The following is a 57,671-nucleotide window of genomic DNA, read 5'->3' as shown; positions in this document are numbered from 1 at the left end:
ACTAGCGGCTTCAGAAAGACGAGATCTTCCATATCGGCCTGCAACGGCAATCCGTACTCCCGCGCCGCCTGCGCAATCAGTTCGAGATAGCCCGTACCGGGCATCACGGCTTGACCTGAAACCAGCCGGTGTTCGTTCAGCATCCATTCGGTCTGTGGGCTGATCGTTGCCTCGAGCCACGGCGTTCCGGTCTCGTCCTCCGTCCAGTGTTGAAAAAATGGGCCGGACGCCGGCCCGGCAACAGGCCGCACACGGTCTTGATCGACTGCCAGACCCAAGGCGCGGGCCGCAAGCCCGACCTCGTTCCAGACCCCCCAATGAAGGGCGATGGTGGCCCGATCGGTTCGGCGTGACCGGCTTTGCGCAAATGCATTGAGATAGGCGTTTGCGGCAACATAGTCGACTTGGCCGGCTCGCACGACGTCGGTGCTGGTGGACGAGAACATCAGGAAGAAGTCGAGTTTCACATTTTCGAAGGCCGCATCGAGTACTGTGGTGCCGAGCACTTTTGGCGTCAGTACTCTCTCGACTTGATCCCGTGTTTTCGTCTGGATAAGGCCATCATCCACCACGCCGGCTGCATGAAACACGCCGTTGATTTCACCAAAACGAGCAAGCGACGCCTCGACGGCATGCGCCATCTGCTCGGGGTTTCCGACGTCACCTTGGAGATAGAGCACCTCTGCACCCTTTTCCTCCATTGCTCGGATCGCCGAAACCGCCCTTCGGATATTGTCATGGCCATGGGTGCGTTCGTAGAAATCCCACTCTTCACGCGGCGGCAAAGCTATCCGGCCCACTAGGACGAGCCGCGCCTGGAACTGGCTCGCAAGCTTTCCGGCGAGCGCAAGGGCGATCTCACTCAAGCCGCCGGAGACGAAATAGACACCATGCCGGCGGAGCGTTGTCCCCTCCGACGCTATCTCTCTTAATGGCATCCGTTGATGGATTTGGGTCCAGCGACGCCCGTTGCGGTAGGCGACCAGCTCGGACCCGGGCTTGGCATGAAGGTCTTCCCAAAGCTGCTCAACGAGCGAGGTCTCGCCCAACATCCCCTGTCCGGAGCCTTTGCCTTTCCGGCGGGAGAAGAAGCCGGTCTTGCCTTCCCCCCCATCTCGCGGCAGATCGACGTCGATCACCTTGACGGTAACCCCGGCCATCTCCTTGGGCATGACGAGGCCCGGGCCGAGGATCGTGGCTTTCTCCGGATAAGGCAACGGCTCGTCGCCCACCTGATGCATTCCGTTGGTCACGAGCGTGAAGTGAACATCCGCGGTCCCGCCCGCGTCACCCAGGGCTTGAGCGAGGTGCAGCAGGCTGTCGAAACCGCATTCCTGATTACGATGAAAGAAGTTCGAACCGGACCGGAAGGTCTCCTGCTGCGTAAGAAGCCACATATGGACGATACGGGTCGGAAGGTTCTTGTCAGCTGCAAGCCCGGCGATCAATGCGTCATATCCTGATCGCCCGAATTCGGGGCAAAGCATGTACGCTGCTGAACCGTGACGAACGAAGGCGTCGCCCAAAGATACGGTCACGACACGGTGGCCTTCCGAGCGAAGCCGCTCGACCAGCCGAAGGCCAAAACCTCCCTCGTCGAGGAAGAAAAGCCATGATTGGCAATCCTTCTCGTTACCGGGCTCATAGTCTGCCAGTGTCCGCTTCCAGGCGGGACGATACCCCCACCGTTCGATATCCGGCTCCTTGGAGAGAATAGACTCGGCAGCCTGTTGACTATTGCTGACGGCCGCGCGGTCAATGAAGAACCGCCGATGCTGGAACGGATAGGTCGGCAGCCGGACACGTCGGGGAGAACGTCCCTCCCAAATGCGGTCTATGTCGACTTCAATCCCCACGGCCCAGACCCTGCCGACGGCTGAGAGAAAATAAAGTCTGTCGTCCGTATTCTCGTCCGGATGCGGGAGGCTGTTGATGACCTGGTTCGCCGGGACGGAGCCTTGCGCCTTTGTCAGCGACGACAGGACGCGCCCGGGGCCCACCTCGATATAGACCAATCCGGGATCGGCCGAAAGCGTCGCCAATCCGTCAGCAAAATGAACGGTCGAACGAAGGTGACCGACCCAATACATCGGGTCGGTCGCCTCTTCGGCGCTGAGCGGCAAGCCCGTACGATTCGATAGGATCGGGATTGTCGGAGCGCGAAGAGCAATACTACGAAGAAAGGTCTCGAACGGCTTGAGAATGGGGTCGACCAGACGGGAATGCGCGGCGATGTTGATGGGAACGCGTGTCGCATCGATACCCTGTTTCGCCAAAGTTTCCCGAAACGCTTCGAGATCCTCATTGAGGCCGGAAACGACGCAGAGCGACGGAGCATTGATCGAGGCCACGTCAAGCGACGGCGGCCGGAGTTCTGCGAGCCTTTCCCGATCGATCGGCACGCTGAGCATACCGCTCGGACGAATTGTCTCGAACAGCTGGCCGCGCAGATGCACGAGGTGCACCGCATCCTGGAACGACATCACGCCCGCCACGCATGCCGCAGCGTTCTCGCCCATGGAATGGCCGATCAGAGCCTTTGGCTTGACGCCCCACTCCATCCACAACCGAGCCAGGCCGATCTCCGCAATCAGGATCGCCGGGAGCTGGAGCGAGGGGCGAAGGAAGGCTTCCGCTGCGGCGGGGCTCCCCTCCACCAGCCAAGTTTTCCGGATCCGGGCCGCCACATCGGCTGGCAGGTAGGAAAGGCCTTCATCGACCGTCGAGCGAAATTTCGGATCTTCCGAATAGAGCCGTTTCGCCATGCCGACATATTGGACGCCGCCACCAGGGAAAAGGAACACGGTGCCGGATTGGGCCGGTACATGCTGATGAACAAAACCTCGGCTCGCCGCATTTGAAAGCGCCGTTATGGCATCCTGCCGATTGCGGACAGCAAGCACCATGCGATGATCGAAGTGCCTGCGGCCATGGCGCAGGGTGTAACTGATGTCGTCCAGCGAAATATCCGGCTGGCTCGATATTGTAGAAGCAAGCCGCTCAGTCATTGCATCAAGCGTCTTGCGCTGACGGGCGGAAAGAAACAGGAGCAGCGGATCCGCGTCGTCCGCCTGGGAACCCACCGTCTCGCTTGCGGGCACGTAGCGGCACGGAGCCTGCTCCAATATGGCGTGGGCATTTGTGCCGCCCACGCCGAGAGAGTTCACAGCGGCGCGGCGCGGCCCCGATATCTGAGGCCATTTCAGCAGCTTGCTGTTGACCCGGAAGGGGCTTCTCTCAAAGTCGATGGATGGGTTTGGGCGCTCGAAGCCAAGCGTCGGCGGGATTTCACCATGCTTGATCGCCAGAACTGCCTTGATGAGGCCAACGACGCCGGCGGCAGTGTCCAGATGGCCAATATTCGATTTGACCGACCCGACATGGCAGAAACCTGTTTTGTCGGTGCTCTGGCGGAAAGCCGCGGTCAAAGCCTCGATCTCGATCGGGTCTCCCAGGAAGGTACCCGTACCGTGACACTCCACATATTGGATCGTCTCCGCCGCAACGCCGGCCAACCCATGGGCTTCAAGCACAGCCTCAGCCTGCCCGCTGACGCTGGGCGCCAGGTAGCCGGCCTTGCTGTTTCCGTCATTGTTGACCGCGGTTCCTTTGATGACGGCGTGGATGACATCTCCATCGCGCAAGGCATCGGAAAGTCGACGCAGAACCACGACCCCGACGCCACTCCCGAATACGGTTCCGGCTGCTCGGTGATCGAACGCGCGGCAGTGTCCATCCGGCGAGAGAATTTCTCCCTCTTGGAACAGGTACCCGTGTCGATGCGGAAACTCGATTGTCACGCCACCGGCGAGTGCCATGTCGCATTCACCGGAGATGAGGCTCTGGCAGGCGTAGTGCGTGGCGACGAGCGAGGTCGAACAAGCTGTCTGCACATTCACACTCGGACCGCGTAAATCAAAGGTGAAGGATGCCCTCGTAGCGAGAAAATCCTTGTCGTTGCCGGTATGGCGCAGCAGGAACATGCCCACCTGATCGACAAGATTGCGATTGCTGCAGACGTTGAAGAAAAAATAGCTACCCATGCCACAACCGGCAAAAATGCCGACCGGACCGGAGTGGGCATGCGGGGTGGGGGTCCGGCCGGCATCCTCCATGGCCTCCCAGGCGCATTCCAGAAACTGGCGATGCTGAGGGTCCATGATAGCGGCTTCCTTCGGGTTCAGACCGAAGAATTCTGCATCGAACATTTCCATGTCGGGAAGCTCAGCGCCGCGGGGCACGTAGTTGGGATGATGGATGCGCCCGGGATCTTCTCCGGCGGCCACCAGTTCTTCCGGTGAATACGTGCGGATGGATTCCACTCCACCTCGCAGGTTCTTCCAGAACTCATCTACATTTCGGGCGCCCGGTACTCTCAAAGCCATGCCGACAATTGCTATATCGCCAGCTGAGATCTGGTTGGCCCCTTCAAGCATCGATAACGCCCCACCCCGGATGAACGCGGCCCGAGGATGTCATGCAATGACCCATGGGCTATGTTCCACTTCCCTTCAAAAATGTCCGCGAGCGTCCACTCGCCATGTTCAGTGTGCTGCCAGCGCTGACGCAATCGCAATTACGTCTTTGGGAGCCGGCATCATTCAAAAGACGGAGGTGCCGATGCCCCCTGCAATTCAAGCTTAGTCGCGATCATCCGGATGGCTGGCCCGGCGCATGTTGAAATTTGTACCGCCCCCCGGTTCTATCGGAGTTCCTTCGACACAACAGAGCGGGGATGAGCTTCATGGGCGAGTTAACATGTGTTCTGATCGGTGACGGGTCGTTGCTCGTCCAATGCGCCGAGATCCTTAAGGCGCGCGGGCACAGGGTTCAGGCAATCGTCACATCAAGCGGACCGGTCAGACGATGGGCCGAAGTTGAGGAGGTTCCCGCTGTCAGCCTCCAAAGCGACTACGCTTCCAGCCTCGCCGATATCTCGTACGACTGGCTTTTCAGCATTGCCAATCTGACCATTGTTCCCCGTCCGGTTTGGCAACACGCCCGCTGCGGTGCCGCGAACTTCCATGATGGCCTGCTGCCCCAGATGGCAGGGCTCAACACGCCCGCCTGGGCGATTTTGGAAGGTCACGACCATCACGGCGTCACCTGGCATGCGATCAATGAAGGGATCGACGAGGGCGATATCTATGCCCAGCAGGGCTTCGATATATCCGGCGACGACACCGCGCTGACACTGAATACCAAGTGTTTCGAAGCCGGCATCGCAACTTTTTCCACGATGCTCGATGAAATCGAGCGCGGCGGTTTGACACCGCGCCGGCAGGATTTCGGCACCCGCGTCTATTATGAACGCCTCAAGCGCCCGGCTGGGGCCGCAACCCTTGATTTTTCTTCGTCCGCAAAGGCTCTTTCCCGCCTTGTGCGGGGTTTGGACTTCGGAAGCGGATATCTGAATCCGCTCGCCACGCCTAAGGTTCGTCTCGGGGACGAGGTCTTCACCGTCGCCCATTTCCGCGTGCTCGAAGGAGAGATGAACGGTGAGCCCGGGCTTGTCATGTCGGTCGGCGCGCACGGTGTCACGGTGGGAACCGGCGACGTACCCGTCCTGCTGGAAGGATTCCGGAAAACCGCCGCAGACAGAATTGCGCTTTCCTCAGTATTACGCCCCGGCGATCGGTTACTTGTTCCCGGAGAACCAGAAACGATTGCGCTCTCGCAGACAGTGGCGGATCTCTCGCGGCATGAAGGCTTCTTTCTCCGGGCGCTTGAAACCTCAATCGACCTCTCCCTGCCCCAGGTCAAGGCATCGGAGCAGGCGCCCGATATTCGCTTGAAGTCCCTCTCTCTTCCGATTGGGCTTGCGAGGAATGAACGAGTGGCACTCCTTCTGGCCTTCCTGGCGCGTTTTTCCGGACAGCCGGCTTTCAATGTCGCTTATCAGGATGATGGTCTCGCAGATCTCTCAAAACGCCATCCCGGCTATTTCGCCCAGTCGGTGCCGTTGCATATCGATACTGCGGACCACCGGACAACCGATGACTTGACGGGAGAGCTCGATCGAAAACTGACCGAGATCGGTAAACGCAAGGGTTACTGCCGTGACCTCCCCGATCGTTATCCAGGCATTGTCACCGCGGATCTAACGATTGGTATCATGAACACAACCGATCCAAGCCAGGGCGGAGCGATATCGGGGTGTGCCCTGACTTTTTGCCTGCGCGAGAACGGCACCGACCTCCACTACGATCGGACGCGCATCGACGACCGGCAAGTGGAGGATCTGGCAAAGGCCCTGCACGTTTTGGCCGGCGCCTTCAAGACCGGCGCAATACTGCAGGATCTGCCTTTGATGTCGGATGAAGACGCGAAGATCATCCTCTACGACTGGAACAAGACGGAGCGGGAATACGAAACGACAGCCTGTGTCCACGAACTCATCGAACGTCAGGTCGAGCGCACGCCTGGCGCGGAAGCTATTGCGTTTCGCGGCCGCACGCTGACCTATCGTGAAATGGACGAGCGCGCGAACCGGATTGCGCAGGCACTCATTGCGCAGGGCGTTGGGCCGGATATCAGCGTCGGTCTTTATCTGCCGCGATCCGTGGACCTCGTTGTCGGCGCTCTGGCCATCATGAAGGCCGGGGGTGCCTATATTCCTCTCGATCCGCATTTTCCAGCTGACCGGCTGGCATTCATGATCAAGGATAGCGGTGCGAAGCTCGTCCTGACGGAACGGAGCCTGGCAAAGTCGCCAATTCTCGCCGAGGCCAGCTTTCTCTGCGTCGACGACATTCTCAGAAGCAAGGCATCTGCGGAACGTCCGACGAGTGGAGTTGCTTCAAACAATCTCGCCTATGTCATCTATACCTCAGGTTCGACCGGCCTGCCGAAAGGCGTGATGATCGAACATCGAAACGTCGTCAATTTCTTCATAGGTATGGACGAACGGGTTCCGCGTGAGACGGACAGGCAGAATGTCTGGCTCGCTGTCACCAGCCTTTCCTTCGACATCTCCGTGCTGGAGCTTTTCTGGACTCTTGCTCGCGGCTTCAAGGTGGTGATCCATTCGTCCGAGGTGATCGAGGCCAAGGCGCGAGGCGCAACCGTTTCGGGAAGAACCGCCAATCTCGATTTTGGCTTGTTCTATTGGGGGAACGATGGCGGAGCCGGCCCTGAGAAATACCGGCTGCTCCTCGAGGGAGCAAAATTTGCCGATGCCAACGGCTTCGATTCCATTTGGACGCCGGAACGGCATTTCCACGCATTCGGCGGCCCTTATCCGAACCCTGCCGTGACCGGCGCGGCCGTCGCCGCTGTCACCAAAAATCTTTCGATCCGCGCCGGCAGCTGCGTCTTGCCGCTTCATCACCCCGTGCGTGTGGCCGAGGAATGGGCCATCATCGACAATCTCAGCAATGGCCGGGTCGCTCTTGCCTTCGCCTCGGGCTGGATGCCGGAAGATTTCGTGCTGCGGCCGGAAAATGCCCCTCCGAAGAACAAGGCAAGCCTGATGCGCGACATCGAAACCGTCCGCAAATTGTGGCGGGGCGACAAGGTGGATTTTGACTTCGGCGGCGGCATGGCGGGCGTCGTTACCCAGCCCCGGCCCGTTCAAAAGGAACTCCCCGTCTGGCTGACGACGGCCGGCAACCCGGAGACCTATCGGGAGGCTGCGAGGCTCGGCGCCAATGTTTTGACGCACCTGCTCGGGCAGTCGGTCGAGGAACTGGCCGAGAAGATCCGGATATACAGGGAGACGCTTGTTGAGGTCGGACGCGATCCGAGCCACTACAAGGTGACGCTGATGCTTCACACGCTTCTCGGAAACGAGCGGGAAGAGGTACGGGAGTTGGCCCGCGGCCCGATGAAAGACTATCTGCGCAGTGCTGCCGCTCTGATCAAGCAATACGCATGGGCATTCCCGGCCTTCAAGAAACCGCAGGGCGTCGCCCAGCCGATGGACATTGATCTGCAGTCGCTCGCCCCGGATGAGATGGACGCCATCCTGGAATTTGCTTTCCTTCGTTATTTTGAAGACAGCGGCCTCTTCGGAACCGTCGAGGACGCACTGGAACGATTGGCGGAGGTCGGCGCAATTGGCGTCGACGAGATCGCCTGCCTCATCGATTTCGGCCTGCCTGATGAGACCGTTCTGGGACGGCTTCCGTTACTGTCGGAAGTTGTGAAAGCCAGCAAGAAACCTGCAGGCGATGACCCCGTCGAGAGCTTCGCCGAGGCGATCCGCAAGCACAGAGTTACGCATCTGCAGTGCACACCGTCGATGGCGCGTATGTTCATGATGGTCGATGAAGACCGGGCAGCGCTGAGTGACATCAGCCACGTCTTCTTGGGCGGCGAAGCGTTGCAGGGGTCGCTTCTCGCGGCCCTGAGAACGGTCACGGATGCAACCATTGAAAACATGTACGGCCCGACAGAGACTACTATATGGTCCTCGACATTTACCGCCGGGCCCTCAACAGGCATCGTTCCCATCGGCCGTGCGATTGCTAACACCCAACTCTACGTCCTCGATGGCGCGCTGAGGCCGGTTCCGCCGGGTGATATCGGCGAGCTTTATATCGGCGGCGACGGCGTCGCGAGGGGATACTTAAACCGCGAGCAGCTGACCAACGAGCGCTTCCTAGCAAACCCCTTTGCGGAAGGCCGGATATACCGGACGGGCGATCTTGCCCGTTTCGACCGAGATGGGACCCTCCACTTCCTCGGTCGAACGGATCACCAGGTCAAGATTCGCGGTCACCGCATCGAACTCGGCGAGATCGAAGCCCGGATTGCGACATTCCCCGGCATCCGGGAAACCGTCGTCGTGGCCCGCAAGGACACTCCAGGCGATGTTCGCCTTGTCGCTTACATCAGAACCGACGGAGAAGAAGTCTGCGGACAGAGTTTGCGGGCTCATGTTGCGGAAGCGCTGCCCGATGTGATGGTTCCCTCGCATGTCGTCACGATGGAGGCGTTTCCGCTGACGCCAAACGCCAAAGTAGATCGCAACAGGCTACCTCCCCCCGTGGAAAAGGTTTCCTCGCCCGTCGTCACGTTCATCGAGCCGTCCAACAACCTGCAGCGCGAGATCAGCGAAGTGTTCGGCCGGGCCCTCGGCCTGGAGAAGGTCGGCATATTCGATAACTTCTTTGCTCTGGGCGGGCATTCGCTTCTCGCGGTACAGGTGCATCGGGAGATGAAGGCCAGGCTCGCGCCGGACCTGACGATTACCGACCTCTTCCGTTTCCCGACGGTCGCCCTCCTGGCCGAGCACATCTCCGGCAAGGGGAAAGCTCAATCGCAATTGAGCAAGGTGGCCGAACGAGCCGCACTGCGCAGAAACATGATCGACCGGCGCCTTACCGTGCTCGGCGCGGACACGAAAGTCTAGCGATGCTGCTCAAAGGCATATTTGATGCTTCTGTCTCGGTAGCGGAATCGACTCTCAGCGAAGACACCGCAACGCTTTATCCGGAAGAGCGGGTGGCAATGGTCGGCGCGTTCAAACGCCGGCTGCGGGAATTTACCGCCGGCCGTTCCTGCGCCCGAGAGGCCATGAGACAATTGGGATTGCCCGAAATGGCGATACCCATCGGGCCCGATCGCGCGCCGATCTGGCCGCTCGGCATTACCGGAAGCATCAGCCACTCGTCGACCCGGTGCGCCGCCGCCGTCGCGCGGCATTCGGATGGCATCAAGGCCGTCGGTCTGGACGTGGAAGAGGAAACGCCGCTTGATGATTTTTTTGCAGAGGAGATTTGTACATCACGCGAGCGCGATTGGCTGGATCAGCAACCCTCGAGCAAACGCGGCAAGCTGCTGAAAGCAATTTTCAGTGCAAAAGAATGCACCTATAAATGTCAGTATCAGCTTACAAGAAGGATGTTCGGGTTTGAGGCGGTGCACATCGAACTAAGCCTCGCAGAGGAGGCATTTGCGGCATATTTCGACCACGAGGTTCCGCCTTTCCGGCTCGCCGATCGCCTGCGCGGAAGCATCAGATTCCATGAGGGCCACGTCGTCACCGGCATGATTGTCCGTTAGCCGCCTCAGTACGGACCAAGCCGCGGCCCTCGTCCAGTCACCTCATGATAGAAAAGAGTTACCAGCGGCAGAACTGCGTGGGCATATCTCCGCCACAACCTCTTTGGATCGGTCGTAAGTCTGTGCAGCCATTCGAGGCCGAGATGCTGCATCCAGATCGGCGCCCGTTTTTTTGTCCCGACGAGAAACTCCAGAGATGCGCCGACGCATAGTCCGATGCCCCGCGCGTCTGGATGACGCGACAGTTCATAAGCTATCTTCTCCGCCTGGGGAGAACCGATTGCGATAAAGACAAACCGTGCTTCGGCGCGAGCGGCAAAATCGACGCACGCTTGCAGAGCATCCTCATTGTTCCACAGCCCCTGGGGCGGCAGATGAGCACGAAACCTTACTTTGGGATACCGGAGACGAATGTCGCGCACGACGGCGTCATCGGAAGCTATCAGCGTTATCAAGTCGCCATCTCGAATAACCGAGTTGAAGATGCTCGCTGTAAGATCGGATCCGGTAACGACAGGCAATCTCAGGAAAAGCAACCGTGCAAGTCCGGCGATTGGGCGGCTATCGCAGACCGAAAGCCACGCCTGCTGGTAATAACGCCTGATTTGCGCATTTCCTCGCAGTCGAACCACATGATCGACGTTGGGTGTCACAACGTAGCGAAACCCTGTTTCCGGGCCGCTGTTGGCTACAAAGTCCAACACAGCAGCAGGCGTCATAAGATCGAACGGGGCGCCTAGAAAGCTACGCCTGCCGCTCCTGGCAGGACGCTGCATTTCATATGGCGCTGCTTCAATTACAGCCATGAATCTAGCCCCCTCTAACCCTCAACTCCACACAGACCATCAGCCAACCGGACTAATCCGTTTGATCTAAATGCTTGGTTTTATTGGATAAACAGTATCTTCTACGGCCATGAAGGCTCAATTGGCCCAATCCCATCAAATGGGTGTAGGACCGCTGCGAGCCTTATCTGCCAGCCTAAAAAGGATGAGGCCGCTTTCGTTCAAACGTCGTAGTCCGGACGAACTCACGCGTTGCGCCTTTGGACTATTATGGCTCCGAGATGCCAGCGGGGGCGAAGCCATGTCGCAGTACGTATTGAATTCCTTAGCTATCTTATTGTCGGTAGTCCTTCTGATTCCCACTGCAGTGCTTGCGGTCGAGTGTTTCGCCAGCAGCCTCCGAGTGCAACGGAAATTGCGGCAACGGGGAACAGTGAGGCCGACGGTCGGGATTATTGTGCCCGCTCATAACGAAGAACTGCAAATCCTGGACGCAGTACAAAATATCAAAAGACAGATGCACAAAGGGGATCGGCTGGTAGTGGTGGCTGACAATTGCAGCGACCTGACTGCGTCCCTGGCCCGCGATGCCGAAGTTGAGGTGATCGAACGTTTCGATGCGGACCATCGCGGCAAGGGTTATGCGCTTGCTGCTGCAATCCGGTATCTGGCCGAAGCGCCGCCCGAGGTTGCCGTCGTGATCGATGCAGACTGCTGGCTGGAGCCGGGAGCACTGGATGAACTGGCCTACATGACCGCCGCGACAAACCGGCCTTCGCAGTCCCGCTATCTGATGATCGCACCGCACAATGCAGGCATAAATCTTGCCGTCTCCGAATTCGCTTTTCTTCTCAAGAACCGCATCAGGCTTCTTGGACTCTCAAAGCTCGGCCTTCCGGCGCAGCTGACCGGATCCGGCATGGCGTTTCCCTGGACCATATTGCAGAACGCGCAACTTGCGAACGGCAACCTGGTGGAGGACATGAAACTCGGCTTGGACCTGGCCTGCACGGGCCATGCGGCCCTCTTCTGCGATGCGGCTGTCGTCAAGAGCACGTTTCCCTATTCCAGGGACGGCCTGCGCGCCCAGGCATCGCGTTGGGATACCGGGCGCTTCGCCCTCACCCGGTCGCTGCTTTCGGCATTGACCTGCGCCAGCACTTTCAGAAAGAAAGATTATATTGCGTTGGTAGTGGATGCCCTCGTACCTCCCCTGACTTTGCAGGCGGCGCTTCTTTTCCTGGCGCTCGTCGCAAGCGCCGGCCTGGCAACATCAGGCATGCTCAACTTTCCACTTTTGATCTGCATAGCAAATGTCCTGATCTTCGGCATGACGCTGATCGTGATCTGGTGGCTTCACGGAAGAACGGTGCTTCCGTTACGCACCATGATCCAGATCCCCGGCTATGTAGCAGACAAACTGAGGCTCTATCCCCGTCACATCTTTGCACCGGTGAGCACCCAATGGGTTAGAACTGACCGAAACCGGCCGACGGGCATGTGACGAGATCCCGCACGGATACCGAAGCCATTTCAGCAAGGTGTGGGAGAAATCTCGTCGTCTCCCGACTTCGCATCCACCTTCAAAAGTTCATCGGCAATATGCGCGCCGACTCGTAACGCGTTTGCCGCTACCGTCAAGCTCGGATTGGCTCCCCCGCTCGTCGGGAAGAAAGAGGCGTCGACCACATAGAGATTTGGGAGGTCGTGGGTTCGATTGTTGGCGTCGACGACCCCATTCGAGGGTTCGGCACCAAAACGGCAGGTCCCACAGGCATGGCCATAGTTCAGATTGACCTCCGGGCCCAGGATCATCATCCGGTGCCGCTTGAATGCCCGGCGATAGTGACGGCGGAATGCCTGAATCCGCTGGCGCAGCTCCTCGTGAATTGTGTACTCGAAAAAGATGCCGTTCGGCTCTCGAGGATCGGGTTTCACGCGGTTTTCCGGATAGGGGAGATCCTCCATTATCGACGCGAATATCGTCGCCTTGCCGGATATCAGGGCTCCGATCATTGCGGGAATGCGAAGGAAAGGCTTGAGTGGCTTGAACCAGATCCAACCGTTGCGATCGATCGCGGATTTCAGAAAATGGAGAACATTATTCGCAGTGGCTGTCAGACCCGTTGACTGGATGACACCAAATTTCGTTCCGTCATGTTCATAGAAATCACGAAGGGCGATAGATTTCCCCGGCGCCGAGACGCGCGTCAGGCCACGTGGCCAGACCGCAAAGAAATCCGAAACATGGAACATCAGACAGCGTCCCACCATATCGGATGTGTTGGCCACGCCGTTTGGCCAAAATTCGCTGGTGGAATTGAGAAGAAGCAAGGGCGTCGATAGTGCTCCGGCTGCCAAAACATAGAATTTGGCCGCGATCGTGACAGCTTCACCGTCTTTCCGACAGGACAGGGCTGTGACCGAATCCCCGTTGGCTTCGACCTTTTCAACGCTGCACTGGTCCAGGATGGTAACATTGCCTGTCGCGACAGCTGGTTCAATGAATGCACGCCGCGCATCGAACTTGCAGGATTTGTGACAAATAGAACCGCCGCAATTGCCGCAGTCTTCAATATACCGACATGCGGTATGGACTCGATAGGGATGCATGCCATTCGACTGGGTCGAATCGAAGAAGTGCTGATCGCATCTGGTCATCACCGGAGGTTCGACGAGATGCGATCTCGGTTGCAGCGGATCCTGAGTGCCTCGGACCTGCAAAAGATGCTCCGCCATTTGGTAATAGGGTTCGAGAGTTCTGTAGTCCGTGGGCCAGATGGGCCGGCCAAGATCCTCGCCGGACTTGAAATCGGTGGGCGAAAAACGTTCCAGCGCTGCAGAATAGAGAAGCGTCGAACCGCCGAGACCGCATCCAAGGGCGGGAAAAAAGCGGACCGAACGGGCATTGACCGAACCCGTTATCTGGTGTGGCCATCGTCCGTTCCGCAGGCGTCTCGCCTCGTCGAACGTATCCGGATCGTCGTCATCGTCTTGCGAAAACTCCGCAAGACCTTTCTCGATGAGCAGCACCCGATGTCCTGCTGTGGCCAATGCATAACCGACTGCCGCGCCACCCATCCCTGCGCCGACAATGGCAACGTCCCATTCGAACTCCATTACGCCCCCAACACAATCAGAGCTAAGCCGAAGGCCTATCAACCGCCTGATCCCCATCGGCGGCAAAGGCCAGCGCTGCTATCGAATAACCCGAAGTAAAGTGAGTATAATTACAGATATTCCACAATATAAAATGAAACTCGTGTAAACGTTGAAATTCGTTCGCATGGTTGCGCGAGCGAATGATCGCTCACTTCAATATAACTATATACAGTTTCCTTCATACAAAAAGTAGATAATAGGGACATCATGCTTAGGAGGTATCCTGCCCCCGTTGCCGAGCTTCTTCCCTCAGCTATACTTTCTGGCTGGGGGCTCAAGATGATGTTCACGCAAACCGAACCAACTGTAGGCAGGTACGACACGCCGCTTGAGCAGCCGCGTCAGCGGAGTGGCCTCGAATATCGCAGCATTGCCTACGTCGCCGCAGTTGCGGATTTCATTTATCTCCTCGGTGCATGGGCAATTGGTTTCACGGGTTATCAATATGTAGCTTTCGGTTCAGCACCCGACCCGTCGCTTTTCATCGGGCTCGGGCTCGTCATGTCGACTATTTTCCTGCTTGCCATGCACAGCGCCCAAGCCTACAGCCCCGAAAGCATACAACTCCTCAGGCCGCAGATCCGGCTGATCTGCATCCTGGTTCCGAGCACATTTGCCTTCCTGCTGACGGTAATCTTCTTCCTGAAGATTGGTGAAAACTACTCGCGCGGAGCAATGCTCATTACAGCGGTGATCGTACTTGCGGGTCTGATCTCGATGCGCTGCTTCTGGCACTGGTATCTGCCATCGGCTGCCGCTGCAGCCTACTTTAGAATGAGGCGCGTCCTCCTGGTCTGCAACGAGGATTTCCCGGTCGAGCATTGGCAGTATGAAGCCATGGCGAGCGGCATGACCCTCGTTCAGATCCTGCATCTGTCCGGCGACAGCCTGCTCTCCCCAAGCGCCTTGGAACGGTTGTGGCAAAGCGAAGCTGAGCATCTTGACGAGGTTTTTATCGTCTGGCGTGACCCGAATGTCGCCAACCTGGAGCTTTATCTCAACGAACTCCGGCGCTCGGTATTGCCCGTCAACGTCATCTTCGACGGTGTGGTTGGCCGGCTGACCAATGCTCCCGCCCGCAAGATCGGCAGCATGACTGCCTTCCAGACGCAACGCCCGCCGCTCAGCCTCTACGAACGTGGCACGAAGAGAGCCTTCGATATCGCCTTCTCTCTCTTCGCCATCGTTTCACTGCTTCCGCTTCTGATGGTGGTGGCGATCGCCATTAAGCTGGATTCCAAGGGGCCCATCCTCTTCAGACAGGTTCGCAAAGGATATGGCGGCCGGTCTTTCCGCATTCTCAAGTTCCGCAGCATGACAGTAATGGAAGACACCGACGACATTCGCCAGGCTACCAGAAATGATCCACGGGTAACCCGAATTGGTGCAGTCATCCGCACATTGAGCATTGATGAACTGCCGCAATTTTGGAACGTCCTCCGAGGTGAAATGTCGATCGTCGGCCCGCGTCCGCATGCGCTGGCCCATGACGCCCTATACGACTCGCTGATCGCCAAATACGCCTACCGGCGGCATGTCAAACCGGGATTGACGGGATGGGCTCAGATCAACAACTGCCGGGGTGAGACCCCTAATATCGAAAAGATGGAAGAGCGTATCTTCCATGATCTCTGGTATATCAACAACTGGTCATTTTGGCTGGACATGAAGATTGTCGTCCGGACGTCGATCCAGATCTGGGACACGGGAAAAGCGTACTGACGGAGGTTAGATCGGCGGTGAGCCGGCAGCCAACGGCAAGGCGGGAATATAGGTTATGTCCCGCAGACCGCCGGCCTCCGCCATAACCTCGCACGGCGGTGCGTGGCTGATGAAATGGATGGGACTGGCCGTCAGTCCGTAGGCACCGCTGTTGTGTACGGCAACCAGATCGCCCTCCTCTATCCGAGGCAGCACGACACCGATCGCCAGCCGGTCGATAGAGGTGCAGAGAGGCCCGACGAGATTGATTTTTTCCGGCTCGCCATAACCTCCCACCTTATGCATCGCGTAGTTGCGGTGCATGACCATTCCGAAATGGCCGGAGGCAGGCAGATGATTGTTCATCCCACCGTCGCAGATGCCGATCCTCACACCACGGGACTCCTTGATGGCGATGACACGCGTCAGGAAATACCCGGCTTCGCCGATCAGATAGCGTCCGAGCTCGAGTACCAGCCGCGTATCTGCAAACCGTGGCTGCGAGGTGAATGCGTCGAGATCGGTGGAAATGCCGGCAACGACGGCGCCAAGATCAAGCGGGAGATCCCCGTCGTGATATGGAATACCAAGTCCGGATCCGAAAATCAGCTTTTCCGGGGGCGGGAGGCCAGTCTCGTAAGCCTCACCGAATAACTGGAGAAAGTTGCGGTAATTTTCGCAGACCGCTTCCGCCTTCAGGCATTGCGTGCCCGAATAGATATGAAGGCCGACGATCTGCAGATTGGCCAACTTTGCGATCTTTGGAATCTGTTCCGCCGCGACTTCCCAATCTATCCCGAAAGCCGAAGGCCGGCCGGCCATCTGATCGCCAAACCCCTTGGGGACAGACGGAGGCGCGATGCGGATGAGAACACGTTGGACACGGCCGAGCTTCCGCGCCGCCTCATCCGCCAAAACGGCTTCGCGGAGCGATTCCAAAATCAGCTCACCCACGCCGCCTTCGATTGCTTCCCTGATCTCAAAGCCGCGCTTCCCGGGACCGGTGAAACTGATCCTCTCCGGGAGCCACCCTGCGGCAAGCGCCGTTCTGAACTCGCCGATCGAGGAGACATCGAGGAACTCCACGTGATGCCGCATGAAATCGAGCACAGCCGGATTGGGATTGCTTTTGGCGGCGAAACTCAACGCGAAACGGTCGCCGAACGCAGCCCGCAGCATGGCTGCCCGTTGTTCGATAGCCGACGCGACATAGACATAGGAAGGCGTGCCGAACGTCTCGGCCGCATTTTGTAGCCAGAAATCCAGCGACGAAGAGTAATCCATCAAGCGCTGGCTTCGGCAAAGCGCAGAATGCGGTCGGGCGTATCGAAGTTCTCGAGCGTCACGTCTTCGGCACGGATCGAAATTCCGGTCGATTGCTCGATGAAGGCCAGAAGGTTCACCATCGAGACCGAGTCGAGCAGGCCGGAGGAAAACAACTCGCTTTCCCGGTCGGCATCATTGATGCTCAGAGAGTCCCGCAGGTATCCGATCAATGCCCCATAGGTAAGGCTCATCGCACATTCTCCTCAGTCTGATTCCTGTTGATCCTGGCTTTGGAAGTACCGGTGGCCGGAACGCCGCCGCCACAACTCATCCATTCGCGACAAAGACGCACAACGTCGGGCCGGGCAATTTTTCCGCTGGATGTCCGCGGCATGCTCTCCGGCCAGATGTGGAAGCGGCGCGGAACCATGTAGGACGGCATAGCCCGCCGACAGTAGAGAAGCAGCGCTTCCTCATCAAAATTGCCGACCGGAAGGATAGCCACATGCACGGCCTGGCCGAGATCTTCATGCTCCACGCCAAAGGCGACCGCCTCCGCGATTACACCGCTGCGGCAGACAAGATCCTCGATCTCATCGGGGCTGACGCGAAAGCCGTTCGTCTTGATCATCGCATCATTACGGCCGATAAACCAGAGATCACCGTCGGCATCGACCCTGACGATGTCCCCGCTGTAGACGACGGGTTCGTCTCCGATCAGGTGCCAGAGCTCCGGACACGGCCTTATTTTCTGCTCCGTCACCTCCGGTTTGCCCCAATAACCAAGGCTCACGAGTGGACCCCGGTGGACGAGTTCGCCCTGTTCGCCGGGATGGGCAATACCTTCGCCATGTTTGATGACATAGACTTCGGCACCAGGGATAGCCTGGCCGATGGCACCCATCTTGCGTTGAAATTTTTCCGGAGACAGATAGGTGGACCGGAAAGCCTCGGTCAGCCCATACATCAGATAAACATCCACATCGGGAAATAGCCGCGGGATTTGCTGCAGGATGTTGAGCGAAATTTTCCCGCCGGAATTCGTAATCCGGCGCAACGCGGGGAATTCTGTCGGCGTTTCCGCCAGCAAACGCACGATCTGGCTCCACAGCGGCGGCACTGCGGCCACCCCTGTTACGCGATGCTTCTGCATCGTCCGGACGATCTCCGCTGCCATCGGCACAGCCTGATGCACCACCGTACCGCCCATGAGCATCATCGTCGTAAGCTGGTTCAGGCCATAGTCGAAACTGTAGGGCAGAACGCTGAGCAGACGGTCGTCTTCCCTCAACTCCAGATAGCGGGCCACGGATCGGGCGCCGGCTATGATGTTGCGGTGGGTGAGCATCACGCCCTTGGGCATGCCTGTGGAACCGGACGTGTAAATGATCATCGCAAGTTCCGTATCGAGACGCGGCACCTCGTCGCCCGAGAGGTCTTCTGGAAGATGATCCCATATATCGAACCCGGTTTCTGCCGACAGCTTACCTCTGACCAGGACGCTCTCTACCGTTTTCGAAACCCTACGTGATGCCAGCGCTTCCGCCACCCTTGCCTCAACGATCATCACGCGCGCACCGCAGTCGGCGGCCACATAGTCGAGCTGCTCGACAGTCCACTGGGTATTCACATTGACGATGACGGCTCCGACCTTCGCGATCGCGAACATGGCGGTAACTTCGGCGATACTCTTGCGAAGATGCACGATCACTCGGTCGCCCGGCCGGATATTCCGGCTTTGAAGGTAGCCCGCCAGCCGATCCACCTCGGCCGCGATTGCGGCATAGCTCGCAGCCCGATGCCCATCGATGATTGCCGGCTTGCCCGGTCGCACATCCAGGTTGTCTGCCAGGAGCTGATAGAAGTTGGTGGTCAGTGCATTCATGGCCATTCCTCCGACAGGGCCGCTTCATCAGGTGTCAGCATCGCCCCGTACGAACGGGCCGAGGCGAGGGTAGATCTTGGCGGGCGAGCCAATGACGATCGAGTCCGAAGGTACATCCGTGGTCACAGCGGTATTGGCCCCGATCCGCACACGGTCGCCGATGCGGATATTGCCGAGAACGGTAGAATTCACCCCGATGAAAACATCATCGCCGATCTTCGGCACGCCGGCGATCATGTTGGTACCGATCGTCACATTATGCATGATGCCGCAGCGTTTCCCGATGACGACGTCCGGGTGAATGGAAATCGAGCCTTCGGCATGAATGATGTGGAACCCATCTCCGAGGGTTACCTGGGCCGGAAGCCACACGCGGGTTACAGTCGAAACGACCATACTGATCGCGCCGTAGATCTTCTGAGCCGACCGCCGGGCCAGCCGATTGTTGCGGGCATTCGCCCATCGGCCCAACCGATAGACCAGCAACGTAACGAAGCCGGCATTCAGAATTCTGCCTCCATGCCGACGGAAGTCCTTTCGTACTTGCGCCAGAAAAGAAACGGGCTCCGGTCGCTTGTGCGTGGCATCATCGGAAACACCGGCGGCTCGTGATTGAGAAGGCAAAGAACGAAGCCGTGAAGTCATTTGAGCACCATATCCAAGGTACGGTCTACGTCGTCCCATCCGACACTGAAGCTCTCGCAGGTCCCCTCGCCAACGACGAAGGCAAAGCCTTGGCCCTGACGATCGGTGATGACCTTGAGAACCGAAACGACCCTGTCCGCTGGCTGAATCACGAACAGTGCCGCATCCTGAGGCATGACGGTCAGTCCGTGGACAAGCTGGCTGCCTTCCACGCCGGCAACCACGCGCGCGCCGGCGCAAGCCCGGATGAGGTCGTCAACGGACGAGGCAATCGGATCGATGATCTGAAAGCCATATTTTGAGGCGAAGCCTTGAGCTATTTCCATCTCGTTCGACAGTATCCGATGGTCACCCTTGCTGCCGCGCAGGATGAAGACGCCCGGGTGATGCGGAAACGACGGCCCGGACGCCAGGAGCATCTCGCGGATCTGGATGCCCCGCCGCCTCTTTCCATCGTTCTGCCCCTTGTCTCTGAAGAGTATAAGTTCATCGAAGTGGACGTCGCCGACATGGACCGGTTTCAGATTGAGCTTTCGTGCATACTGCGGCTCGTGACCGCGTGTAATTGGCCTGGTGGTTACGGGAGTGCCGTATTCATCCGCCAACGGATAGGTCAGGCAGTCGTCCAACAACCAATTGCCAAACCAGCGATTGCCGACCCAGCTCTCGAAGAGAGCCCCCTTGGCCGCTTCCTTGGGAGCTGCGTAAAATGGAAGTCTGCGGCTGCGTGGTTTCAAGCTCTTGGAGGATTTTGGGGTGTAGATCACCCCATCGATCAAATCGACATTCTTCAGCCGGTACCCGATCGTCGCTTCCTGTGTCGTTTCGTAGTTGCCCCGAAAACCTTTCAACACCTCGGCGATGGAACCAAACTCTGTTCCCTTGATCCTGTCGAGATGATGCGGGAGAAATGTTGCCGGGCGAATAAATCGTTTGGTGGCCGGCGCAATGGTCCAGCGATCGGGGGCAACCGCCTCTATGTCTGGAAAAGGCATGCCTGCTGCCTTTCTAAGAGAATTCACGATCGGCAGAAGAGCTATCAATCCAGTCATCCTAGCAGTTTTTGATTCAGCGGATGGCGGGCGGTCTTCCCTCCAAAATTCCGCGTCTGAAGAAGATAATCGCATGGAAACCAATGGTTTCGCCGTAGCCATTGGGGGATCGGGCCTACTCATTTAGGCGTATCGGGAAGCGGTCTGGTCGGGACGACCGAGAAGTGAAGAGATGGCCTGAGCACTAATGCGATGGTGAAATTTCGCGGCAATCTTAGCGCGGGACGCTTCTCTGAGACGGCGCGAGAAGTCCTCGTCCTGGAGCACCCTTTCGATGGCGGCGCTCATTTCTTCAGGTCGCTGCGGTTGCACCAATATTGCGTCCACGCCATCGTCGATCAGCTCGCTGTTGCCACCAACGTCGGTTACGATCACCGGCATCTCCATCGCCATCGCCTCCATAATGGCTACGGAAATCCCCTCGTTGAGGCTTGCGAGAACAAAAATATGCGCCTCCTCCAGACCCTGGCGCACGCGGCTTTCCGGCACCGCTCCAAGCAATTCCACGCAGCCGGTAAGTTTCTTTCGCCATATCAGCGTTTCCAGCGCCTTGCGGTATCCGTTGCCGCCAAGCTCGTCTTCGCCCGCAATCTGCAGACGAACATCGAACCCGCGGTCACGCAGCATTTCCACTGTCTGAAGGAGAAGATCATGGCCCTTGACGGGATTGAGCCTACCGCAGGAAAAGAGCCGGCATGGCTCCCCCGCTTTCCAGGGGACGTATTGTCGGTTCCGGCGAATCTGTTCGAGGTCCACGCCCATGGGCGCAATGGCGATCCGAGCCGGTTTCGCTCCGTTCAGCTTGGTATCGATGTCATCGAATAGGCGTTTGGAGATAACGGTCGCAAAGGCCGCGCCCTTCCACTTCTGCCGCTGGTTGATGCCATATCCTTCCAGAGTGGGCCCATGCAGGGTCAAGCTGTAGGGGATTCCCGACAAGAGTGAAGCGAACGCGGCCACATTGGCCGCATCAGCGCAGGAATGGACGTGAATGTGGGTCCATTTCGCCTGCCGGGCAAGCCGCACGAGCTTGCCCGCCACGAGCAGGATGGCAAGCATCCGCAACCTGCCTAAGGGAGATCGGACTTCCGCTTCGCTAACCGCTGCAAGACTTCTGGCGATACGTCTCGGTCCCGCTTTCACAATTTCGGACGCCGCTGCGAACGCATCTCCGAACCCGAGTGGGAAAAGATATTCGGTCTTCCCTCGCGCTTCGTCGGCCCAGGCATGCGACGCGATGGCCGCTGGCGGACGCGATGTCGAAACGAATTGAGCCTCGACGCCGAGTTCGGCCAACGCTCTGTGTTCACGCCAGAGGAAGATGTGGGTCTGCCCGGGAAATTCGGGAATGAGGAACCCAATCCGGCGGCTCATGAAGCCCCCGCGATCTGCATATATCTTGACTGCGCGTAGGACATTACTTCCCCATCAGATGCCATTTCTGAAGTTCCGGAAGACGTCGATGACGTCAGCGGGCGCAACGGGATAAAGTGGCGCTGTCGAGGTCACGCCCACATTGTTTCCCGTCCGGAAAAGATCCGCGAAAGAATGGTCGAGGCTGTCTCGCCGTTTCACAACCGTTCCCTTCGGGGGAAATTCTTCATCCGAAAGGAGGGGGGAACCCCTGTCTCATCCGTTTGGGCTAGTACATGACCCGCTTGCGTACTTCTTTGTGCCTTGTATGCAGGCCTATTCCATCGCCGTACTATGATTTGGTCCTATCCCGGCTGGGTGGGATCAGCGAGCCATTGGGGGTGAATGGATGCGTGGGATAGCGAGTCTTGCGGCGCTTTTGTTTTGCTTGACGTTTGGCAGTGCAGAGGCCCAGACAATCTATCGATTGCAGCCCGGGGATGTGCTGCAGGTCTGGATCGCTCAGGAGCCTGAACTCGCCCGGGAAGTGGTGATCGCTCCGGATGGCTGGTTGTCTTTTCCTCTTGCCGGCCATCTCAAGGGCGTCGGCCTTTCGGTTCCCGAATTGGAAGGGCAGTTGTTGGCGCGGCTGAAGCAATACTTCAACGACACCCCAAATCTGACGATTATGCTGCGTTCCAACGCACAACATCAGCCGCTGATCTACGTTACCGGCGAGGTCGTAACTCCTGGCGAATATCCCTACCGTGCGAATATGACCGTTCTGCATGGTGTCGCCGTTGCTGGTGGCCTTTATCGAACAGCCATGCTGGCCGCCGATCAGGACCGGTCGGTGCTTGTGCGACGCGAGGTCGAACATTCGCAAAAACGTCTGACGGAGCTTAAGGCCCGCATCACCCGTCTGGAGGCGGAATTGCGAGGGGAACGGTCGCTTGGCAGCCCAGAGGTTCTGGCTGCCGATCCTGCCCTTTCACAGGAGCAGTCACTTCTGAATGCCAGGATGGAGGCTCTTGACATGCAGGAGAGAGCCCAGCGCCAAGGCAACGAACTCTCGGAACGGACCGCCGTTGCGCTGCAGGAACAGATCGATACCGTCTCCAAGCGCATCGACCTCGGCAGGCGCCGGCTCCAAAGCATAACCAATCTTATTGCAAAAGGCGGCGCCGAGGGCTCTCAGCAAGCAGTCCAGGAAGGCATAATCGCCGAGCTTGAGGGGCAGGTGAGCCGCCTGATGTCGGAAATGGCAACTGCCGAGCGGACCAGGATAGCGGAAATTGCCCGTTACGACGCCGCCCGCCAGGATCGCCAGACGCAATTGCTCATCGAGCTTAATGCGGTGCGCCGCGAACAAGAAGACACCGCCGCAAGGCTCACCGACAGCACAAGCATCATGGGCATCTACGGCCAGAACGCAGCTGCGAATGAAGAAAGGCAGCGACGCGTCATCGGCTACCACATACTGCGATCGGTTGATGGTCAAACGCAGGAATTGAGGGCTAGTGAAACGACGCCGATGATGCCGGGCGATCTCCTGCGGGTGCTCTACGGCGATCCCGATCACACTGCAGCCACCTCCGATACTCGGGCGCCGGCGGCAGCTACCGGCTCCGCGGTGCCTAATCCTACGATAACGGCCGCTCGATGAGAGGGCTTCATGATGATCAACAGTATATCGGACGCGACGCAGTGAGGCGACGGGCATGATCAACGAGCTGGCACGCAACATCCTGTATTATGTAGAGATTGCATTCGCAAAACCCCTTTATGCCATCCTGCCGGCACTGATCGCCATTCTCGTCGGCGTCTATTTCATCCTGATGACCCCGCGGACCTATCAGTCCGAAGCGCTGCTGATCATGGAATTTCAACAGATACCGACGACGCTCGTGTCGCCGACGGTATCGAACGATCGGCTGCAGTTCATCGAACAGCGGGTATTGTCTCGCAACAATTTGCTTGCCCTCGCCGAAAGGCACCATCTCTTTGCGGATGTTGCGCAGGCCTGGTCGAAAACCCAGCTCGCCGGCACGATCCGGCACCAGATCTCGCTGGACATCCAGTTCACCGAAGGAGCGGATCGCACCGCACGAAACGCTTCGGTTCGAATCGGATTTAAGTATGCCGACCCTATCGTCGCCACCGATGTGGTCTCGGATCTCGTGTCTCACATCATCGAAGAGAACAAGCGAATCCGCGTCGCACGTGCTGCGGAAACAACGAAGTTCCTCACGCATGAAGTCGATAGCCTTGAGCAGCGGTTTCGCGAACGTGAAGCCGTTTGGGCAAGATATCTAACCGAGAACAACGATTCCCATCCCAGCCGGATACCGGCGCTGTTGATCGAAATGCAGGCGAAGGAACAGGAGTTCGCGACGCTGGACCGGGCAGTGGTGACAATCAACGAGGAAATCGGTCTTCTCGAAGCGCAGTTGCGCATGGGTGCGGGCGAGACGAGCGAGGCAACCCGCCTTCACTCTCAGCTCACCGAACTCGAGACGGATATGGCTGCCAAGTCGGTGATCTATTCCCAATCCCATCCGCAGATCCGCGCCATGAAGCAACGTATCGAGGAGGTGAAGGCCCAGGTTGGGAAGACAATTCCCACCGCCTCGCCGCAGGCTCTGACAGCGGAAGAAATCAAATCCCTTCCGCCGGCGCTCATTCTTGTTGCAGAACGCATTGCGGGCATAAAGCCGCGACAGGAGCAGACTCTTGCCCAAAGAGCCGATCTTGCCGAACGCATAAGCCGGTTGCGTTCCACCATTTCCCGTGCCCCCGAGGTGGAGTCTCAGATCGCGGCATTCGAAGCCGAAAAGGTTTCTTTGCAACGGACGCTGGACGATATGCAGGCCAAGCTGAACACCGCGCGTCTTGGCGAGCGTCTGGAGGAAGGTGAGGCAGCTCAGCAAATCGATATCGTGGAAGCGCCTGAGATTCCAAACGGCGCCGCCGGACCGAGACGTCTCCATTTGGCGATGGCGGTTCTCGCGGCAGCTTCCGCTGCGTCCGCCGCGGGGATCTATGCTGCGCATCTGTTCGACCGGACCATACGAGGCACCTTTGATCTCGCCAATGCTCTCGCCGGAGAAACACTGGTGGTCATTCCACGCTGGAACCCCCGGAAATACATCGCCAAAGCCTTCCGCGACGCTGGAAACGCCAGCGTCAGCCCATCCGGCGGGGGACGGTATTAGCAGACTTAAGGTTCCGACCGAAAGCAAACCATTGATTGGGATAGGGTAAGAAATTCATGGAAGTCATCAAGAATATCTCCCCTCGCAGCCGAGTGGCGAACCATGTGGATGGCGTTGGTCTGACCGATTTCAACACTGCCTTTCCGAACGGCCAAAATCGTATTGAGGAGCGGCCGTCCCTTTTGGACGTCGAGCCACTGTCCCCCACATTCCTGTATTCCAACCGCGTCATTGCTTTCGACAGCAGCAATTCGATGACCCATGCCTATGATGTCCTGCGCAACCACCTGCTGAACGGTAAGACGGAACCAGACGAGCGGGTGATTTCGGTCAGTGCACCTTCCACGGGCTGCGGTACCACGGTGACGGCGGTTAACCTGGCGATCAGCCTCGCCCGGGTGCCGGGATCAACTGTGCTGCTGGTGGACGTCAATTGTCGGGATCCCGGGGTTGGCAAGATTTTAGGCCTGCCGCAAGAGCCATCCTTTTACGATCCGATCAAAGGCTGGCTGACGACGACCGATATCCGGGGCATTCGCGTACACCTTTTGCGCGCCGCCTGGGGATCGGCGAAAATCCCGCTGCCTGCAGACCTCGAACGGATGACAGCTCAGATCGAGGTAGCACGCCAATTGCTGAGGCCGACGGTTGTCCTTTTCGATCTGCCTCCGATGCTGAATTCAGATGAGGTCATACCGTTTCTCGACATGTCCGACACCACTGTTATCGTGCTGGCGGTAGGAAAGTCGAAACTTACGGATCTCGAAATATGCCGCAGCTACCTGGGCACTGAAAAACGCACCCAGGTGGTTTTGAACAAGATGAGAAGGCATGGTCTCTAATGACTACTGCAAACGGCGCACAATCCGATAGCGCGCGATTGAAGCTCGCCGTCGTTATCGTCAACTACCGCACCGCCGAACTTGCCATAGACTGTCTGGCATCCCTCCACGCCAGCCACACAATTCCAGCAGGAACACGGATCGTGGTTGTCGATGGGGGTTCAGGCGATCATTCGGCCGACGATATCTCCTTTGCGATAGAAGAAAACGGCTGGACGGACTCGCTATGCCTTCCACTGGAAACGAACGGCGGCTTTGCCTTTGGCAATAACCGAGGCATCGAGCATGTTCTGGCCTATTTCGGCCGACCTGAATACGTTCTGCTCCTGAACCCGGACACACTGGTGCGACCAGGCAGCATCATCCGGCTCGTGGATTTTATGGACGCTCGCCGTGATGTCGGAATTGCCGGCAGCAGGCTTGAGGATCCGGACGGAACGGCGCAGGCATGTGCATTCCGCTTTCCCTCGATAGTCAATGAGTTTGAAAGCGAGGCAAAGCTTGGTCCGATCACTCGCCTGCTTGAAAATTGGCGCGTCGTGCCGAAGATGCCGGCTCGGCCCTCGCCGATAGATTGGGTGTCCGGCGCTTGCATGATCGTCCGCACGGACGTGTTCCAGCTAATCGGCTATCTTGATGAGGGATATTTCCTTTACTACGAGGAAGTGGACTTCTGCCTCCGGGCAGCGCGCGCCGGATGGACCTGCTGGCACGTACCGCAGAGCCGGGTTATCCACTTGGTTGGTCAATCAACAAACGTGACGCGGCACATCCGTCCTTCCAGGCGTCCGACCTACTGGTTTGAATCCCGCCGGCGGTATTTCCTGAAGCATCATGGCGGCGTCTACGCGCAATTCGTGAATCTTGCGTGGCTCGCTGGCCATATCGTCTTCCGCATCCGCTTTCTCGCCGCAGGCAAGCACTCGAATTTGCCCCCACATCTGCTGCAGGACTTCATCCGCCACACAGCCCCGTTCCGTCGGATCTGACGCAGGGGCCAGTTTTCATTCTCCCGCCATTCTTGGCGCTTTGATCAGCGCTTCCAGCAGTGCCGCCGATTGATGGATGTTGTGCCGCTCCAACGTGCGGCGGCGCCCTGCTTCGCCCATCTGCAATATCTGGCCATCGCTTTCGGTCAACGCGCGCCGCATCGCATCCGCCAGACCGTCGACGTCTCCGGCGGGAATCAGCCAGCCGTTGTCCGGCCGGACGAGTTCCGGGATGCCGGCGATATAGGTGGAGATCACCGGGCGCTTGAGCGCCAGGCTTTCCATCAAGACCACCGGCAGGCCTTCTGCAAAGCTTGGCAGCACCAGGGCTCTCGCACGGAGGATCTCCGTTTTCACTTCATCCTGGGTAATCGTACCGGTAAGCGTGACGGATTGGCCGAGACCGAGCCGTTTGATCTCGCGTTCGATCTCGCTCCGCAACGGCCCATCGCCTACGAGGACAAGCTCGAATGTCAGGCCCTGCGCCCGCAGATTGGCAGCAGCCTGCAGAAGCAAAAGATGGCCCTTCTGCTCCGAAAGCCGCGCGATACAGACGAGGCGAGGGGAAGCATTACGCTGCTGCGCCGTCTCGTCGCAAAGATAATGCCGGTCCACGCCACACCGCACGACCTGGATCTTTTTCCAGTCACTGAGGTCCGCCCACCGAAGTAATTGGCTTCGGCCATAGGAGCTCACTGCGACGACAAATGACGAGGCGCGAATTTTCTCCGACAGCGCCAGAGTTTCCGGACGGTCGAATTCCTCAGGCCCGTGGACGGTAAAGCTGAACCGGATGCCGCCGATCTCATGGGCGAGCACAGCAACCGTTGCCGGATTGGTACCGAAATGCACGTGCAGGTGGTCGATCTTCTCCCTGCGACACCAGTCCGCCAGAACCATCGCTTCCCCAAAATAGACGAGATGCAGAAGAAAGCGCCCACCCGAAGCCCGTGCGAAGCGGAAAGCGCTTTTTAAAGCCTTGAGCGTCGAAGCAGGATGAATAGCCAGTTCCCGCACGAGGCTTGCCACGACTGCCTTTGCGGGGCTGGCAAGGAGGTGCTTCGTCTTTGCCGCCTCCAGGATATCGTCGCAATCCTTCAGCTGACCACGGAAGGGACGCACCGCATATCTTGCGATATGGTGCCCCCTCTCCTCCAACGCATTGATTTCCCGTCGAATGAAGGTGTGGCTCGGCGCCGGATACTGATTGGTGAAATACGCTATACGCATTCCACAAGCGCCCCTTTTCTGCCTGCTGATTGTCAGCCAGCTCTCATATTTTTATAGCAAAAACACTGAGATAGGCTCAGCCCCACAAAGAGCTTAGCAGGGATACCGCAGCTTCCACCAAAGGGGTAAATTTACAGCGCCGGTGGTCGATCCTAAAAATGGGAGGCACTTTAATCGAGGCCGTGTCTACAAGACCATCGGAGGCACCGAATGAAGCCAGACACTCTGCGTCTCGAAGATAACAGCGATCTTCATCATAATGTCGGCATCGTGGTCATCGGACGAAATGAAGGCGAACGCCTCATCAATTGCCTCAGATCCTTGGGCCCATATGCGAAGCGGGCGATTTATGTCGATTCGGCATCTTCGGACGGAAGTGCCCAGGCGGCAGCGCACCTTTGCGCGAAGGTGCTGCCCCTCGATCTGTCAACGCCATTTACGGCCGCACGCGCACGCAATGCCGGTTTCGATGCCCTCATGCAGCTTTGGCCGCAGACAACCTTCGTACAATTTGTCGATGGCGACTGCGAGCTCGACAGCGACTGGATCGATACCGGGGTTGCCTTCCTCTCGACGCACGAGGATGTTGCGCTTGTTTTCGGGCGCCGTCGCGAACGGTATCCGGAGCGAACCTTGTTCAACGCAATGTGCGACCGCGAGTGGGATGGAAAGCCTGGTGAAGTCGCGGAATGCGGCGGGGACATACTGGCAAGAGCCTCCGTCATCAGGGAATTTGGCGGCTACTCCGGTCATCTGATCGCAGGGGAAGAACCTGAACTTTGCGTCCGCTTGCGGGAAAGGCGCTGGAAGATCTGGCGGCTCCCATCCGAAATGACCCGTCATGATGCGAACATGAGCCGCGTGAGCCAATGGTGGCTTAGGAGCGTTCGTTGCGGGCACGCCTATGCTCAGGTGTCTTATCTCCACCGCAAGTCGCCCGTCCGAATATGGGCTCGCAACGTTAGGCGCGCCGTTTTCTGGGCTGGCGTCCTGCCGCTTGCAACGGCTCTAGGCACGCTCCTGCATCCAGCCGCCATCGGGCTTCTGCTGGCCTATCCGCTCCAGTCTCTGCGGATGGCACAGCGGATGGCCCCGACCACGTCAAATCGGTGGTCTTACGCGACCTTCGATGTCCTGGGGAAATTCGCCGAATTGCAAGGAATAGTTCAGTTCCACATGAACCGATTGAGCAACCGTCAGCAGCGGATCATCGAGTATAAGTAGAGCCGATGAAGCTAATCACGGGAACTGACGGCCTCTGCATTCGCGAATAAAGCCTCTTTCCATAGCTGCGGCTATCAGCGTGGGTCTATCACCCGCATTTTTCCGGAATCGGCGGCGGGCCGAATGAGAATCGGCGCCAAACCGACGCCCATGCGCCTCATCCGCGCTTTGACCGTCGGCCGCACTTCCCACTCAATAGTGGGGCCGCGTGCAAGAACCGCAGCCGTTATCCCTGAGAAAGCCCAATAGATATACGGAATGATCGTTGCGCTGCTGGTGGTGGCTATGGTGAACAGCATGGCTATCAAGATGGCAAGAATTCCCTGATAGCTCACAAGAGCGGACTTGTTTGCCAGGAAAAGGCCCCAGAGTTTGGCTGCCAACAGCCCGAAGAACATCACGAACAGGAAAAGGCCAATCAACCCGTGGTGGAGGGCGATCTGCAGATAGGTATTGACCACATCCACGATGCCCTGACCCTGTATCATTCTCAACATCTCCGGCTCCGTGAGAAATGTCTCAGAACCGAAAAGCGGGTAACGCTCGATGACGAGCAGTGAATTCTCAACAAGCATCGCGCGATAGGTCTCGCTGCCCCTGTCGGCAGAGCCGATAAATGGGAGCAGGTTGGTGAATCGATCGATGAAGGACGGTCGCAGAAATGCCAGGATAATCATCCCAGGGGATGCCGCGGCGAGCAGTTTGAGCGAAGCCCGCGGATTGGTCAGCAGCAGAACCGTAGCACAGAGCGCAAGGCCCAGCCAGGGGCCACGGGAGACGCTCGACAGCAATCCGACTACAAGTATACCGAGAGCTAAATAGCGCCAGGAGTCCCAATGGCGCTGGTTGCGCAAGGCGAGCAGACATCCGCCTCCGGTCATGCAAAGAAAGCCAAAAGCGATGGATTCAACCGATGTGGTCGCAGCCCGCAACAGACCGTCGCGGAAAAGGTAGCTCGTCATGAGAACAAAATCCCACTCGAGGATGACCACATAATAAACCCGCCAGTTTCGCCAGATTTCGAAAAAACCGATCGCGGCAAGAGGCAGGGTGGCAACCACAAAAGCCAGCAGGACGCGGTTGATATCGAGCGCCGACCGGAGCGACCGGCTGAAAACGAAATAGGTAAGCAAAATATCAAGGAAATATGTCGGCACAACACGGAGGATCGAATTGATATCGTTCAACCGCAGGGAAAGGACGGTGATAAACCCGAAATACGCGAGCACCGGCAGATCAAGACCCCGCATCCGCCTGTTTTCGGGCTCTCGCCAGAGTTTGATTGCGAGGGGAAGGAGGATGAGTATCGCCAACAGCCGCGGCGGCTCAAGATCGATGATCCTGTTGAAGACGCCGGGGATGCCGACGCCGATCGGTACGCATGGCGCCACAAACATGAGAACCACATAAAGCAGCAAGGGCTGCTTTGAATTCCGATGGATGTATATGCTGATGAGCGCAAGCCCAGCAGAAAAATCAAAAAAGCTGCTCGAGATAAAAGTGACGCAAGTGGCGGCGAGCCAACAGTTCCGCCACAAATTAAATTCCGCCTCCTCTATGAGCGGCAAAGCGATTTTCTTCGCTACATAGAGCACGGGGACGCTGATAAGCAGAACATATACCAGCGCTCGAATATATTCAGGCATAGCTAGAGTCCGCGCGCCGAAAAGGTGGACGGAACAACAACAGGCCCGTGGCTGATCCTCACCATGTGAGCGTCCCTTGCCGTTGCGCAGGAATTGCGCATCCAGGCTCAGGCTACACGTATGGATCACCTTCCCCCACCTGTCCAAAAGAATGAGCGCCTAGCACGATAGGTGACTGCCGTATCCATTCGGATTGCTTGCTCAAAACCGAATGAGATCGCTGGATAGGAAGCACGGCAACTACCAGGCAACGCGGCGTCCGACGCTGTGCCTAAGGAGCGTCAGCCGGGAAGGTAACCAAAGCGATCCCACGAGATATCTAAAGTCGTGACGGCGGTGCCAAGCAATGGAAGACAATATTTCGGATCTTGTCGTAGTGCCGGATGATGCAGGCGATCGCCTGAGAGCCAGTCTCGGCCTAAGGCCGAGTGAAACTCCACGGATTGCGTTTATCGCTGGACCTGGCGATGTCGCAGGGACGTTCGACTATTGGATGGAAGGACGTTTCGATCCTCGCACGCCCGTCGTCGCCTATTCGACCATGTTCTACACGCTTGTAGAGAAACTGGAGGCCATGGCGCTCGTCATTGCGGAACCGGAGAAACTGCCCCGACATCGCGATCCTCGCTTCCGTTTCATAAGCGTTCCCCGCGCCCGGCCTCCCGGCCGCATCGCTTATCGAAAGGCCGGCCTCGCCTTCAGCTGGAAAGTCCTTCGAGAACTTCGCAAGTACGAGCCGCATATCGTGCTGCTGGGTGTGGATACGCCTTGGCTGTTGATCGCCTCTATCCCGAAAAACACTCGTATCATTTTGACGGCCCATACCAATTTCTGGCCTATGGGCCTCAAGCCGGTTTCCCTCAAAGCGCGAATCAAACACCAGATAGCAAGCGTGCTGATGCATCGGGTATCGGCAGGCGTTTGCACCTCCGAGGAAACCAGACGACAGGTGATCGAAATTCGACGTGACCTGATTGGCAGCCTATACACGGAAGTCCCCCAGGTGCTTTCGAGATTTCTAAAGCCCCCCCGCCAACTGGAGCGGCTGAGAAACATTCTGTTTCTGGGGCGGTTGCAGGAAGAAAAGGGTGTCTATGATCTTTTGTCCGCGTTTGAAAAAGCAGCATGCCGCCACCCCGACTTGACCCTCTCCTTTGCCGGCAAAGGCGAGGCCGATGATGGGTTACGGCAGCGGATTGCCGCCTCGCCCGTTCGCAATCAGATCAGGATGCTTGGCCAACTGGATGCGCAAGAGGTTCATCAACAGCTGGAGCGGGCGGACGTTCTGGTTTGCCCGACCCGCAGCAATCTTCCCGAAGGCCTGGCCCTTGTCGTGGTGGAAGCAGCAGTACATGCTGTTCCCGCGGTACTCAGCTCAGTGGTGCCGGCAAAGGAGCTCGTGGAGAACGCCTGCATCGAATTTCCGGCCGACAATATCGAGGCGCTTGCTTCTGCTCTCATGATGCTTGCTGACGATGCCGGCAAACTGCATGAGCTGCAGGAAAGGTTGGCCGTAGACCGAGAGAAATTCTTCGATAGGTCATTATCCTGGGGCAGCCAGCTATACAGCGCCTTTGTGACCTAGGATTCAGAGGCCTCAGCCGGCTGTTCAGTATATTACCGGATCCACCGCGTCCTGCCCAGAATCAACAATGAAGTCACCTGCAACTCTAGATCAGAATTAAATAATCCCGGGGGAACGGGAGTAGATATTAGAGATGAGAAATTCTAGTGGAACGCGCTCATTTGATTATTATCAATTCTACACCCTCTTCAACTGACTATTAGCTTCCGACCCACGACCTAATCCATTTGATGGAGTTGATATTGGCCGCGAGTAGGCGAATATTAGCTCTACCAAACAGATTGCTGAAGGCTCGAACGGGAAAAACGGTCGGGCCTTCTCCTTTTGGAAGAACCAACATCACGCCAGCGTTATGTTGAGGCCGCCGGGATCGGCTCTTCCATCCACCCTTGAGTTCCAGAAGCTTAGATCACCCCCCGGGCGGACTATTGGCATCCGCATGGGCGAAGAGCCTGCGATGAATTGCGATAGAGTGACGTCCCAATTCAGCGTTCGGTAAATGCTCTCGACATGCTGTCAGTGATGGGCTTGACCAGATAGCTGAAGAACGTCCGCACGGCCGTTTGAATCATGATCTCCGCCGGCATCCCTGGCTGGGGAGAAAAACCTTTCACGCGCGAGATTTCCTCTGAGGAAACCTTGATGCGGGCAATGTAGACGTCTTGGTCTGCCATAGCCATCTTGTTGTCCTCCAGAGCATCGGCCGAGATATAAAAGACCTCGCCGTTCAGGACAGGCGTGGTGCGCTGGTTGAGTGCGGTGAGCCGGACAGTGGCTTTCTGACCGACCTTGACGCTGTCGATCTCATTACGCCGTACTTTGGCTTCGATGATCAACGGCACGGCGGCGGGCAGAATCTCCATGATTCCTTTGCCGCTTTCGATGACGCCACCGTTTGTATGATAATAAGTTCGAACAACCGTGCCGGAGACTGGTGCCAGGATAGTAGTTCGACGCAGGACGTCATCTGCTTCGCGCGATTGTTCCCGTGCTGCGTCACGCTCACCCTGGATCGATTGCAAACGATCGAGGGCGTCCTCGCGATATGCTTCTTCAGCCTGCGCGATCTGCTGCTGTCCCTTCAGCGACTGAGCGCCGGTTTCGGCAATCTCCGAGGTGAGACGCCCTATCTGGCCTTCGGCATCGGCGATCGCTCGCTGCAGTGCCTTGACCTCCGTTGCCCGGAGAAGACCTTTTACCAACAAGGCCCGTTTCGTTTCATGTTCGTCCTGCAACAGCACGAGCTGCCGCGATATGGCCTCGCGATGTCGTACATATCCTTCGGCCCGGAATTCCAGAGCCTTCATGTTCTGCCTCAGCAATGTCAGTTCCGTCGCAAGCTTGATGCGCTGAGCCTTGAAGTTAAGCTGCTGTGTCAGCACGATCGAAGAGACGTCCGGATCATCCTTGAATTGCTCCAGGATGCCCGAAATTTCCATATTCTCGGCGCCCTGCGCCTGAGCTGCGAGGCGGGCTGCTGTGGCCTCCAGCCTGATACGGCGGAGGAACAGCTCACGTTTCTTGGAGAGCGCCGCCGTCTCGTCAAGCAGGACCAGGGGCTGGTTTTCGACCACCTGGTCGCCTTCCTTCACCAGCAGCTCCTTGATGATGCCGCCCTCGAAATGCTGCACGACCTTGTTACGGCCGGTAGCCACGAAACTTCCCTGGGAAATGACCGCAGCGGCCAGCGGCGCCGTCGCAGCCCAGGTTCCGAACCCTCCAAACGCCACCGCGGTCAGCACCAATCCCGCCACTGTCTGCTTCCAGACCGAGCGAGGGACTTCGGAATACCACTCTAGATCATGAACCTTTACAACGGCCGACATCTCTTGCTCCTATTGTAACTGGTGGCCAAAAGAGCCGGAATTGATGTTGATCCCGCGAGCCTCTATCGCGTTCAGCACGTCCATTCGCATGCCGAACAACGCCACTGTGCCGTTGACGAGCAGCAGGATCTTGTCGACGCTGTTCAGAAGTGCAGGCCGTTGGGTGATCGTCGCCACGGTAATCCCGCTTTCCTTGGCATGCTGGAGAGCCCGCAGCAGAGCGGCATCGCCGGCATTGTCGAGGTTCGAATTCGGTTCATCCAGCACGACGAGGCGAGGATCCCCGAAAAACGCTCTGGCGAGAGCGATGCGCTGCTTTTGACCGCCCGAAAGCGGCGAACCATCGGCGGCGACCACGGTTTCGTAGCCATGCGGCAAACTGGCGATCATTTCGTGGACATCGGCAAGCATGGCTGCGCGGTAGATCTGTTCGTCATCGACGTCCTGCCTCATCCGCGCGATATTCGACTTGATGGTTCCGGGGAAGAGCTGAACGTCCTGCGGCAGGTAGCCGATATTTTCCCCGAACTGCCTTTGATCCCAGTTGCGAAGATCCATGAGATCCAGCCGAACGCTGCCTGAGGTCGGAAGAATCGACCCGACCAGCATCTTGCCAAGCGTTGTTTTTCCGGCTCCCGAATTGCCGATGATGGCGAGAGAATCGCCCGGCTGAAGGGAGAACGCGATGCCATTCAGAACAACCCGCTTGGTGCCCTGCGGGACATAGAGCAACCTCTCCACATCCAGCCGACCCTCCGGCTTCGGAAGATTCAGCCGATCGAAGTTGAGAGGCGACGATTTCAGCAGGGCGGTGATCCGGCCATAGGCGGATTTCGACTGGCTGTATTGATTCCATCCTTCGATCGCGCCTTCGATCGGCGCCAGCGCACGTCCGGCGATGATGGAGGCCGCAATAACCATACCGCCGGTGAGTTGGCCCTCGATCGACAGGAATGCTCCCCAACCAAGCATGGCGATCTGGGTCAACAGTCGGCAGGCTTTGGAAACGGCGGCGATGGTGATGTTCCGGTCCTGGGCAATAACCTGCGCTCGCAAGGAGGAGGCCGTGTCTTTGCCCCACATCTGGACAGTCTCGGGGATCATAGCGAGCGCATTGATGATCTGCGAATTGCGGGACATGGATTCCAGGTGAAGATTGGCCTTTATCTGGGCGGTATTGGCCTCCGCGAACGGATCCGCTGTCATACGCTGGTTGACCATCGTAAAGGCGAGCAGCAGGACTGCCGTCAGGATCACGATAGCACCGAGATGCGGGTGGATCAGGAAGACGGCAAGGACGAACAGCGGAGCGATCGGCGCATCCAGGAATGAAAGAAGGGTGCGGGATACGAGGAAGGACCGAACCTGCTGAAGGTCGCCGAGCACCTGATATTCCCGACCGTTGCTTTGAAGCGAAGCCCTTGCCGCAGCACTGAGGATCGGAGCGCCGAGCTGCGCGGCCACTTCGACGGCGGTCCGCATGAGGATGAAACGGCGAAGTGCATCAAAAGCGGCCTGCAGGATGACCGCACCCACGATCACGACCGTCAGCATGATCAGCGTGTCGAGAGACCGGCTGGTCAGCACCCGATCCGATATCTGGAACAGGTATATGGGGATCGCCAGCACAAGGATATTACTTGCGATCGTAAACAGCATCACGATCGCCAGATTGATCCGGACAGCCTTGATACCCGCGCGCAGGCTCGCCGAGAAGTCTATCGGCGCCAGACGCTTGTGGAAGGAGGTCCCGCCACCGCCCGAGCCGGCGCCACCGCCGGTAGAGGGTGATTTCGCAAATTTGCCGCTCTCGGTGCGAAGAGGGCCGGTGTCACCGTCGATGGTGATCATTCCCTCGGGCGCCTTGGCTTCGGTGGCTTCCCGCACTGCGGGTTTCGGTTTGACCTCGATTTGGGGCTCAATGACTTTGTCCGTCACCGGCAGAGCAACGATGTCCGCTCCTTCAGGATTCTGAGCGTCGCGTGGCGGGTTCTGGAGAATTTTCTTGGTTTCAAGTCGGGACACGGTTGCCGAGGTGGCGGCGTTATCGTTCGATAGCTTCAGACACTCTTCCACGGCGTGCTCCAGCTTGACATAGATATCCTCATCATTGAGTTGCGGGTTTTGGTTGTCGGTTGGCTGCGGTCGCTCAACCCGTGTTTGGGTATCCGGCATGCTTCCCCCCTTCATCCGAGCACATGTTGCAATCCATCATTCTGATAGTGCCCGTTGTCTTGTTCTGCGGGCGTGACGCCCATTTCTTCAAACTCGCCATCCAGCATGCTGTCATCCAGGAAGACCACCGCCTCGTTGACGAGCGTATCGGGGTCCCCCGTGAGCAGGTCCGGCTGATGGGAAATCAATTCCGCCTGGAAAAGCGTTTCTTCGGAATATTGCTGCCCTCCGACATAGGTGTGCCCGAAGGAATCGAAATCGAGGATGGCAGCGTTGTTGATCAACGCATTTGCGCCTGTTGAAACCGTCCACGCAGCGTCGGTTTGCGGATCGAGCGCATTCATTGCGAGCGCGATCTGGTCGCTGTCTCCGACGATGTTCGTCTGACTGATGTATTGAATGTTCAGGAAATCGCCGCTGATATAAAGGACACGAAGGCCGCCAAGGCCTGCGAAAGCCGGATCGGTCAACACTCCCTTCGATAGATCTCTGCCTCCCGCGGCCATATCGTTGGCGGCATCGAGGTAGGCGGAAGGCAATTCTCCGAAGCGGTCCGCGCCACCGACGTTGTAGATATGCGCCTGATTCCAGAGCAGGTTTCCCGAACTGCCAATGCTGCCCTGACCTGTCGTCTCGAAACCCGACACTGCCCCGACCACGTCGTTGTCAAACAGTACATTCGTCTGGTGGATGATATTGGCGTCATAGAGCGAACCACCGACAATGATGAGGTCGAAGGAGAAGCCCAGCTCGAAGATCGAAGTCTGGTTTACGCTTGTATTGTCCCCCGCGATGACGCTTGTCGTGACACCCGACGAAGACAATATCCCGACATCGTTGTCGGTCATGAACACGTATTGTTCCAGCCAATTGGTGATCAACAGATCCCCTTGGATCTCGGTGATCGCCCAAGCGCTCGGGAAACCTCCTGCGGCGGCCTGATCTCCAGAGCCTTCCTCGAGCGGATCCGTACGCTCGAAAGTCGCAATGTTGAAAAGCTCGTTCGGGCTGTCTTCGCTATTCCACCCGTCGATTGCGGACGTGATGGAGTCGGTGTCCCAAATTGCATTGGTCTGGACGATCGCGTTGATTTCCACATGATCGCCGACGACCGCCGTTACGGTTGCTCCGGTCCAGAGGTTCTTCACCACGGCCTGGTTGACGACGGTGTTGTCCCCGGCAATGAGTTCGACGGAATTGTCGATGGTGATCGAGCCGTCTTCGGAAATCACCACATTGGGCGGCGGTCCATCATCTTCGTCGGCATCGGCCCCTACGGCGTCGTCGTTATCGGCATCCTCGTCGGCTGGGCTCTCCGCGTCATTCTCTTCCGCATTCTCCTCATCGTCGAAGGAGAAGTAGTCTTCAAGCTTTGGAGCATCCTCGACGAGCTCTCCGTTGACATAGACGCCCTCGATGACAGGAGAGTGCTCGATGAATGTTTCCATCGGACTGCCGGGCGCCGCGACCAACGCTTTCAGCTGGAAGGCAATGTCATTGATGACATCAATGAGTTCCGCACTGGAACCGGGCATTTCCGGATGGCCGATTGGCGCGTGGGAAAGCACATCGTCAGCAGCTTTCAGCAGAGCGGCGTCATTCACTGGATCGGGGTGGAATTCCAGATTGCTTCCCCCGACGTTGAAAGTGTCGTCGTCCGACAGCGACGCTGCCTGAATGATGTAATTGACGACAGACCCTGGAGGCTCGATCGGCGGCACGGTGAACGCTTGTCCAATGCGCGCGCCTGGAAGGATTTCCTCTGTCTGTTCGGGAGGGAAATATGGCGAATCGTCTCTCACCACCAGAATCGGCGGATGATGTTGCCACGAAGCAAACGAAGGGTGCTCCAAGGGCCTGAGATAAGCCGGCGCCTTATAGAAAACGTCAGGGTCAAAACCCAGAAACTCATACGGCGCGTCGAAAGTCGATGAAATGAAAGGCTCGGTATGAAGGTGATCTTTTTGCGTGTAGTAACTGAAATCCAGGTAGGCATCGCGCTGTCGCGCCTCTTCGACCGTCGTATGGAATAGGCCGATGAAATGCGCAATTTCCTCGGTGATCTTGTCCATAGCCGTCATGACACGGACCCCTTATTGCCTGCTAAGCATTTAGATGGAGTGGACTGCGCAGAGACCGCGCAGTCCGTTGATGTCCCTCTTGACGTGCAAGAGATTGCCGTTCGCGTTAAGCGGAGGTGTCGTCGTCACCGATCGACGTGCTGGTGAGGTCGCCGCCAACAATCGTCATATCGATCGCGTTCTGCTGCAGGTTCGCGCCAAGAACGATTTCCTGGTTGAACGCAGATGTTTCGACAAAGGCATCGGACGAAGCGCTGCTCGTGCCGGTAACGTATCCGTCGTCACCGTTGTTGGAGCCCCAGGTCCCGCCGGCACCGCCTGCTCCACCGTAGCCGGTGCTTGCAATGCCGCCCATGCCGCCTGCAGCACCAGCACCGCCGATAGCCCAGCCGCCCATGGCATCACCGCCGGTGCCGTCGGCCCATGCACCACTGAGTGCATCGCCGCCTGCGCCTCCGGTAGCCCAGGCGTCACCGCCGGTGGCATCGCCGCTCGTCGCGTCGCCACTGATGGCTCCGCCGCCTACGCCTGCACCGCCTGCTCCGCCGGCACCGCCGGAACCGCTACCAGCACCAGCACCGAAGCCAGCGCCAAGGCCTGCTCCGAGAGCATCGCCGCCGGCACCACCAGCGCCGCCAGCACCGCCGGCACCGCCGTTACCACCGGCCCCGCCGGCCGGGTCGCCGCCGTCGCCCGCATCGTTGGCACCGCCTGCACCTCCGGTGCCGCCGGATCCGGCATCGCCGTCGGAGAAGATCGGATTGATGAAGCCGAGGCTGCCCATCAGGTTGGTCGCAGCACCGCCGGCGCCTCCATTGGCATTGCCAGCATCGGAAGCGTCGCCCCCGTTGGCATTACCAGCGTCGCCGCCGCTTCCACCGTTTCCGCCTTCGCTGTCGCCACCGTCGTCGCCATTACCGGCAAAAGCGAGGCCAGCTCCAAGTCCGAGGCCAAGACCAAGGCCAAGGCCCAGACCGTCGCCGCCGCGGCCACCGTTGCCACCGGTGCCATCGCCGCCTGTAGCGTCGCCAGTATCGGCATCGCCGCTGTCACCGTCGCCGCCGTCCGCGTCGCCGCCGTCGCCTTCACCACCGACCGCCGCACTTGCAGCAATGCCGCCAAGACCGATACCGCCGAGCGCGAAGCCACCCAGGGCTGCACCGCCGTCTCCGCCGTCGCCGCCATCGGCGTCGGCCTCACCGCCACCACCGCCGCCGCCGCCTCCGGCACCGATCCCTTCGGATGCGATTGCAAACCCGCCATGGGGATTGGCATCGAGGGTGAACTCGCCGCTGTTGTTGACCTCGGCATTTTCGAGATGGTCGTTATCCTGGATATTGGCAACCTGCGAAATGACGTTGCCAACGTCGTTTCCAGCACCCGTAAGGGCATCGTTCATGACATCGTCGATCCGGATGTTGAACATCCCGTCGATCTGGCTGCCTTCCATATCGATATCGGCAAAGTCATTGTCTTCAGGCAGATAGTCTTCGAGGCTCATTCCGACATCGACGGTCACGTCGACTGTGGTCTCATTGACATTCGCATTGAAATTGGCGTTGCCGTTCAGGTTGGCATTGCCGTTGCCATTGAGATTCAGGTTGCCGTTACCGTTGCCGTTCAGGTTGCCATTGCCGTTGAGATTGTAGGACTCACTGCTCTGGTGCTGGCCCTGTCCCTGACCTTGGCCCTGATGCTCCGACTGCTGCTGTTGCTGCTGTTCCTGCTGGCGCTGCTGCTGCTGCTGTTCCTGGCTGTCGTCATCAAACAGCGTGTTGAGGCTGCGTTTGTCTGCCATGACGGTATCCTCTTGATATTGCGACGCCTTGACCGCCATTCATCTTTTTTGGGATCTTTGGTCGCCGCTGTTGGAATGGCTAACTGCTTGAGGCTATGGGCGCGCATCTACGCGACCGTTCGCCGGTTTCCGGGTTCCAATCTCTGATTTTTCAGGTCCTCCCCTGTCTTCTCGGAAGGCTTGAAAGGGCGCAACAATGAGGTGGCTACTTGCTACACACGCCACCCACTCTGAGCGTTGGCTCTCCAGTGCCTTTCGGGATGGCGCACACTGTGTCCCGATTGAGGAGAAGAAATAAGGTGCTATTTCGAGCTAGCGCAGTGGATCAACTGACTGTTGATGCTAACACCATAGGTGTAAGGATATAAATAAGAAGAGGTAGATGTATTCCTGACGTTTTCGTCTTACGGAGGGTGATAGATTGCTTGCCCTCCTGAGAAATTAGCCTTCGATCATGCTTCGTTCCTAAAAACGAACCTCAACGAGCTAAATTCCTTGCTAGTTTGATCTAATCGATAGCTCCTTCGGTCTATTCCCACCTCAGGAGTCTTGGTTTACCGTTTCCTAAAAGAAGAATCCGGAGCGTCTGTTGCGTATAGCTTCAACGAGGGGAGAGGGCCCAATCATGCAAGTTCCGCATAGCGTTTCGCAACATCTTGATGTGGATCTGGCTACAAAAGCCTTGAACAGAATGAAAGCTGTCAGGACAATACTTTTCATTTGCTCGCCAGGAACGATATCTACTGCAATGACGGCTGCCATAGAGAGCGAATTTCCATGGCTGTCGGTCAAAACAGTGCCCAATCTGCCGTCGGCTTTGACGGAGTTCGACAATCCAGTGCAGCTTGTCCTGGCAGATGTTGCACTGATCCATGTCATAAAAGAGCATTGGCAGAAGCTCGTCCGACTTCATGTCGGCGCTACGCTCGCTTTCATCGGCAGCGATGATGAGGTACCCGCAATAAACAGGATTGAGGATCTGGGGTTCGTCCAGGGTGTCGTGCCGTTCAATGTGAATCTCGATGTCTTCCTGTCGGCTCTGCGCATCATCCTCAAGGGCGGCACATATTTTCCGTCAAATCACCACCAGCAGCATAAGAGCTTATCGTGGGAAGGAATTGAGGATCGGGCCGAACCGGAACGCACCCAACCTTCGCTTGGCAGGTCCTCCGCCCGAATGATCGACAAGCTGACAAAACGTGAGACCGAAATCCTTGCCCGGATCGCGATGGGCAATCAGAACAAGATCATAGCAGCGGCACTGGGCCTGTCGGAACATACGGTGAAGATCCACATCCACAACATCATCACCAAACTGGGCGTGCACAATAGAACTGAGGTCGTGGCTCTCTATTTCGAGCATAGGCGCAAGGATAGTGCTGACAATGCATCCGAATCGATCCACCGCCAGGACGGCGGCTCGCTCCCCGGCGATAAACTCTAGGCTTCAGGCCATACTGCTCCTGATCGGGCAGCTGAACTATACCTGGACCAATACCGAAAGCCTGCTGATCCATATGATTGCAGGGCTTGCCAAGGTTGATAAGGAGACGGCAATCGTCGTCTTCCTTACATTGAACACGACCCGGGCACGCATTGATCTTGTCGAAAGGCTGGCCAAGATGAAAAAGACTTCCGCCGTCTGTCGGCGCGAAGTCCTGGAAACAACGCAGCGCCTGTCGGACGAAGCGAAGCTTCGCAACAAATACAACCATTGCATCTATTCGTTCGATCCCGACAGCGGTCGTAACCTTACCCAATCCATGCGCATCTTCGAAAGCAGAGACGAGATCAAATACGGGAAAATCGAAGAACTTGATGTCCGGGAAATCGGCCGAATTCAGTCGAGCATCAATTCCCTCATCGAGATCAATCATATGCTTTGGAGCATTACCGAACGATACGATTTTCCCAAATAACAAGATGCCGAAGCCGGCTGGGTATCAACAGCGGCCCCCGTGGGGCCGGAACATCCAATTACGGTCGCGCTTGAGCGTCCGTAGTATGGGAGCGCCTGCCGGGATTTATTTGTTCTTCAGAAGCCATATCTTGCCGACCATGGTGATCCCGTGGGCGGCCTCCTCTGTCTTCACGTCCGGATTGAGACTGCGCATAAGCCCGAGTTCCCGCAATGTATCCAATGTCGCCGTCGTCAGAAATTTGATCTTCTGCGGCCGTTCCCGAAACCGGTCGTTCCTTGCATAGGTCACGGCGGCATTCAGATGTGTCCACTTATTGGCCTCCTGCGGAAACAGATCTCCCTCCTTGGCGAGCTTTAGCCCTCGGATCTGGGCAGGCGTAAGCGTAATTGTGTTCAATGTTCAGTCCTTGAATTGAGTAGAGTAAGCTGTTGGAACCGCCCACGAGGCGGAATTGGCTAGCTTGGCGAACCGTGCCAACATGGCAGTCAGCCCGGCAAATCCGGCATCATGTCGGCGCGCTAACCTCACGCTCGTCTTGTAAGCGGATATCCCTCGGCGTCGTAGAGCTTTCGCATCTGCACACCGTCGAAACGGGCTTCCTCGACCTCAAGAACGGAGCCACGGAGAAGGGCAGCCGGCATGTCCTCGATTGCGAAGCGAAGAGCTTCAGCGGCAGACTCGAATCTTTTATAGCGGAGACTACTCCGCCTCTTGACGGTTTTGCATGGGTACAGCCCGGCGCTGGCATTGTAGTCGAAAACTGCCATGTTTTATCCCTTGCAATCGGAGAAGTTGTCGGGAGGTCAATGGCTTGACACCCCAGGAAATTTCAACGGAAGAAGGAAGGCAGCCTAACGGCGCCTACAACACGTTTTTCGAGACGCTGTTGCATCTCCGCAAGCTTTGTCTCACGTTTTCGTAGAATTTGTCTACTGCGCAAGTCTTGCAGCTTCGCCGCGTTGGATCCTTCTTCAGCGTCCGGGCGCTTGAACAGGCCTGCGGCAGCATGGCTGGCGGTATTGATCATAATGGCATCCTTGTTATGGCATGCGAGACCGAAACAATGTCAGCCGCAAGCATCTCCCGCCGGTAGACGGAATTAGAAACGTTCGCAAAATCAGGGTTAGCCAAGCAACCGGCTGAGCCGGGAGGATCAGATAGCCGAAAAGGCTGAAAACGCAGACCCTGTATATAGCGATGAAAGACATCTCTTTCAAGCCGGCTCGAGATCACCGGCAATCGCTCGGAGACGACCGCCATATAATTCTACGAAGCAGTAGCCTTGACGATACCAAGGCTACCTGCTGTTTGCCGGCGTTCAACCCGAGAGGAGATCACGCTTCTGCAACCGCACACCTCAAAGGGGAACAGCTGGGGTTGCGATGGGTCTTATCAACTCCGCAGCGGCGTCTGCACCATGGAGTGAGCGGCACACCGGAGCGTCGAAATCCAGCGCACCGGTCAGTTCATTTCGGCTTTTTTCCGAGGCTAAGGCTGCTCCCCGCAAGTTTGACCTGAGCTCCCTGGACCGAAGCCGTCGGAGCTACACTCTTATCCTTTTTAGGTTTTCGCGTTTCTCGATTGCTGCGTATCTGTCCCTTGGCCATTTTAGTCTCCTGGAGTGTTCCGATTGCGAGGCCGCTTCTGTTTGCAACCACGGGCCTGAGGCCTCACGTCGCTAAGAAGTGGGATCGACGTGATTCTTTGATAGAGGCAGGAGGGTATCCCGGCGCCCGCTCAGGTAGGACGCGATGTCGACTGATTGCATACCCCTCGACACGGCAGTGTGAAACTGCGTTTCAGGTCGGTGGCTGAACCGGGAGAACGCGATCACTGCCGGGGTAACGCCGGCTTCAAAATGACTGACATCCAAGTCTGCATCTCGAGCACGCTCATCAGCTTCCCCGAGTTCGATATTTTCCCGGTATCCTGGACCGCTGATCCGGACCAGATTGCGAGAGATGCTTTCGGGGTGAAGGGTGGAAGACATAACGTCCTCCTTTCATGGGGGCTGGAGTATAAAACCTTGAAGCCACAGCGCTCTTGAACGGCGACTGACGCTTTCAGCATGCGCTCTTGTCTCGACAAAGGCAATGGCCGAGCAATGGCGAAGGAGATGAAGATAGCTGAGCCTCATAACAACGGTGACCGATCTGATGCCGCTCGGCGTGCCCCCGCCTTTGTGTCAACACAGTTGGGATTTATAGACGGCATATCGAAATTGCTTGTCGAGCTTCGTTTTTGTGCTTTCCCGCACGAGCTTATCTTTCCTTTCAAAATCGATCTTCTGCCGCTGGCATGTCGCCGGACGGCTGACCTATGCGATTGAAAGGATTGATCGTCATGAACAACGGCATCGTAAAATTTTTCAATACCTCCAAAGGCTTCGGCTTTATCCAGCCGTCGGACGGCTCCAAGGATGTGTTTGTTCACATCTCTGCGGTTGAGCGCTCTGGCATGACATATCTCGCAGAAGGCCAGAAGGTCAGCTACGAGCTGATCGAGGATAAGCGGTCGGGCAAGAGCGCGGCGGAAAACCTGCAGGTCGCCTAAAACAGCATCGCTTCAAATCCTTGGCCACGGATGTACTGGCGAGGTTGCCGAAGCGGTCGACAAGGTCGGGCTTTCGCCCGGCCTTTATTTTTGTTTAACGAAAGAATTTTTCATGAAAAAAACCAATGCGGAGCAACTCCTGAGGAAGGCCCATCGCCAGGTTGCAAATACCAGCGGTGGCGGCCATCTCGGCGGCACGAACCATGGCCAAGGTTATGATGCCAAGACGTCTTCGGCCAGCAGGACCAAGACGGACAAGGGTCGTAGGGCCGGCAGCAAGAACTGAGTTTGGCCAGCATAGGCTATAATGGCCCGGTACCGGTGAGAAGGGACGCAAATACGCCCCTTTCTGCCCTTGTCGTTTTGATACCGTTCGCGCCTTGAGTTTAGATCAAGGCGATTTCCATTCGGCCTCGGCACACGCTGCAAGGAAATGGCGACGCACTTCCTCGGGGTCCACTTCCCGCCGGACAGCCGAATAACACGTGAGGAGTGCTTTCCAGTAAAGTGGCCCTGACCTGCACCTGAAGCGCAACTGCATATACCGGATAGCTTGAGCAGGTCCCTCTATCCCTATGTTCGGATAGCCGCCCTGCTCGATAAAAACCGGAAGATTCCAATGCGCGGCAAAGTTGATCGGAATGATCTGACCCAAAGGCCTGCCTCCGGATTAGCCGAGGAAAGCCCCAGCGATGATAATCTTGGGTATCACGAATACAAGCCACTGTCGCGCTATTTCGCCACAAACCGGTCCCGTAATGCTGTCGCAATCTCTTGGGCGGACAAGGCGAGGATGAGGCTTTTATTGATAGAGGACGAGAAAGAGCTGGCGGATGCGCTGTCCAGGGCGTTGAGCAAATACGGCATCCTCACCGACCACACGATGCATCTCGCCGACGCGATCGAATTGACGTGTCAGAATGTCTACGATGCAATCCTTCTGGATCGCCGCTTGCCCGATGGCGAGGGACTGACCTTTATTCCCCATTTGAGACGAACGAGAACGGACACCCCGATTATCGTGCTGACGGCGCGCAATGAGCCGATGGAGCGTGTCGAGGGGTTGGATATCGGCGCTGACGATTATCTGGGCAAGCCGTTTCTCGTCGAAGAATTGATGGCTCGCTTGCGAGCCGTGCTGCGACGGCCGGCAAGTCTGGCGGAACTCCAAATCACAGTGGGACGAATAGTGATTGACCCCTTGCATTTAGGCGTGACCGTAGACGCGATCCCGCTCGATCTGCCCCGACGCGAACTTCTGGTTCTGACGGCGCTGGCGAAGCGAAAGGACAAGGTCGTCCTTCGATCGACGCTTGAGGCGGCGGTCTACAATTACGAAGAAGAAATCCAGTCGAACGCACTCGATGCGCATATTTCCAGGCTGCGCAAGCGGCTGCTCGATGCCGGCGCGGGCATCGCGATCCACAACATCCGCGGCGTCGGGTATCTCCTGAAGGAGGGATGATGCGCGAGGCGCTGAACTCGAACCCTTCGCTTTGGTGGAAACTGAGTTGGCAACTCAGTCTGGTCATCATCGCAGTTAACGCTGCGGTGATCCTCGGGCTTTGCGTATGGGCTGCTACAATCATGTCGCCGAATATTGCCATGGAGGAGAAGATCAGTTCAGCGATAGCGGCGGCCACGACACGCGACAGCCAGGGACGTTTGCGGTTGCAAGAAACGCTGGAGCTAAGGGCGCTCAAGAAGCAGAACACTTCACTCTGGTATGTGGTGGCCACGATAGACGGAGCGTTCGTGTCTTATGGCACCATCCCCACACCCTATAACGAGCTCGCGCATCTGGTTCATTGGTTCTACGACGCCGACATACGCGGGTCCGCTGCGACAAGAGAGGTTGCCACGATTGACGATGCCGAAACAGCAGTCGGCGAGGTTCGGATTCTGTTTGGCGGCGTTGCGGACAAAGGCTCGCCAGTCTTCGCCCTTTTGGTCAGGGCTTACCCGATTTATGTCCCTCTGCTCGGGCTCTCTCTGCCCGCGATTTTTCTCGCCGTTCCGCGGATCGTTGGCCGTGCCCTCGCAAGAGTAAGCGATGCCGCTGACAAAGCATCGCAGATCGGACCCCGCCAGCATGGGGCACGCCTGCCGGTGGAGGGAATTCCCAAAGAAGTCGCTCCGCTGGTGATTGCATTTAACGGAACGCTCGAGCGGCTTGAGAGTGAGCTGAAGAAACGTCAGCGCTTCCTGATTGATGCGTCGCATGAGCTCCGGACGCCGATTGCAATCATGCAGACGCGGATCGACGGAATGCACGACGGACAGGAACGTAAGCGGTTGTTGAGCGACGTGGCTCGCTTGGCTGAAACGGCGGAGCAGCTTCTCGACTTCGAGCGCAACGACCAGGCGATTGCTTCTTACGAGACGATCGACCTTGTCGAAATCGCACGAATGGTGGTTGCCGACTTGGCACCCCAGGCGATCGCTGCCGGCTACCAGATCTCGTTTCAAAATGAGGTGGAGAGTCTCGAACGGCTCGGCAGTCCCTCCGCTTTATCGAGGGCGATTAGCAATCTCGTTCGCAATGCTATCGATCATGGCGGCAACCGCGGGATGATCACCGTCTCGGTCTCGGCCGACGTGCGGATTAACGTGTCCGATGAAGGCCCGGGCATACCGGTAGAACATCAAGAGCTGGTTTTTGAACCCTTCTATCGTGTTACGCCCAAAAACAGAGGCGCTGGCCTGGGGCTGAGCCTGGTGAAACAGATTGTCGCAAACCACAGGGGCCAAGTCAGCCTCAAAAGCGGCATGACCGGAACCCAGGTGACGATCCAGCTCTGATCGGCGTTAGAAGTAACTGGAACCGTACGTGGCGCAGCGCCGCCGCCTGCCGGCGACAGCTCTTCGATTGGAAATGGCCGATGGGCACGGCGATATCCTTGGCTCGAAAACGATCTGTAATGTTGCGGCAACCCTCCGCTCGCACTGTCGCCCGAATACCGCGACGGAGACCAAAGAATGCACAGAAATCCCCAACCCTTTCGCCGATTTCTCGACTATCCGCCAATGCCATCATTGTTCGCATGTCTGGCGCTACTCATCTCCATGGCCGTCACCGGATGTACGTCGATTCCAATAAAAGAAAGCGGCACCCTTACATCATACAGCAATCTTGGCGCTCCAAAAGGAAAGCTGGGCAAGAAGCAACGGCTTTATGTCGATGGCGGGCAGCTAGCCAAGGTGAAGACGGTCCGGATCGTCCCGACAAGTTTTACCTTCATCGCTGCATCGAGGATCAAATCGGAAACTGACCGATCTCTCATCACGAACGCGCTGGACCGAGCCTTATGCGTTGCGCTCAGCGACAAATATCAAATGGTCCCTTCCGACCAACCGGCGGATTTGACGGTGCGCTCCGTCGTCACCGAGATTGTTCCGACGAATAAGGGTGTGGCGGCCGCTGCGACCGTCGTTAGCGTTGGCGGCGGCTTTGCGCTTCCCGACAATATACCTCTTATCGGCATTCCTCGTATACCGTACGGTCTCGGTGGCCTCGCCGTCGAGGCAGAAGCGGTCGATAACTTCAATGTCCAGCGCGCGGCGATGATGTGGGGGCGTGGAGCGAATTTCATACAGGACAAACCCCGTTATTCCGATGTGGGCGACGCCTATAGCCAAGCCACGAAGTTCGCGAGCGATTTTTCGCGAATGCTGATCACTGGCAAGGAACCGAAGATGCTCGACATTTCGGTTCCTTCAAGACATCGAGTGCAGTCCTGGTTCGGTGGGAAGCCGAAATACGCAGCGTGTGAAGCGTTCGGTCGCGCTCCCGGTGTCCAGGGTGCCGTATCGGCCAGATTCGGTCTTCCGCCTGAATGGACCGACAGGAAACCAAAAACGGTCCTAACGCACTGACGCCGGATGCTATGGATTCAGGCGGGATTGCGCTCCCAATACCAGGCTACATACATGTTTTTCCGATCATGCCTGCGGCTTTTCAGGAAGGCGCGGATAGACCGGACATCTTCCTTTTCGCAGGCAACCCAGACAAACGTTTGGTCATCGATGGAAGTGATCGCTTTTTTGGTCTCCTCGGCAAGAACGCCTTTTGCTCCGGGCGGATAGCTCTTCCGATGCAGCCAACGGACTTCGATCATACCTGCCGACGGAAGAGGCTGTTCTTCAGCCTCATCCAACACTTCTATGATCGCCTGGATACGCGTATCCGGCGGCACCTCGGCGGCAATGCGCGCAATGGCGGGAAGTGCACTTTCGTCCCCGGCCATAAGAATGGACTTTGCCTCCGGAAGGCCGCCACCCCCTGGCCCGAGCAGTGCGATTTTTTCCCCGGGCTGCACATCCCGGGCAAAATCGGCTCCGGGAGTTTCGACGCCCGGCGCGGGGTGCTGCAGGAAGTCGATCCAGAGCTCTCGGCGTTCGATGTCGACGGCGCGGATCGTATAGACGCGGACCAGAAGTTCGTCCTCTCCCTCCGGCCATGCCACGCGGCCATCCTCGCGAAGTCCCGGCCACACCGGATGTCTCCCCTTAGGCGGGGCGAGGAGTCGGACATGCATATCCCCGCCGACGAAGGGTGCGACATCGGAACATGCGAACTTCACCCGACGCATGCGGGGAGTCACATCTTCGGCAGAAACGACGGTGACCTCGTGGATATTCGGCAGTATCGACAATGATGCCGGTTCGGACCAAATCAACTCGAGCGGATCGTCCCCGGCAAAATAGAACAGGTGCTCCGCGATAATGGTGCGGCTCATCTGAAGCTCCGATTCCGACGGGCAGGCCAGCTCAATCAGAAGCTTGTGGTCTTGCACGCGAATGCTCGCAGTCCCGGTCTTGCTCGAAAGCAATGCGAGGTTCCCGGTCCGCTGCACCTCTGCATGCTCAACGAAATGCTCGCAAATTTCGTCGAGCATGCTTCCGGCGTCCGTCGGAAGCGCTGTGCCAGAAAGTTTGAATTGCTGAACCGCGTTCATGGCCGGCTCTCCTTAAGATCCTGCTTCATTACCATCCTGTGGCGGCTGATCGGGAGCATGATCGGCCGGCCCGAAGTGGGATCGGCGATGATGCGGCTTTCGAGACCGAAAACCCGTCGCACATTCTCTTCCGTCAGCACATTCTCCGCAGTGCCGGAGACATGTATGCGGCCGTCCGCCATCGCGACGAGATGATCCGCGTAACGAGCCGCAAGATTGAGATCGTGCAAAACCATGACGACGGTGGTTCCGCGGGAATGGTTGAGATCGGTCAATAGATCCAGCACTTCGACTTGATGGCTGATATCGAGAAATGTCGTCGGCTCGTCCAACAGCAGGATTTCCGTCTGCTGTGCCAACGCCATGGCGATCCACACTCGCTGACGTTGCCCGCCGGAAAGCTCGTCCACCGGCCTTTCGGCAAGATCAGAGGTTTTGGTTGCGGCAAGTGCGTCGTCCACCGCCTCGTCGTCCTTACGTGTCCAGCGTGAAAACAGGCTCTGATGCGGATGCCGGCCACGGCTGACGAGATCGGCAACGGTGATGCCTTCTGGAGCGATCGGCGATTGGGGAAGCAACCCCAATGTCCTGGCGAGTTCCCGCGGCGGCGTCCGGTGGATCGACTTGCCGTCCAGCAGGACGTGCCCCCGATGCGGCGATAACAGGCGCGACATTGCACGCAGAAGCGTGGACTTGCCGCAAGCATTGGCGCCGACAATTACAGTCACCTTGCCGGGCGGTACGGCAAGATCGAGTTCATGCAAAATCTCGGTGTCGCCGTAGCCGACCGAAAGTTGGCTGGCGGTTAGAGAATGGACGGTCAAAGCGAACTCCCGGTCCGGTTGGCGCGTACGATCAGAAACATCAGGTAAGGAGCACCCAGGGCGCCAGTCACTACGCCCACCGGATAGCGGCTTGGCAAAAGGAACTGGCCGACGTAGTCCCCTGACAACACCAGCATGGCACCAATCAGAGCCGAAGGAATCAGCAGCGATCCGCGGTTCCCCACGATGCGGGCAGCGATCGGCCCGGACAGAAAGGCCACAAAGGCGATGGGGCCTGTCACCGCTGTCGCAGTCGCAATCATGCCGACCGCCGCCACGATGATCATGATACGGGTCCTCGCGACATCCACCCCCAGGGCGGCGGCGGTATCGTCCCCCAGCCGCAGCGCCTCCAGATCTCGGGTGCGGCTTAAGAGAAGCGCGCCGAAGACAGTGAACGCCATCAGAAGCGGCAGCGCCTGACCAAGCTGTGCTCCGTTGACGCTCCCTGTCAGCCAGCGGACCGCCTCTTGCAGGGTCCAAGCCGGAGCCTGGGAGAGAATGTAGGCGATAAAACTTTCCAGCATCGCCGAAACGCCGATTCCGACCAGTATGAGCCGGGTTCCTGCGGCACCGTTTCTGGAAGAGAGAGCGTAAACCAGCAGCGCGATGCCCATGCCGCCGCCGACGGCAAAGATCGACACGATCGGCCCCTTCAGCGACAGAACGACGATCGCGAACGCGGCGGCTGCGCTCGCACCCCAGCTGATGCCGATGATATCGGGGCTCGCAAGCGGATTACGCAGCATGATCTGAAAGGCCGCACCGCCGAGCCCGAAGCTCAAACCCGCCAGCATCGCAAGCATAGCCCGCGGCAGCCTCAATTGCCCGACGGCGAAGCTCGCTCCCGGGACGTTTTCGCCAAGGAGCACGCGGACGACATCCCCGGGCCGGGTGAAGGATTGTCCGAGCGACAGGGTAAGCGCAAAAATCACGACCACGAGGACCAGTAGGATTGCGACCACAAGAACGTGCCTGCGCGCACGACGGCGGCGGCTTCCAATGATGCGATCGAGGGTGGGGGAGAGCATCGTCACAACTCGCGCACCCGCTGCCGCCGGACTATCCAGATGAAAAACGGCGCACCCACGAGGGCCGTGACAATGCCGACGTCCAGTTCGGCCGGCCTGGCGATGATGCGCCCGACGACATCAGCAGTCAGCAACAGGCAGGCTCCGCTCAATGCGGAAAAGGGCAGCAGCCACCGGTGATCGACCCCGACCAACACCCGGCAGAGATGGGGCACGATCAATCCGATGAAGCCGATGGGCCCGCAAATCGCTGTGGTTGCGCCACACAATAGGATCGCCCCGAGCGCTGCAACGGCACGGGCGGCTGCGACCCGCTCGCCAAGCCCGGCCGCTGTTTCGTCCCCCAAAGCCAGTGAGTTCAGCTTTCGTGCCGACAGAAGGCTAACCGCAAAACCGGCCGCAAGAAACGGCAGAACGGGCAAAACCCGCTCGAAGGTCGCTCCGCCGACGCCGCCTATCTGCCATGAACGGATGCCGCCGGCGATATCGTTTTGGGGCAGCACCACCGCAAGGACCATGGAGGAGAAAGCGACCGATGTCGCCGCCCCGGCTAGCGCCAATTTGAGGGGAGTCGCTCCGCCGCGCCCGAGCGATCCTATAACGTAAACAAAGATCGCCGCACACGCGGCTCCGAAAACCGCTGTCCAGATATAGGCAGCGGCGGAGGCGATGTTGAACCATGCAACGCCCACGACGACGGCAAGCGAAGCTCCCATATTGACGCCGAGAATACCCGGATCGGCGAGAGGATTGCGCGTCACGCCCTGCATCACGGCACCGGCAAGCCCGAGTGCGGCTCCGGCAAGCAGGCCAAGCAGCGTCCGAGGAATACGGACGTTGACCGCCGCCTGACCGATGCTGTCAATCCGTCCGCCTAGAGCCGCGATGATGTCTGCCCAGCCGACGTCGCGCGTTCCGACCGTGCACGAGAGCGCCAGGAGCGCGGCAAGAAGCGCAAGCAGACCCGCCATCCAGAGGCTCCGGCTATGGTTCGAACGCCTGGAGGCCGACCACCGGCGGGATGATTTTAGACCTGCGGCTGTCATTTCGACGTTCTGGCAGCTTCGGCCAGCAGGGCCAGATAATCCCTCAATACCCAAGAGATCGAAAGCGGTGTCGGATTTGCCGCCGTGCCGAGTGGATTCCTGCCCAACATGACAAGCGCTCCCTTTTCGACAGCCTGCATTCTGGCCATCAGCGGGTTCGCCGCCAGCGCATCGAGCAGTTTCTGGTTGCCATAGGTTACGACAAGATCGACATCGTCGAACGCGTCGATGCGCTCCGCGCTGATGGAGCCTGAAAACTTTCCCGGAGCAGAGGCCGCAATGACGCTCCTGGGTGATTTCAGCCCTAGATCCGCAAAAAACTTAACCCTGGTGTCGTTTGTTGTGTAGAAATTGACGATACTCAGATCCGTTGCATCGAGATGGGTGATGAACATCGCCGATTTCCCCTGAAGCTGGGGATATTCGGCAACCGTCCGGGCGATCTCGGCCTCGATCGTCGCGATCAAAGCCTCGCCCTCGGCGGCCATGCCAATCCCAGCGCTGTTGAGGCGGATCATCTCGCGCCAGTCGGTCGACCACGGAGCTTCGGGATAGGCGACAACCGGAGCAATCTGACTCAGAGTGTCGTAATCCGATTGGCTCAGGCCGGAATAAGAGGCAAGGATCACATCGGGATTGGTGGCAGCGACTGCCTCGAAATCAATTCCGTCACCCTCATCGAAAAGCACCGGTTTGTCCGCATCGAGCTCGGCCAGTTTTTCTGCCACCCAAGGCAGGATCCCATCACCGTCATCATCACCGAAATTGGCTGCAGCAAAGCCGACGGGTACGATTCCCAGCGCCAATGGCACTTCATGGTTCGCCCAGGCAACCGTCGCTACCCGCTCGGGCTTCTTGGTGATGGTGGTCGTGCCGAGAGCGTGCCTGATGGTGATCGGGTAGGAGGTGTTCTCGCCAGCAGCAGCGCCGCTGAACGCTATAACCCAAACGCACGCCGCCGCCACCTGCACGGCAGGAAGAAAGAACCGCAGCATCGCGCAAACTCTGCCTCGTATTGTTAAGTGGACTTCAATTCTCAGGTTCATTGAGCGGCGTCAAGTCAGATACTGAGGGCGTATCAAACAGCAGCGAAGTTTCCGTAGGTTTGTACAAAAACGGAGAAATCTACAATACTGGATAAATTCGCTCCAGTTAATAGCTGTAGCTTGGGGACTATCAGACCAGCCATCTCCGTTGTCCGGCCCGGAAAGAGCTCTTGCTTGGCTGGGTGGCCAAGGATGATTTGCGAGACGATTCCCAGAACTCAACATCGGTACTCACCCGTCATTGGTCACAGTTGGAACTGAAACATGGACATCGAAAGAACAGGCAGCCGCTCAAGCCAGGCCCTTATCCGCTACCGGAATGCGGTCCTTTTGGGTTGCACAGCTCTTGCAGCCTTCGTGCCGACGCTCTTGCTTGCCCAGGACACGGAGAGTTCCGGTTCCGATACGACGCTCAAGCCGATTGTCCTTCAGGGCAGCAGCAATGCCGCCGTGCTCGACGTCGAAAACGACTCCAAGTCAATCGTCGCAACGGAGACGACAGGCGTCGGCAAGATGCCGACGGATATCCTTGAAACGCCCGCCTCGGTCTCCGTCATTACCTCAAAGGAAGTCAGGGAGCGCGCCGCTGACAGTATCGAGCAGGTCGTGCAATATACATCCGGCGTGATTACGGACTATTACGGTTCGGATGATCGTTTCGATTATTTCAAGATCCGCGGTTTCACCCCGTTTACCTACCGCGACGGTTTGGTCATCGGCAGAACCTGGAGCGGGATTCGTGAGGAGCCCTATGCCTTCGAACGCGTCGAGGTTCTGAAAGGAGCCAATTCTACAGGCTTTGGGGTTTCCGATCCCGGTGGGTCTGTGAATTATGTTACCAAGACGCCGAAGAGCGAGCGTTTCGGCGAGGCCTATGTCACGGGTGGCTCGTTCGAGCAGAAGGAGGCGGGTTTTGACTTCGGGGATAACATCACCGAGGACGACACCCTCTCCTACCGCCTGACCGGCAAGTTGCAGCGGTCGGACGCCGAATACGATTATTCGCAGGACGACGAAAACTTCATCATGGGCGGCCTGACCTGGCGTCCCACCGATGCGACGAGCCTGACATTCGTGTTCGATCACCTCGACAGGGACGGCACTCCCAGTGGCGGCGGTCATCCGAGGGGCACTGATTTCGACAGGGACCGTTTCTTCGGCGAGCCCGATTATAACTACGACACCACGAACAGGAACACCTACAGTGTCATGTTCGACCACGATTTCGGGGATGGCCTGACCTTCAATTCCAGCGCGCGCTACAGCAAATCCGATACGGGCTTCGGCTACGCCTACATTTATGACGCGTTGGGTGCCGCTGACCCCTCCGACACCATGGTGGACCGCTCGTTCTTCGGCAGCGACAGATCCACTAAGCAGTTCATCGTCGACGCGCATCTGATCTACGAGACGCATGTCAACGACGTGGACAGCCGCACCCTTGCAGGGGTCGAATACAATGCGTTCAACTCGAATGGCGATACCTACTATGGTGCCGCCCCGGGCATAGATTGGGAGAACCCGGTCTATTCAGGTGTGCCGGGTTCGGTTCCGCTCTATACCACTGTGAAAAATGACCAGAAAACGACGGCTATCTATCTCCAGCAGGATCTGACCTTCTTCGACAAGCTGACCGCAAGCGTCGGCCTGCGCAATGACTGGCTTGACCTACGTGAGGACGGCGTGAATGCCTATACCGGCCCATATGGCGGCGAATCCGATCTCAGCGAATTCACCAAGCGCTTCGGCCTGAGTTACAAGATCACCGAGGAGCTCGCGGTCTATACGAGTTATGCCGAGTCTGTCGCGCCGCCGAGCGCAGGGACGGAGCCGACGACCGGCACGCAGTATGAAGTCGGGCTCAAATACCGGCCGGACGCATTCCCTGCTTTGTTCACCGCCTCCGTCTACGACCTGACGATGGAGAACATCACGACATACGAAGCTCCCGTATACCTTCCGGCAACAGTTGAGAAGATCCGGCACCGTGGCATCGATCTTGAGGCGAAAGCGGAGATAACTAACAATATCAACCTGATAGCCGCCTATTCCTATATCGATTCCGAAATCGTCGAGGAGGGCGGCGCCTACGACGGCAAACGCTTCGCACAGGTTCCCGAGCACCTCGCTTCAGTGTGGGGCACATATACGATGGAAGGAAACGGACGCCGCGGCGACATCACCCTTGGCCTTGGCGCTCGCTATACGGGTTCGTACTATTTCGACAACGCAAATACGCGAAAATCGGAAGACGCCGTGGTCTTTGATGCGGCCTTCACCTACAAGATCCAGGAGAACACGACCTTCCAGCTGAATGTCAGCAACCTGTTCGACGAGAAGCATGTCGCCAACGATGACGGCGGGGCGTATTACTACAATCCCGGCCGCGCAATCTATGCGACGCTGCGCCAAACCTGGTGATCAAGCTGGTCCCATCGGCAATACCGCCGGCGGGACATATCCCGAATTCACCGGGGTTGCCTTACCCTGCGCCACGCCGCTGGCGTGTCGCCGGCCAGCTGCCGAAAGGCCTTCGTGAAATGGGCCTGATCGGAAAAACCGAGCCGGGCCGCAATGTCGGCCACCGTCATCTCGCTTTCCGCCAGCAGTTTCTGCGCAAGGCCGATGCGTTTTCCAAGCTGCCACTGCAGTGGCGTTTTGCCCGTTGTCTGCTTGAAGACCGTGGCGAACCAGCTTTCGGACAAGCCTACCGTCGCCGCCATCTCGGTAATGGTCAGGCGGCAATCGCCACGGGCCTCGATGCGCGAAAGGAGCTTGTTCATTTGTGCTTGCGTCAGCCTGCCATTGGCGGCCTTGCCGTCGTTTTCGGGGATATCCAGAAGACCCGCGACAATACTGCCGACGAGGCTCTCGGCATAGACTGCATGCTTCGAGGGACTTGATATCTCGTCGACCAGCAAATCCGCCAGCGTTTCTATCGCGCCGATATCCTGAATTTCGACGGGCCGGCGCAAGGCCGTCAACGCCGCCGAAGTTCCCACCGATGGCGACAGAAATCTCAGCAGCCGATCCCTGTGCATGTGCAGATTGAGATGCGAGAAGCGGCGTATGGACTTGCTGTTTGTCCACATCGGGACACCGGCGGGAACATAGATCGCTCGCGTCATGGGCCGATGATGCTGCGCGAACTCTCCGTCGTGATTCGAGATTCGAATTCGGGACGACACGTCGTCGAAGAATATCATGATGCGCGGGTCGTCGGACAGATAGTAGCCCGTGGCGCCCGACTGGCTCTCAGCCTCCCAAAAGACGCTCACCAGCCCGTCGAACTGGCGCCATTTAGCCGGCGTCACCACCCGAATGCCCTCGGTGCGCCAAATCATGGAATGCCAATAACTCAATTTTCAAATCCACTCTTGCTCGGCATGAATATTGCCGCCTGCGGACGAAACATCCCGAAAAACCTCTCACGCAATGACTTCTCCGGATAGCCCCGAAGCGTCTGTCCGGAGACCCATCTTCTATCCGAATATCCGATATAATATGAGTATTCTTATTGTGTTTACTCATCTTGACAAGCTGCCCCGCCAAAATCGCCAGTCCTAACAAGCCCGTTTTGCCTTAGAATATCAGATACTGGCTCCGCGCTATGAAGATTACGCGCAATTGTTTTTCTGAGAGGTGATGTGTTTCCGTGGCATTGCGTTTCCGGCGCCTGAAACGCAAAAAGCCTCTTGCTAGGGGCTTTTGTGGATCGCAGGGATTTTTGGTTGCGGGGGCAGGATTTGAACCTGCGGCCTTCAGGTTATGAGCCTGACGAGCTACCGGGCTGCTCCACCCCGCGTCACCAAGAATACGGACC

General features: G+C 57.8%; 44 protein-coding genes and 1 tRNA gene (1 of these 45 running past the window's edge). 20 read left to right on the top strand and 25 right to left on the bottom strand.

Annotated features, from left to right (window positions below):
• A protein-coding gene (locus EDE05_RS16195) for a type I polyketide synthase (RefSeq protein ID WP_132411268.1) crosses the window boundary here: on the bottom strand, positions 1-4,436 show its 5' portion. Its footprint begins 2,110 nt before the window's first position; the window shows 4,436 of its 6,546 coding nt (coding positions 1-4,436); its start codon is at positions 4,434-4,436; its stop codon lies beyond the left edge, outside the window.
• Between the two features lie 308 nt (positions 4,437-4,744).
• On the opposite strand from EDE05_RS16195, the gene EDE05_RS16190 reads away from it, so the two are divergent.
• Together EDE05_RS16190 and EDE05_RS16185 are read left to right on the top strand one after the other, a co-directional pair.
• Positions 4,745-9,355 (top strand): MupA/Atu3671 family FMN-dependent luciferase-like monooxygenase, encoded by a 4,611-nt coding sequence (locus EDE05_RS16190; RefSeq protein WP_132411266.1) that lies wholly within the window; start codon positions 4,745-4,747, stop codon positions 9,353-9,355.
• A gap of 2 nt (positions 9,356-9,357) precedes the next feature.
• Positions 9,358-10,008 carry a 4'-phosphopantetheinyl transferase superfamily protein gene (locus EDE05_RS16185; RefSeq protein ID WP_112800647.1) on the top strand — a complete coding sequence of 217 codons (651 nt, stop codon included), beginning with the start codon at positions 9,358-9,360 and terminating at the stop codon, positions 10,006-10,008.
• Between the two features lie 5 nt (positions 10,009-10,013).
• Here EDE05_RS16185 and EDE05_RS16180 read toward each other — a convergent pair whose 3' ends face one another.
• The gene (locus EDE05_RS16180) at positions 10,014-10,814 is read right to left on the bottom strand and encodes a WecB/TagA/CpsF family glycosyltransferase (protein WP_162712453.1); all 801 of its coding nucleotides are present in this window, start codon (positions 10,812-10,814) and stop codon (positions 10,014-10,016) included.
• A 184-nt stretch (positions 10,815-10,998) separates the two neighbouring features.
• On the opposite strand from EDE05_RS16180, the gene EDE05_RS16175 reads away from it, so the two are divergent.
• Entirely contained in the window at positions 10,999-12,297 is a 1,299-nt protein-coding gene (locus EDE05_RS16175; RefSeq protein ID WP_162712455.1) for a glycosyltransferase family 2 protein, read from the top strand.
• 29 nt (positions 12,298-12,326) lie between these two features.
• Here the strand turns inward: EDE05_RS16175 and EDE05_RS16170 are convergent, their stop codons facing one another.
• On the bottom strand, positions 12,327-13,874 hold the full coding sequence (locus EDE05_RS16170; protein WP_245519925.1) for a GMC family oxidoreductase: 1,548 nt from the start codon (positions 13,872-13,874) through the stop codon (positions 12,327-12,329).
• A gap of 360 nt (positions 13,875-14,234) precedes the next feature.
• Between EDE05_RS16170 and EDE05_RS16165 the strand changes: the two genes are divergently transcribed.
• Positions 14,235-15,677, top strand: a complete 1,443-nt coding sequence (locus tag EDE05_RS16165) for an exopolysaccharide biosynthesis polyprenyl glycosylphosphotransferase (RefSeq protein ID WP_245505146.1) — start codon at positions 14,235-14,237, stop codon at positions 15,675-15,677.
• 6 nt (positions 15,678-15,683) lie between these two features.
• Here EDE05_RS16165 and EDE05_RS16160 read toward each other — a convergent pair whose 3' ends face one another.
• From EDE05_RS16160 to epsE, 6 genes are all read right to left on the bottom strand, one after another.
• Complete coding sequence (locus EDE05_RS16160; protein ID WP_132411262.1) at positions 15,684-16,940, bottom strand: type III PLP-dependent enzyme; 1,257 nt, start codon at positions 16,938-16,940, stop codon at positions 15,684-15,686.
• Entirely contained in the window at positions 16,940-17,173 is a 234-nt protein-coding gene (locus tag EDE05_RS16155) for a phosphopantetheine-binding protein (protein ID WP_105373145.1), read from the bottom strand. Before EDE05_RS16155 ends, EDE05_RS16160 begins: the two co-directional genes overlap by 1 nt.
• Complete coding sequence (locus EDE05_RS16150) at positions 17,170-18,807, bottom strand: AMP-binding protein (RefSeq protein WP_132411260.1); 1,638 nt, start codon at positions 18,805-18,807, stop codon at positions 17,170-17,172. The genes EDE05_RS16155 and EDE05_RS16150 overlap by 4 nt, the downstream gene beginning before the upstream one ends.
• A gap of 27 nt (positions 18,808-18,834) precedes the next feature.
• Complete coding sequence (locus tag EDE05_RS16145) at positions 18,835-19,452, bottom strand: serine acetyltransferase (protein WP_132411258.1); 618 nt, start codon at positions 19,450-19,452, stop codon at positions 18,835-18,837.
• Complete coding sequence (locus tag EDE05_RS16140; protein WP_112800730.1) at positions 19,449-20,447, bottom strand: glycosyltransferase family 61 protein; 999 nt, start codon at positions 20,445-20,447, stop codon at positions 19,449-19,451. Before EDE05_RS16140 ends, EDE05_RS16145 begins: the two co-directional genes overlap by 4 nt.
• Before the next feature lie 180 nt (positions 20,448-20,627).
• Positions 20,628-21,878, bottom strand: coding sequence for an exopolysaccharide biosynthesis GT4 family glycosyltransferase EpsE (epsE, locus tag EDE05_RS16135; RefSeq protein WP_132411256.1), 1,251 nt, complete (start codon positions 21,876-21,878; stop codon positions 20,628-20,630).
• Between the two features lie 427 nt (positions 21,879-22,305).
• Between epsE and EDE05_RS16130 the strand changes: the two genes are divergently transcribed.
• The 4 genes from EDE05_RS16130 to EDE05_RS16115 are packed head-to-tail and all read left to right on the top strand — an operon-like array spanning position 22,306 to position 26,903.
• The gene (locus EDE05_RS16130) at positions 22,306-23,523 is read left to right on the top strand and encodes a polysaccharide biosynthesis/export family protein (protein ID WP_162712459.1); all 1,218 of its coding nucleotides are present in this window, start codon (positions 22,306-22,308) and stop codon (positions 23,521-23,523) included.
• Positions 23,524-23,578: 55 nt separating this feature from the next.
• Positions 23,579-25,072, top strand: a complete 1,494-nt coding sequence (locus EDE05_RS16125) for a hypothetical protein (protein WP_112800665.1) — start codon at positions 23,579-23,581, stop codon at positions 25,070-25,072.
• Positions 25,073-25,128: 56 nt separating this feature from the next.
• Positions 25,129-25,914, top strand: a complete 786-nt coding sequence (locus tag EDE05_RS16120) for a hypothetical protein (protein ID WP_112800667.1) — start codon at positions 25,129-25,131, stop codon at positions 25,912-25,914.
• The gene (locus EDE05_RS16115; protein ID WP_112800669.1) at positions 25,914-26,903 is read left to right on the top strand and encodes a glycosyltransferase family 2 protein; all 990 of its coding nucleotides are present in this window, start codon (positions 25,914-25,916) and stop codon (positions 26,901-26,903) included. The genes EDE05_RS16120 and EDE05_RS16115 overlap by 1 nt, the downstream gene beginning before the upstream one ends.
• Before the next feature lie 15 nt (positions 26,904-26,918).
• On the opposite strand, the gene EDE05_RS16110 is transcribed toward EDE05_RS16115, so the two are convergent.
• Complete coding sequence (locus EDE05_RS16110; RefSeq protein ID WP_112800670.1) at positions 26,919-28,133, bottom strand: glycosyltransferase; 1,215 nt, start codon at positions 28,131-28,133, stop codon at positions 26,919-26,921.
• A gap of 210 nt (positions 28,134-28,343) precedes the next feature.
• Between EDE05_RS16110 and EDE05_RS16105 the strand changes: the two genes are divergently transcribed.
• Positions 28,344-29,357 (top strand): glycosyltransferase family A protein, encoded by a 1,014-nt coding sequence (locus EDE05_RS16105; protein ID WP_112800672.1) that lies wholly within the window; start codon positions 28,344-28,346, stop codon positions 29,355-29,357.
• 74 nt (positions 29,358-29,431) lie between these two features.
• Here EDE05_RS16105 and EDE05_RS26880 read toward each other — a convergent pair whose 3' ends face one another.
• The gene (locus EDE05_RS26880) at positions 29,432-30,211 is read right to left on the bottom strand and encodes an O-antigen ligase family protein (RefSeq protein WP_165924182.1); all 780 of its coding nucleotides are present in this window, start codon (positions 30,209-30,211) and stop codon (positions 29,432-29,434) included.
• Here EDE05_RS26880 and EDE05_RS26875 point away from each other — a divergent pair.
• From EDE05_RS26875 to EDE05_RS16095, 3 genes are all read left to right on the top strand, one after another.
• Positions 30,194-30,787, top strand: coding sequence for a hypothetical protein (locus tag EDE05_RS26875; protein WP_165924181.1), 594 nt, complete (start codon positions 30,194-30,196; stop codon positions 30,785-30,787). The two genes, EDE05_RS26880 and EDE05_RS26875, sit on opposite strands and share 18 nt — an antisense overlap.
• 22 nt (positions 30,788-30,809) lie before the next feature.
• Entirely contained in the window at positions 30,810-30,947 is a 138-nt protein-coding gene (locus EDE05_RS26870) for a hypothetical protein (protein ID WP_165924180.1), read from the top strand.
• A gap of 402 nt (positions 30,948-31,349) precedes the next feature.
• Positions 31,350-32,588 (top strand): glycosyltransferase, encoded by a 1,239-nt coding sequence (locus tag EDE05_RS16095; RefSeq protein ID WP_105373156.1) that lies wholly within the window; start codon positions 31,350-31,352, stop codon positions 32,586-32,588.
• 485 nt (positions 32,589-33,073) lie between these two features.
• On the opposite strand, the gene EDE05_RS16090 is transcribed toward EDE05_RS16095, so the two are convergent.
• From EDE05_RS16090 to EDE05_RS16075, 4 genes are all read right to left on the bottom strand, one after another.
• The gene (locus EDE05_RS16090; RefSeq protein ID WP_112800676.1) at positions 33,074-34,414 is read right to left on the bottom strand and encodes an HlyD family type I secretion periplasmic adaptor subunit; all 1,341 of its coding nucleotides are present in this window, start codon (positions 34,412-34,414) and stop codon (positions 33,074-33,076) included.
• Between the two features lie 9 nt (positions 34,415-34,423).
• Positions 34,424-36,589, bottom strand: coding sequence for a type I secretion system permease/ATPase (locus tag EDE05_RS16085; protein ID WP_132411254.1), 2,166 nt, complete (start codon positions 36,587-36,589; stop codon positions 34,424-34,426).
• Between the two features lie 11 nt (positions 36,590-36,600).
• The gene (locus EDE05_RS16080; RefSeq protein WP_132411252.1) at positions 36,601-38,670 is read right to left on the bottom strand and encodes a hypothetical protein; all 2,070 of its coding nucleotides are present in this window, start codon (positions 38,668-38,670) and stop codon (positions 36,601-36,603) included.
• A gap of 106 nt (positions 38,671-38,776) precedes the next feature.
• Entirely contained in the window at positions 38,777-40,468 is a 1,692-nt protein-coding gene (locus EDE05_RS16075; protein WP_132411250.1) for a hypothetical protein, read from the bottom strand.
• A 589-nt stretch (positions 40,469-41,057) separates the two neighbouring features.
• On the opposite strand from EDE05_RS16075, the gene EDE05_RS16070 reads away from it, so the two are divergent.
• Together EDE05_RS16070 and EDE05_RS16065 are read left to right on the top strand one after the other, a co-directional pair.
• Positions 41,058-41,912 (top strand): response regulator transcription factor, encoded by an 855-nt coding sequence (locus tag EDE05_RS16070; RefSeq protein WP_134101943.1) that lies wholly within the window; start codon positions 41,058-41,060, stop codon positions 41,910-41,912.
• Entirely contained in the window at positions 41,854-42,387 is a 534-nt protein-coding gene (locus tag EDE05_RS16065) for a hypothetical protein (protein ID WP_245422946.1), read from the top strand. The genes EDE05_RS16070 and EDE05_RS16065 overlap by 59 nt, the downstream gene beginning before the upstream one ends.
• Positions 42,388-42,492: 105 nt before the next feature.
• On the opposite strand, the gene EDE05_RS16060 is transcribed toward EDE05_RS16065, so the two are convergent.
• The 3 genes from EDE05_RS16060 to EDE05_RS16045 all read right to left on the bottom strand — a co-directional run bounded on the left by EDE05_RS16060 (position 42,493) and on the right by EDE05_RS16045 (position 44,380).
• On the bottom strand, positions 42,493-42,786 hold the full coding sequence (locus EDE05_RS16060) for a hypothetical protein (protein WP_132411248.1): 294 nt from the start codon (positions 42,784-42,786) through the stop codon (positions 42,493-42,495).
• Positions 42,787-43,219: 433 nt separating this feature from the next.
• Positions 43,220-43,417, bottom strand: a complete 198-nt coding sequence (locus EDE05_RS16050; protein ID WP_132411246.1) for a hypothetical protein — start codon at positions 43,415-43,417, stop codon at positions 43,220-43,222.
• A 651-nt stretch (positions 43,418-44,068) separates the two neighbouring features.
• Positions 44,069-44,380, bottom strand: a complete 312-nt coding sequence (locus EDE05_RS16045) for a hypothetical protein (protein ID WP_132411244.1) — start codon at positions 44,378-44,380, stop codon at positions 44,069-44,071.
• Positions 44,381-44,733: 353 nt separating this feature from the next.
• Between EDE05_RS16045 and EDE05_RS16040 the strand changes: the two genes are divergently transcribed.
• The 5 genes from EDE05_RS16040 to EDE05_RS16020 all read left to right on the top strand — a co-directional run bounded on the left by EDE05_RS16040 (position 44,734) and on the right by EDE05_RS16020 (position 48,819).
• Positions 44,734-44,943 carry a cold-shock protein gene (locus EDE05_RS16040; RefSeq protein WP_105373168.1) on the top strand — a complete coding sequence of 70 codons (210 nt, stop codon included), beginning with the start codon at positions 44,734-44,736 and terminating at the stop codon, positions 44,941-44,943.
• 112 nt (positions 44,944-45,055) lie between these two features.
• On the top strand, positions 45,056-45,229 hold the full coding sequence (locus EDE05_RS26865; protein ID WP_165924179.1) for a hypothetical protein: 174 nt from the start codon (positions 45,056-45,058) through the stop codon (positions 45,227-45,229).
• Positions 45,230-45,736: 507 nt separating this feature from the next.
• A complete protein-coding gene (locus tag EDE05_RS16030) occupies positions 45,737-46,408 on the top strand; it encodes a response regulator transcription factor (protein WP_132411242.1) in 672 nt (223 codons plus the stop codon).
• On the top strand, positions 46,408-47,745 hold the full coding sequence (locus EDE05_RS16025; protein ID WP_207914847.1) for a HAMP domain-containing sensor histidine kinase: 1,338 nt from the start codon (positions 46,408-46,410) through the stop codon (positions 47,743-47,745). Before EDE05_RS16030 ends, EDE05_RS16025 begins: the two co-directional genes overlap by 1 nt.
• A 225-nt stretch (positions 47,746-47,970) precedes the next feature.
• Positions 47,971-48,819: a DUF3313 domain-containing protein gene (locus tag EDE05_RS16020; protein ID WP_245505149.1), complete on the top strand. Its 849-nt coding sequence runs from the start codon at positions 47,971-47,973 to the stop codon at positions 48,817-48,819.
• A 17-nt stretch (positions 48,820-48,836) separates the two neighbouring features.
• Here the strand turns inward: EDE05_RS16020 and EDE05_RS16015 are convergent, their stop codons facing one another.
• Genes EDE05_RS16015 through EDE05_RS15995 form a run of 5 tightly spaced genes read right to left on the bottom strand, consistent with a single transcriptional unit; the run spans position 48,837 to position 53,797 of the window.
• Positions 48,837-49,901: a DUF2218 domain-containing protein gene (locus tag EDE05_RS16015; protein WP_132411236.1), complete on the bottom strand. Its 1,065-nt coding sequence runs from the start codon at positions 49,899-49,901 to the stop codon at positions 48,837-48,839.
• Positions 49,898-50,725: an ABC transporter ATP-binding protein gene (locus EDE05_RS16010; RefSeq protein ID WP_132411234.1), complete on the bottom strand. Its 828-nt coding sequence runs from the start codon at positions 50,723-50,725 to the stop codon at positions 49,898-49,900. The genes EDE05_RS16015 and EDE05_RS16010 overlap by 4 nt, the downstream gene beginning before the upstream one ends.
• Entirely contained in the window at positions 50,722-51,756 is a 1,035-nt protein-coding gene (locus tag EDE05_RS16005) for an iron ABC transporter permease (protein ID WP_132411232.1), read from the bottom strand. Before EDE05_RS16005 ends, EDE05_RS16010 begins: the two co-directional genes overlap by 4 nt.
• Before the next feature lie 2 nt (positions 51,757-51,758).
• On the bottom strand, positions 51,759-52,802 hold the full coding sequence (locus EDE05_RS16000; RefSeq protein ID WP_165924178.1) for an iron ABC transporter permease: 1,044 nt from the start codon (positions 52,800-52,802) through the stop codon (positions 51,759-51,761).
• Positions 52,799-53,797: an iron-siderophore ABC transporter substrate-binding protein gene (locus tag EDE05_RS15995; protein ID WP_134101940.1), complete on the bottom strand. Its 999-nt coding sequence runs from the start codon at positions 53,795-53,797 to the stop codon at positions 52,799-52,801. The genes EDE05_RS16000 and EDE05_RS15995 overlap by 4 nt, the downstream gene beginning before the upstream one ends.
• Before the next feature lie 315 nt (positions 53,798-54,112).
• On the opposite strand from EDE05_RS15995, the gene EDE05_RS15990 reads away from it, so the two are divergent.
• Entirely contained in the window at positions 54,113-56,269 is a 2,157-nt protein-coding gene (locus EDE05_RS15990) for a TonB-dependent siderophore receptor (RefSeq protein WP_132411226.1), read from the top strand.
• Positions 56,270-56,316: 47 nt separating this feature from the next.
• Here EDE05_RS15990 and EDE05_RS15985 read toward each other — a convergent pair whose 3' ends face one another.
• Both EDE05_RS15985 and EDE05_RS15980 read right to left on the bottom strand, forming a co-directional pair.
• The gene (locus EDE05_RS15985) at positions 56,317-57,210 is read right to left on the bottom strand and encodes an AraC family transcriptional regulator (RefSeq protein ID WP_207914846.1); all 894 of its coding nucleotides are present in this window, start codon (positions 57,208-57,210) and stop codon (positions 56,317-56,319) included.
• A gap of 366 nt (positions 57,211-57,576) precedes the next feature.
• Positions 57,577-57,653, bottom strand: a tRNA-Met gene (locus EDE05_RS15980).
• Positions 57,654-57,671 lie beyond the last annotated feature (18 nt).

Origin of the sequence: Neorhizobium sp. R1-B (assembly GCF_004368875.1) — a bacterium.
Lineage (GTDB): Bacteria > Pseudomonadota > Alphaproteobacteria > Rhizobiales > Rhizobiaceae > Neorhizobium > Neorhizobium huautlense.
This window is presented reverse-complemented; position numbering and strand designations above follow the sequence as displayed.

Excerpts from the sequence above, each read along its gene's own strand:
- EDE05_RS16190 (WP_132411266.1), top strand. The coding sequence starts at position 4,745 with ATGGGCGAGTTAACATGTGTTCTGATCGGTGACGGGTCGTTGCTCGTC.
- EDE05_RS16185 (WP_112800647.1), top strand. The coding sequence starts at position 9,358 with ATGCTGCTCAAAGGCATATTTGATGCTTCTGTCTCGGTAGCGGAATCG.
- EDE05_RS16180 (WP_162712453.1), bottom strand. The coding sequence starts at position 10,814 with ATGGCTGTAATTGAAGCAGCGCCATATGAAATGCAGCGTCCTGCCAGG.
- EDE05_RS16175 (WP_162712455.1), top strand. The coding sequence starts at position 10,999 with ATGAGGCCGCTTTCGTTCAAACGTCGTAGTCCGGACGAACTCACGCGT.
- EDE05_RS16170 (WP_245519925.1), bottom strand. The coding sequence starts at position 13,874 with ATGGGTGGCGCGGCAGTCGGTTATGCATTGGCCACAGCAGGACATCGG.
- EDE05_RS16165 (WP_245505146.1), top strand. The coding sequence starts at position 14,235 with ATGATGTTCACGCAAACCGAACCAACTGTAGGCAGGTACGACACGCCG.
- EDE05_RS16160 (WP_132411262.1), bottom strand. The coding sequence starts at position 16,940 with ATGGATTACTCTTCGTCGCTGGATTTCTGGCTACAAAATGCGGCCGAG.
- EDE05_RS16155 (WP_105373145.1), bottom strand. The coding sequence starts at position 17,173 with ATGAGCCTTACCTATGGGGCATTGATCGGATACCTGCGGGACTCTCTG.
- EDE05_RS16150 (WP_132411260.1), bottom strand. The coding sequence starts at position 18,807 with ATGAATGCACTGACCACCAACTTCTATCAGCTCCTGGCAGACAACCTG.
- EDE05_RS16145 (WP_132411258.1), bottom strand. The coding sequence starts at position 19,452 with ATGACTTCACGGCTTCGTTCTTTGCCTTCTCAATCACGAGCCGCCGGT.
- EDE05_RS16140 (WP_112800730.1), bottom strand. The coding sequence starts at position 20,447 with ATGCCTTTTCCAGACATAGAGGCGGTTGCCCCCGATCGCTGGACCATT.
- epsE (WP_132411256.1), bottom strand. The coding sequence starts at position 21,878 with ATGAGCCGCCGGATTGGGTTCCTCATTCCCGAATTTCCCGGGCAGACC.
- EDE05_RS16125 (WP_112800665.1), top strand. The coding sequence starts at position 23,579 with ATGATCAACGAGCTGGCACGCAACATCCTGTATTATGTAGAGATTGCA.
- EDE05_RS16120 (WP_112800667.1), top strand. The coding sequence starts at position 25,129 with ATGGAAGTCATCAAGAATATCTCCCCTCGCAGCCGAGTGGCGAACCAT.
- EDE05_RS16115 (WP_112800669.1), top strand. The coding sequence starts at position 25,914 with ATGACTACTGCAAACGGCGCACAATCCGATAGCGCGCGATTGAAGCTC.
- EDE05_RS16110 (WP_112800670.1), bottom strand. The coding sequence starts at position 28,133 with ATGCGTATAGCGTATTTCACCAATCAGTATCCGGCGCCGAGCCACACC.
- EDE05_RS16105 (WP_112800672.1), top strand. The coding sequence starts at position 28,344 with ATGAAGCCAGACACTCTGCGTCTCGAAGATAACAGCGATCTTCATCAT.
- EDE05_RS26875 (WP_165924181.1), top strand. The coding sequence starts at position 30,194 with ATGGCGCTGGTTGCGCAAGGCGAGCAGACATCCGCCTCCGGTCATGCA.
- EDE05_RS26870 (WP_165924180.1), top strand. The coding sequence starts at position 30,810 with ATGAGCGCAAGCCCAGCAGAAAAATCAAAAAAGCTGCTCGAGATAAAA.
- EDE05_RS16095 (WP_105373156.1), top strand. The coding sequence starts at position 31,350 with ATGGAAGACAATATTTCGGATCTTGTCGTAGTGCCGGATGATGCAGGC.
- EDE05_RS16090 (WP_112800676.1), bottom strand. The coding sequence starts at position 34,414 with ATGTCGGCCGTTGTAAAGGTTCATGATCTAGAGTGGTATTCCGAAGTC.
- EDE05_RS16085 (WP_132411254.1), bottom strand. The coding sequence starts at position 36,589 with ATGCCGGATACCCAAACACGGGTTGAGCGACCGCAGCCAACCGACAAC.
- EDE05_RS16080 (WP_132411252.1), bottom strand. The coding sequence starts at position 38,670 with ATGACGGCTATGGACAAGATCACCGAGGAAATTGCGCATTTCATCGGC.
- EDE05_RS16075 (WP_132411250.1), bottom strand. The coding sequence starts at position 40,468 with ATGGCAGACAAACGCAGCCTCAACACGCTGTTTGATGACGACAGCCAG.
- EDE05_RS16065 (WP_245422946.1), top strand. The coding sequence starts at position 41,854 with ATGCATCCGAATCGATCCACCGCCAGGACGGCGGCTCGCTCCCCGGCG.
- EDE05_RS16050 (WP_132411246.1), bottom strand. The coding sequence starts at position 43,417 with ATGATCAATACCGCCAGCCATGCTGCCGCAGGCCTGTTCAAGCGCCCG.
- EDE05_RS16045 (WP_132411244.1), bottom strand. The coding sequence starts at position 44,380 with ATGTCTTCCACCCTTCACCCCGAAAGCATCTCTCGCAATCTGGTCCGG.
- EDE05_RS16040 (WP_105373168.1), top strand. The coding sequence starts at position 44,734 with ATGAACAACGGCATCGTAAAATTTTTCAATACCTCCAAAGGCTTCGGC.
- EDE05_RS26865 (WP_165924179.1), top strand. The coding sequence starts at position 45,056 with ATGAAAAAAACCAATGCGGAGCAACTCCTGAGGAAGGCCCATCGCCAG.
- EDE05_RS16030 (WP_132411242.1), top strand. The coding sequence starts at position 45,737 with ATGAGGCTTTTATTGATAGAGGACGAGAAAGAGCTGGCGGATGCGCTG.
- EDE05_RS16025 (WP_207914847.1), top strand. The coding sequence starts at position 46,408 with ATGCGCGAGGCGCTGAACTCGAACCCTTCGCTTTGGTGGAAACTGAGT.
- EDE05_RS16020 (WP_245505149.1), top strand. The coding sequence starts at position 47,971 with ATGCCATCATTGTTCGCATGTCTGGCGCTACTCATCTCCATGGCCGTC.
- EDE05_RS16015 (WP_132411236.1), bottom strand. The coding sequence starts at position 49,901 with ATGAACGCGGTTCAGCAATTCAAACTTTCTGGCACAGCGCTTCCGACG.
- EDE05_RS16005 (WP_132411232.1), bottom strand. The coding sequence starts at position 51,756 with ATGCTCTCCCCCACCCTCGATCGCATCATTGGAAGCCGCCGCCGTCGT.
- EDE05_RS16000 (WP_165924178.1), bottom strand. The coding sequence starts at position 52,802 with ATGACAGCCGCAGGTCTAAAATCATCCCGCCGGTGGTCGGCCTCCAGG.
- EDE05_RS15995 (WP_134101940.1), bottom strand. The coding sequence starts at position 53,797 with ATGCTGCGGTTCTTTCTTCCTGCCGTGCAGGTGGCGGCGGCGTGCGTT.
- EDE05_RS15990 (WP_132411226.1), top strand. The coding sequence starts at position 54,113 with ATGGACATCGAAAGAACAGGCAGCCGCTCAAGCCAGGCCCTTATCCGC.